We start from the raw sequence: 56,855 nt of genomic DNA on the forward strand, positions 1-56,855 counted from the left end.
CGCGAGTCAGCGCACTTTGGCATTGTGTGTCGCCGGAGCGGTTTCTCCGGCGACGCATTTTTAGGAAGTATGGTTGCTGTGAACACTCCGACGTTCTCCCATCAGTCCGATCCGCACAAGCGTGCCCGTTTGCGCTGGCGTGCCCGACGCGGCCTGCTTGAGAACGACATCATCGTCGAGCGCTTCTTCAACCGCTACGAGACGGAACTGTCGGACGACGACGTTGCCGCACTCTCGCAGTTGTTCGAGCTTCCCGACAACGACCTGATGGATCTCCTGCTTGCACGCAAGGAGCCGGAGGGCGAACTCGACGTGCCTCACATCCAGCACGTCCTGACCTTGCTGCGCTCGGTCTGAACCGGCGCGCGAGAGGTTGCCGCAAGACGAATCGGTCCAGCCGCCCCCCGGCCGGCGCCCCTCGATCCGTCTGGCGGGAGTCTCCCGACTTCATTTTTATAAACAGCAGAGAAGGAAACCGACATGACGCCGTCCGAAGTGAAAGCCACCCTATCGTTTTCCGATGGCTCGCCCAGCGTCGAGCTGCCGATCTACAAGGGCACGGTTGGCCCGGACGTGATCGACATTCGCAAGCTGTACGGTCAGACGGGCAAGTTCACGTACGACCCCGGCTTCATGTCGACCGCGTCGTGCAATTCCAAGATCACCTACATCGATGGTGACAAAGGTGAGCTGCTGTATCGCGGCTACGCCATCGACGATCTGGCCAGCAAATGCGATTTCATGGAAATCTGCTACCTGCTGCTGAAGGGCGAGCTGCCCAACGCCAAGCAGAAGGAAGAGTTCAACCATGTGGTGACGAATCACACCATGGTGCACGAACAGATGCAGTTCTTCCTGCGCGGTTTCCGTCGTGATGCCCACCCGATGGCCGTGTTGACGGGCCTGGTTGGTGCCATGAGCGCGTTCTATCCGGACGCTGCCAACATCAATGACCCGCGCGAGCGCGAAATCTCGCAGATCCGCCTGATCGCCAAGCTGCCGACGCTGGTGGCCATGGCATACAAGTACAACATCGGTCAGCCGAACATCTATCCGCAGAACAACCTGTCGTACACGGGTAACTTCATGCGCATGATGTTCGCCACGCCGTGCGAGGACTACAAGGTGAACCCGGTGCTGGAGCGCGCTCTGGACCGCATCTTCATTCTCCACGCAGACCACGAGCAGAACGCTTCGACGTCGACGGTGCGTCTGGCCGGCTCGTCGGGCACGAACCCGATCGCAGCAATCGCCGCCGGTATCGCTTGCCTGTGGGGGCCGGCGCACGGTGGTGCGAACGAAGCCGCCCTGAACATGCTGGAAGAAATCGGCTCGGTGGACAAGGTTCCCGAGTTCATCAAGCAGGTCAAGGACAAGAACAGCGGCGTGCGCTTGATGGGCTTTGGCCACCGCGTGTACAAGAACTACGACCCGCGCGCCAAGCTGATGCGCGAAACCTGCCACGAAGTGCTCGAAGAGCTGGGTCTGCACAACGACCCGCTGTTCAAGCTGGCCATGGAACTGGAAAAGATCGCGCTGGAAGACGAGTACTTCGTCAGCCGCAAGCTGTACCCGAACGTCGACTTCTACTCGGGCATCGTGCAGCGCGCGCTGGGCATTCCGTCGTCGATGTTCACTTGCATCTTCGCGCTGGCCCGCTCGGTGGGCTGGATTGCGCAGTGGGAAGAGATGATCACCGATCCGGAATACAAGATCGGCCGTCCGCGCCAGTTGTTCAACGGCGCAGCAACCCGCGAAGTGCCGTCGATCGACAAGCGCTAAGCCAGGCTGGTTGTTTCACAGAAGCCCCGCACGGGAAACCGGCGGGGCTTTTTGTTGCCCGTAGGTGCTGGAAGGGCCTTCGCGAAATGGCGAAACCCCCTTTCGTCAGTCACGTCCGGTGCCCAATGCACCGGGTGGCATAATCGATCACTCCCCACGAAACTGCTCGCGCAGCGGCCCTGAATTTCAATGGGCGCGTTGTGCACGGATCGCATCATGGCCAAGACGCTCTACGACAAACTTTGGGACGATCACGTCGTTCATACCGAAGAAGACGGCACGACCGTCCTCTACATCGATCGTCAACTGCTGCACGAAGTGACGAGCCCGCAGGCGTTCGAGGGCCTGAAACTGGCCGAGCGTCCGGTGTGGCGCATCAGTGCCAACTTGGCTGTGTCGGATCACAATGTGCCGACTACCGACCGCTCGCACGGCATTGCCGATCCGGTTTCCAAGCTGCAGGTCGATACGCTTGACGCCAACTGCGACAGCTACGGCATTACGCAATTCAAGATGAACGACAAGCGTCAGGGCATCGTGCACGTGATCGGGCCGGAGCAGGGCGCGACGCTGCCGGGCATGACGGTGGTGTGCGGTGATTCGCATACCAGCACGCACGGCGCATTCGGTGCGTTGGCGCACGGCATCGGCACGTCGGAAGTCGAGCACGTGCTGGCCACGCAAACGCTGCTCGCCAAGAAGAGCAAGAACATGCTCGTGAAGGTGGAAGGCACGTTGCCGCGCGGCTGCACGGCCAAGGACATCGTGCTCGCCATCATCGGCAAGATCGGTACGGCCGGCGGCACGGGCTATGCCATGGAATTCGGCGGCTCGGCCATCCGCGCGCTGTCGATGGAAGGCCGCATGACGGTGTGCAACATGGCAATCGAAGGCGGCGCACGCGCAGGCATGGTCGCCGTGGACGATGTCACGCTGGAATACATCAAGGGCCGTCCGTTCGCGCCCCAGGGCGTGGAGTGGGAGCAGGCGGTCGCCTATTGGCGCACGCTGCATTCCGACGAAGGTGCGCACTTCGATCAGGTCGTCGAGCTGCGTGCTGAAGAGATTCGCCCGCAGGTGAGCTGGGGCACGTCGCCGGAAATGGTGGTCAGCATTGAAGACCGCGTGCCGGATCCCGACAAAGAGAAAGACCCGAACAAGCGCAACGCCATGGAGCGCGCGCTCGAATACATGGGCCTGCAGCCGAACGTCGCCATCAGCGACATTAACATCGACAAGGTGTTCATCGGCTCGTGCACTAACAGCCGTATCGAAGACATGCGCGCCGCAGCGTGGGTTGTGCAGAAGCTGGGTAAGCGCATTGCCTCGAACGTGAAGCTGGCGATGGTCGTGCCGGGCTCGGGCCTCGTGAAGGAACAGGCCGAGCGCGAAGGGCTGGACAAGATCTTCAAGGCGGCAGGCTTTGAATGGCGGGAGCCGGGTTGCTCGATGTGCCTCGCGATGAACGCTGATCGCCTCGACCCGGGCGAGCGCTGTGCATCCACGTCCAACCGCAACTTCGAAGGTCGTCAGGGCGCGGGTGGCCGCACCCACCTGGTCAGCCCGGCGATGGCCGCTGCAGCCGCGCTGGAAGGTCACTTCGTCGACGTGCGCAAGCTCGCTTGAGCGACAGGTTAGAGAGAGCAATCATGGAACAATTCACCATCCACACCGGCCTCGTGGCCCCGCTCGACCGCGAGAACGTCGATACCGACGCCATCATCCCGAAGCAATTCCTCAAGTCGATCAAGCGCACGGGTTTCGGCCCGAACCTGTTCGACGAGTGGCGCTACAAGGACGCCGGCGAGCCCGGCCAAGACAACAGCAAGCGTCCGCTGAACCCGGACTTCGTGCTGAACCAACCGCGTTACAAGGGCGCCTCCGTGTTGCTGGCCCGCAAGAACTTCGGCTGCGGCAGCTCGCGTGAGCATGCGCCGTGGGCGCTGCAGCAGTATGGCTTTCGCGCCATCATCGCGCCGAGTTTTGCGGACATCTTCTTCAACAACTGCTTTAAGAACGGCCTGCTGCCGATCGTGCTGACGGAGTCGCAAGTCGATCATCTGTTCAACGAAACGCAAGCCTTTACCGGCTACCAGCTGACCGTCGATCTGGACAAGCAGATCGTTGTCACGCCAGGCGGTACGGCGTATCCGTTCGACGTCACGGCGTTCCGCAAATACTGCCTGCTGAACGGCTTTGACGACATCGGTCTGACCCTGCGCTATGCCGACCAGATCAAGGCTTACGAAGCGCAGCGCCTGGCCAAGATGCCGTGGCTCGCGCACAAGCTCGTCGGCTGAGCTGACACCAGAACAACAAGGACAACCACATGACCAAGATTGCAGTGTTGCCGGGTGACGGCATTGGCAAGGAAATCGTCGCCGAGGCCGTGAAGGTGCTCAAGGTACTGGGCGAGTCATTCGAGATGGAATTCGCCCCCGTGGGCGGCGCAGGCTACGAGGCCAAGGGCCATCCGCTGCCCGAAGACACGCTCAAGCTCGCCAAGGAGGCTGACGCCATCCTGTTCGGTGCCGTGGGCGACTGGAAGTACGACACGCTGGCTCGCGAACTGCGCCCCGAGCAGGCCATTCTCGGCCTGCGCAAGCATCTGCAGCTGTTCGCTAATTTCCGTCCGGCGATTTGCTATCCGGAGCTGGCCGGTGCATCGAGCCTGAAGCCGGAGATCGTGTCTGGTCTCGACATCCTGATCGTGCGCGAACTGACTGGTGACATCTACTTCGGCCAGCCGCGCGGCGTGCGTTCGGCCCCGGACGGCGCGTTTGCCGGTGCGCGCGAAGGCTTCGACACGATGCGCTACAGCGAGCCGGAAATCCGCCGCATCGCGCACGTCGCCTTCCAGGCTGCCGCCAAGCGCGGCAAGAAACTCTGCAGTGTCGACAAGGCCAACGTGCTCGAGACGTTCCAGTTCTGGAAGGACATCGTCACCGATGTGCACAAAGAATATCCGGAAGTCGTGCTGTCGCACATGTACGTCGACAACGCTGCCATGCAACTCGTGAAGGCACCGAAGAACTTCGACGTGATCGTCACCGGCAACATGTTCGGTGACATCCTCTCGGACGAGGCCGCCATGCTGACGGGCTCGATCGGCATGCTGCCGTCGGCGTCGCTCGACGCGAACAACAAGGGCCTGTATGAGCCGTCGCACGGCTCCGCGCCGGACATCGCAGGCAAGGGTATTGCCAACCCGCTGGCGACGATCCTGTCGGCGGCGATGATGCTGCGCTATTCGCTGAACAAGGCCGAGCAGGCTGATCGTATCGAAACGGCTGTCAAGAAGGTGCTGGCGCAGGGCTACCGGACCGGCGACATCCTGACGCCGGGCTGCAAACAGGTCGGCACTGTGGAGATGGGCGACGCGGTGGTCGCTGCCTTGTAAATCAAAGCATGCGTTGCGGTGCCGTCACATGCGGCGCCGCAATCGTCATTTTTTCGGCGGACATATGTTGCAGTGCATTGTGTGGCCGCCAAATCGTGTATATTTTTGCAGATGATCTCGATCGCGCTCCCCGTCCTCGTACTGGGCATTCTGGGCACCCTGGCTATCGCCGCCAAGGGCACCGCCGCGCGCGCTCGCATGACGCCTGTCGAGATTCGCACGACCACGAAAATCATTACCAAAAAAACGATCTCGTAGATCGTCCGTCGTGTCCGTTCGCCTTCCCCGCGCGGTCACGCCGGGCGACCGAGGCGGGGAAAATCACTAGAGGTTCACAATCATGAAGGTAGGTCTCGTCGGTTGGCGCGGCATGGTTGGCAGCGTGCTGATGCAGCGCATGCAGGAAGAAAAGGATTTCGACCTGATCGACACGGTGTTTTTCAGCACCAGCAACGCCGGCGGCAAGGCGCCCGCATTCGCCAAGACGGATGCGCCCCTGGCTGACGCCAACGACATCGAAGCGCTCAAGGCATGCGACACGATCATCACGTGCCAGGGTGGTGACTACACCACCGAAGTCTTCCCGAAGCTGCGCGCCGCGGGCTGGAACGGCTACTGGATCGACGCCGCCTCGACGCTGCGCATGGAAGATGATGCCGTGATCGTGCTGGACCCGGTCAACCTGTCGCTCATCAAGAACGCGGTGGCCGCTGGCACCAAGAATTTCATCGGTGGCAACTGCACCAATTCGATTCTGCTGATGGGCGTGGGCGGCCTGTTCCGCGAAGGCCTGGTCGAGTGGGTCAGCTCGATGACCTATCAGGCGGCTTCGGGCGGTGGCGCAAACCACATGCGCGAACTGCTCAAGGGCATGGGCGTGATCCATGGCGCCGTGGCTGATGAGCTGGCCAACCCGGCATCCGCCATCCTGGACATCGATCGCAAGGTTGCCAAGACCATCCGCGAAGACGTGCCGACCGAATTCTTCCCGGCGCCGCTGGCTGGTGGGTTGATCCCGTGGATCGACAAGCAGCTCGACAACGGTCAGTCGAAGGAAGAATGGAAGGGCCAGGCCGAGGTCAACAAGATCCTGGGGACGGCGCAGACGATTCCGGTCGACGGCCTGTGTGTGCGAATTGGCGCAATGCGCTGCCACAGCCTGGGCCTGACGCTGAAGCTTAAGCGCGATCTGCCGCTCGAAGAAATCGAGCAAATCATCCGCTCGGGCAACCCGTGGGTGAAGTGGGTGCCGAACGACCGCAGCATCACCGAGAAGGAACTGACGCCGGCGTCCATCACTGGTGGTCTCGAAATCGGCGTGGGCCGTGTGCGCAAGCTGAACATGGGGCCCGAGTATGTGAGCGCCTTCGTGATCGGCGACCAGCTTCTGTGGGGCGCTGCCGAGCCGCTGCGCCGTACGCTGCGTATCCTGCTGGGCAAGTGATCCGGGCTTTGCTTTCCTCGTCGGGCCGGGCATCGGCAGCTGTCGTTGCGGCCTGACAACAGAAAGTGCGCTTTTTCTACCAACGCCGCGCGGCCTGCGCGGCGTTGTGCCATCTGGACGCCCACGGTCTGTAACGTTGGTACACAATAGCGGCCGGAACGCTGTCCGCCCATTCGTGGGGTGGACGGGGCACGGGGAAGGGTTAGCGCCACATGAAGCACGCGCATTCCGGGGGGTACGTCGGGTGCTTCAGAATCTCGCCAATTGTGTCGTTTTCATAAAGATTGACGGCGGTTCTTATCCAGCACTTCACTTTTTAGGTGAACTTGCTGCGCTAACTCGTTGATGTTAAGTTCGTTTGCACATTAAAAGATAACGGAGTCGAAGGTGAGGGTGAGCCAATACCGCCGGAGAGAATCGTCCCATCGCAGTCCTCGCTGGTCGGCCGTCGCGTTTGCTGCGGCGAGCCTGCTGCTGATTCAGCCCGCTGCGCAAGCGGCCGGTTTCGGCGCGTTGCACGTGCGTTCCAGCCTCGGCCAGCCGTTGCAGGCCGAAATCGATCTGACCGGCGTGACGCCCGAAGAGGCGCAAAACCTGGTCGCCAAACTGGCTGCGCCGGACGCTTATTCGCGTGCCGGTCTGACCTACAACCCGATCGTCTCCTCGCTGCGTGCTTCGCTGGAGCGCCAGTCGAATGGCAACTACGTGGTGCGTCTGCGTTCGACCCAGCCCGTCGCCGAGCCGTTCGTTGATGTCCTGGTTGACCTGAACTGGGCGAGCGGCCACGTTTCGCGCGCTTATACGTTCCTGCTGGACCCGGTAGGCTCCAGCAATACCGCGCAGAATTTTGCGCCGACGCCGGTGGTGCAGGCCACAACGCCGGGCGCCGCTGAATCGGCGCCGGGTGCTTCGACCGCGCAGCCGCAAGCTGCAGCCTCGACTGCAGCCGCGCCGGCACCAACACGCCAGCCCCGCGCTGCTCGCCAAGCTGTGCGTGCCCAGCAAGCGGCTCCTGCTGCCACCGCACCGGACGCTACACCCGGTGGTTCGTACACCGTGCAGCGCGGCGATAGTCTGTATGACGTGGCATCGACGGCTGCTCAAGGTCAAGACGCCGTGTCGCTCGACCAGATGCTGTTGGCCCTGTATCGGAACAATCCCAACGCTTTCATTGGTGGCAACATCAACCGACTGCGTACCGGCTCGGTGCTGAAAGTGCCGTCGCAGGCCGAAGCGCAGAAAACGCCTGCGCGCGAGGCACGCCGCGAAGTCATTGCGCAGACGTCTGGCTTTGCCGGCTATCGCAACCGCCTCGCAACGGCGGCTGAAGCCAACGCTGCCACGGATACCGACTCCGCCCGCCAGCAGAGCGGCAGTGTGTCGGCCCGTGTGCAGGATCAAGCCACGCCTGCTGCCAGCGGCCGTGACGAACTGCGTCTGTCCAAGGCTGACCGTACCGGCAAGGCCGGCTCGACTGCTGCCCGTGATGAGGAACTCGTCGCCAAGGAGCGCGCGCTCAAGGAAATGGAATCACGCGTTGCACAGTTGGAGAAGAATCTCTCTGACATGCAGCGCCTGGTTGAATTGAAGAACGCTGAACTGGCCAAGGCTGCCAGCGCTGCCAAGCCGGCTGCTGGTGCTGCGCCATCGACGGCCGCTCCGGCAGTGGCGGCGGCCAACGCGCCGGCTCCCGCGCCGTCCGCAGCGTCTACGTCTGCCCCGGCCCCTGCTGCTGCAGCGCCGGCAGAAACGGCCGCTGCTGCTCCGGCTTCGTCGGCAACGGCTGCTGCGGCGGCTTCCGCGCCGGAAGCCGCATCAGCGCCAGTGGCGGCAGCTTCGGCACCGCAAGCGGCTGCCAGCGCACCGGTTGCTGCTGCGTCGGCTCCTGCTGCCGCGCCGAAGAAGGCGCCGGTGGTTGTGGCTCCGCCGCCGATTCAAGAAGAATCGTTCCTCTCGTCGCTGCTGGGCAACCCGATGGCCCTGGGCCTTGGCGGCTTGGTGGTCGCCTTGCTGGGTGGTCTGGTTGTGTATCGCCGTCGCCAGCAGAAGCCTGAGCAGGCACATGGCTTCCAGGACAGCCTTCTGTCGCAGGAAAGCACTGTGATGGCGGGCGCCAACTCGCTGTTTGGCGCAGCCGGTGGTCAAAGCGTCGACACCTCGCAGCACAGCGTGTTCGGTGCGGATTTCCGCATTGGCGGCGGCAACGAGAGCAATGAAGTCGACCCGATTGCCGAGGCCGATGTCTATATCGCCTACGGGCGCGACGTACAAGCCGAAGAAATCCTGCGCGAGGCCCTGGAGCAGCATCCGGAGCGCCAAGCCATTCGCCTGAAGTTGATGGAAATTTACGCCAATCGTCAGGACGCCCATGGCTTCCAGACCATTGCTGAAGAGATGCTGGCGCAAGTCGGCGCGGCCTCGTCGGAATGGGCAGAGGCTGCTGCGATGGGCCGCAAGTTCGATCCGGCTAATCCGCTGTATTTGACGGTGCAGGGTGACGGAAGCCATCCGGGTGCCGAAGCGCATGCAGAGCCGAGCCACGCTGGCGCCGCAGTGGCAGGTGCCGCTGCCCTGGCCGGTGTGGGCGCCGCGGTGGCTGCCGAGGCCTTCAGCCCGACAGTGACGGGTCAGACCACCCGCCGCGGGGACGACTGGACCACGCTGTCTCCGGATCTGGACCCGTCCTCGCCGTCGACCAAGGCACCGCAGCTGGCCGATTTCGATCTGCCGCTGGAGTCGTTCCCGGCGCCGGCAGCAGGCGAGCCGATCACCGCGCCGGAAGAAGCATCGGACATCTTCAGGGTGCATGCCGAACCAGAAACGGATCTGCCGCAGTTCAACGCGCACGCTGGCGAGGCTTATCAGCCCGTCGCCGCGCCCCCGCTGCATATGGATCTGTCGGACTTGTCGCTGGATCTGAACCCGACGCCGCCTGCCGCAGAAACGGCTGTTCCGGCAGCTCCGGTTGCCGCGGAGGAAAGCCTGCCGAGCTGGGCCCAGCCGACCGACCTGTCGCAGGCTCCGATGCACTTCGAGTCCGAGCCGCATCACGCAGAGCACGCCGAGGTCGCGAACGATGAGCCGCAATCGGCCATCCGTCTGGACACCAACCTGCCGCACACGCTGTCCGGCGAGCATGGTGCCGATGGTGTGCGCGATCTGCAGATCAAGTTCGATCTGGCCAAGGCCTACATCGAGATCGGCGACAAGGAAGGCGCACGCGAATTGCTGCAGGAAGTGCTGGACCTGGGCGATCCGTCGTTCCACGCAGAGGCGCAAGCCTTGATGCGCCAGATCGGCTGACGCAACGCGTTTTACGCCATCGACAGCGCCGGCAGGGTGGTATCCTGCCGGCGTTTTTCTTTCCGCACGAGGATTCACACGGCATGACGCGCATCGCGCTTGGCATTCAGTACGACGGTGCCGCGTTTTCGGGTTGGCAATCGCAGCCGCACGGCAACACCGTGCAGGATGCGCTGGAGGCGGCACTGCGGCAGTTTGCCGGCGTGGCGCTGCAGACCACGGTGGCCGGCCGCACCGATGCGGGTGTGCATGCGCTGGGCCAGGTCGTCCACCTGGATACCGACCTCGTGCGCGAGCCGTTCTCGTGGGTGCGCGGCACCAACGCCTTTCTGCCGCCCACGGTGGCCGTGCGATGGGCGCAGGAGATGCCGGAGGATTTCCACGCGCGCTTCTCCGCGCATCGCCGCACGTATTACTACGCGCTGACCTTCGGTCCGACGCGCGCACCATTGCTCGAAGACAAGGCCGGCTACGTGATGCTCCCGCCCGGCCAATCCCTTGACGTGGCAGCCATGAACGAGGCCGCGCAGGTACTGGTCGGTGAACACGATTTCTCGTCGTTCCGCGCGGCCGAATGCCAAGCCAAGTCGCCCGTCAAAACGATGTACTCGATTGAGGTGCGAGGCGAGGGCGAATGGGTATTCGTGCGCATTCGCGGCAGCGCGTTCCTGCACCACATGGTGCGCAACATCATGGGGTGCCTGGTGGCGATCGGGCGCGGCCGGCAGCCCGCGTCGTGGATGCGCGATGTGCTGGCTGCCCGCAGCCGCGTAGCCGCCGCCCCGACTTTCATGCCCGACGGGTTGTATCTGGCCGAGGTCGGCTATCCTGATGCCTTCTCGTTGCCGGCATCTCCGGCATCGTCCAGCCTGTTTCGTGGCGTGTTCGACGAACACGCAGGCCCGTGAATTCCGCTTCCACCATGCCGTTGCACCGTACCCGTATCAAGCTGTGTGGCCTGACCCAGCCGGCCGACGTCGACCACGCCGTCGAGCTCGGCGCCGATGCGATCGGGCTCGTCTTCTATCCGCCCAGCCCGCGTTACGTCGCCGCTGAACGTGCGGCAGAGCTGGCCCGCCGTGCTGGCCCGTTCGTCACCGTGACAGGCCTGTTCGTCAACGCCAGCGCGGACGACGTGGCGCGCGTGCTCGACCAAGTGGCGCTTACGCTGCTTCAGTTCCACGGCGACGAGCCGGCAGAGCTGTGCGCCGAGATTGCCGGAAAGGTGGGGCTGCCGTGGCTGCGTGCCCTGCGTGTTCAGCCCGGGGCCGATTTGGTAGAATTCGCCGATCGGTTTGCTGCTGCCCAAGGCCTGCTGCTCGACGCATTTGTTGAGGGCTATGGCGGTGGCGGCCACGTATTCGACTGGACCCTCATTCCTCCGCAATGGCTCCCGCAATCGCCATCCTTGCCAACCACAAGCGCCGCTCCTCGGCTCGTTTTGAGTGGTGGGTTGAGCGCGCAAAACGTCGCTGGCGCGATTGAACGCGTGCGGCCGTACGCTGTTGACGTCAGCAGCGGGATCGAGGCCGCACGGGGCGTGAAAGACCACGCCCGGATGACCGCATTTGTGCGTGCGGTCCGCGAGGCCGATGCGGCCCTGGGCGCATCGGTTCAGGCCTGAGCCGATCTGGCAGGTTTCTCGCGACGTACGCCTTCCTGAATATCTCTGCCGACAGGTCTTCACCCTGACCTCGGCGGATGCCTCGAGAGATTGCCATGTACAACCTTCCCGACGCCCACGGCCATTTCGGCCCCTACGGCGGCACCTTCGTTGCGGAAACGCTGTCCCACGCGCTCGATGAATTGCGCGACGCCTACGCGCGCTACCAGCACGATCCGGAATTCATCAGGGAATACGAATACGAGCTGAAGCATTTCGTCGGCCGCCCGTCGCCCATCTATCACGCACGCCGCCTGACCGAACACTGCGGCGGCGCGCAGATCTACCTCAAGCGCGAAGACCTGAACCACACCGGCGCGCACAAGGTGAACAACGTGATCGGCCAAGCGCTGCTGGCACGCCGCATGGGCAAGCCACGCGTGATTGCTGAAACTGGTGCCGGCCAGCACGGTGTGGCGACCGCCACGATTGCTGCGCGCTACGGCATGGAATGCGTCGTCTACATGGGCAGTGAAGACGTGCGCCGCCAGGCCGCCAACGTCTATCGCATGAAGCTGCTGGGCGCGACCGTGGTGCCGGTGGAGTCGGGCTCGCGCACGCTCAAGGACGCGCTGAACGAAGCGATGCGCGACTGGGTGACCAACGTGGCTGACACCTTCTACATCATCGGCACGGTGGCGGGCCCGCATCCGTACCCGATGATGGTGCGCGACTTCCAGGCCGTGATCGGCGAGGAATGCAAAGTGCAGATGCCTGAGATGATCGGGCGCCAGCCGGACGCCATCATCGCCTGCGTGGGCGGCGGCTCCAACGCCATGGGCATCTTCTACCCGTACATCGACCATGCCGACGTGAAGCTGATCGGCGTGGAAGCGGCGGGGGAGGGCATCGAGACCGGCCGTCACGCTGCGTCGCTCACGGGGGGCTCACCGGGCGTGCTGCACGGCAACCGCACCTATCTGCTGCAGGATGAGGACGGCCAGATCATCGAGACGCATTCGATCTCGGCCGGGCTCGATTATCCGGGCGTCGGCCCGGAACACGCGTGGTTGAAAGATGTGAAGCGCGCGGAATACGTCGGCATTACCGACAAGGAAGCGCTGCAGTCCTTCCACGACCTGTGTCGCATGGAGGGCATTATCCCGGCGCTGGAATCGAGCCATGCGCTGGCGTATGCGTGCAAGCTGGCGCCGACGCTGCCGAAGGACAAGATCCTGCTGGTGAACCTGTCCGGCCGCGGCGACAAGGATATGCATACCGTCGCCGAATTCTCCGGCATCCAACTCTAACGGCACTGGCACACGCATGACCGAGCGCGCCATCGACGGCATCTTCAACGAGGACTGCATTACCGGGGTCGAGCATCTGGCCGACGGCAGTGTGGACCTCGTCATCGCAGATCCGCCGTACGGGCTGGGCAAGGATTACGGCAACGACTCCGACAAGCTGTCGGGCGATGCCTACCTTGCCTGGTCCGAACGCTGGATCGATGCGGTGCGGCCGAAGCTGGCGCGCAACGGATCGCTCTACCTGTTCTGCACGTGGCAATACGCGCCGGAACTGTTCGTCATGCTCAAGCGACGCCTCACGATGGTCAACGAGATCATCTGGGACCGCCGCGTGCCCAGCATGGGGGGCAGCACGCGCAAGTTCTCGTCGGTGCACGACAACATCGGCTTTTTTGCTGCTTCGCGCGATTACTACTTCGACGTCGATGCCGTGCGCATTCCGTACGACGCCGAGACGAAGAAAGCGCGCAGCCGCAAGCGTTTTGAGGGCAAGAAGTGGCTGGAAGTCGGCTACAACCCGAAGGACGTGTGGAGCGTATCGCGCCTGCACCGGCAAGACCCGGAGCGCGCTGAGCATCCGACACAGAAGCCACTGGAACTGGTGGAACGCATGATCCTGGCAAGCTGCCCGCCGGGCGGCCTAGTGCTGGACCCGTTCCTGGGTAGCGGCACCACGGCTGCGGCCTGTGCGCGGCTTGGACGCCGCTTCGCCGGCTTCGAGATCAACGCTGATTATTGCCGCGTGGCGCGCGAGCGTGTGGCTGCCGTGCATGCCGCCGCCGAATTTGCCGCCCAACCGACTGAATCTCTGGCGCCCGACACCATCAAGGTCGCCTGACACACTGATCCCGCTATGTCCCGCATTGCTCAAACTTTTTCGCAGTTGTCCGCACAGGGTCGCAAGGGCCTGATTCCGTTCATCACGGCGGGCGATCCGTACCCTGAGATGACCGTCGACCTGATGCACGCGCTGGTCAAGGGCGGCTCCAACGTCATCGAACTGGGCGTACCGTTCTCAGACCCGATGGCCGACGGCCCTGTCATCCAGCGTGCGTCAGAGCGCGCATTGGCTAACAAAGTTGGCCTGCGCACGGTGCTGGAATACGTGCGCGCATTCCGCACCACAGATTCAACGACGCCCGTGGTGCTCATGGGCTACGCCAACCCGATCGAGCGCATGGGCGTGGAGGCCTTTGCGAAGGCTGCATCCGAAGCCGGCGTGGACGGCGTGCTCGTGGTCGACTATCCGCCCGAAGAGTGCGAGGCCTTTGCCAAGACCATGCGCGCCGCCGGCATTGATCCGATCTTCCTGCTGGCGCCCACGTCTACCGAGGCGCGCATCGCGCAGATTGCCCGCGTGGCGAGTGGCTACATCTACTACGTGTCGCTCAAGGGTGTGACCGGCGCGGCCACAATCGACCTCGACGCGGTGGCCGCGCGCATCCCGCAAATCCGCCAGCACGCGCGGCTGCCGGTGGGTGTCGGTTTCGGCATCCGTGATGCGGCAACAGCACGTGCGATCAGCGGCGTGGCCGATGCGGTGGTCATCGGATCCCGCATTGTGCAATTGCTTGAAGAAGCACCTCGCGAACAAGCGGTACAATACTTGACTGATTTCATCGCGGAGATTCGCCAGGCGCTCGACGCCTGATCTCGGCGACATTGCATTCAAGGAGCACGCATGAGCTGGCTGGACAAACTGCTTCCGCCCAAGATCCAACAGACCGATCCGTCGCAACGCAAGGGCATTCCGGAAGGCCTCTGGGTCAAATGCCCGGCCTGCGAGTCGGTGCTGTACCGTACCGACGTCGAAGCCAACCTGCACGTCTGCCCGAAGTGCGACCACCATATGCGCATTGGCGCGCGTGCCCGTCTGGACGCGCTGCTGGACGCCGAAGGCCGCTATGAGCTGGGCCAGGAGATCCTCCCGGTCGACGCGCTCAAGTTCAAGGACAGCAAAAAGTACCCCGACCGCATCAAGGCGGCCATGGATAACACCGGCGAGACCGATGCCATGGTCGTGATGGGCGGCGCCATCCATGCGCTGCCGGTGGTGGTGGCGTGCTTCGAGTTCGAGTTCATGACGGGCTCGATGGGCTCGGTGGTGGGCGAGCGTTTCGCGCGTGGCGCGCAGATGGCGCTGGAACAGAAGGTGCCGTTCATCTGCGTGACGGCGTCGGGCGGCGCGCGCATGCAGGAAAGCCTGCTGTCGCTCATGCAAATGGCCAAGACCACTGCGATGGTCCAGAAGCTGGCGCAAGCCAAGCTGCCGTTCATCAGCGTGCTGACCGATCCCACCACGGGCGGTGTGTCAGCCAGCTTCGCATTCATGGGCGACGTGGTGATCGCCGAGCCCAAGGCAATGATCGGCTTTGCCGGCCCGCGCGTGATCGAGCAGACCGTGCGCGAGAAACTGCCGGAAGGCTTCCAGCGCGCTGAGTTCCTGCTGACAAAGGGTGCCATCGACATGATTGTCGATCGTCGCAACATGCGCCGCGAGATCGCCGAGCTCCTGGCGCTCCTGCAGAAGCAACCGGCCGACGCACTGGCCTGATGCAGCACATCTGTTGAACCGAAGCGCGGGCGTGAGTCCGCGCTTCTTGTTTTTGCGCGGCCCATTTCCTGAAGCCGCGCCACCTATTTCGCATGCCTACATTCGACACGCTGCCCGACTGGCTCGCCCACCTGGAAACCGCACACCCGGTTGGCATCGACATGGGCTTGGCCCGCATCAGTCGCGTGCGCGATGCGCTCGGGTTGGAATTCAAGTCAGTCGTCTTCACGGTGGGCGGCACCAATGGCAAGGGCTCGACCTGCGTGATGCTGGAGGCGATCCTGCTGGCGGCCGGCTACAAGGTGGCTTGCCATACTTCGCCGCACCTGATCGACTTTAACGAGCGTGCTCGCGTGAATGGCGAGATCGCCACAGACGCGATGTTGCTGCCGCACTTCGAAGCGGTGGAGCGTGCACGCTGCAGCTTTCCCGAGCCCGTCAGCCTGACCTACTTCGAATTCACCACACTGGCGATCATGCATCTGTTCGCCAATGCGGGTCTTGATGCGGTGATCCTGGAAGTCGGCCTGGGCGGCCGGTTGGATGCGGTCAACATTGTCGATACCGATTGCGCCATCATCACCAGCGTCGATCTCGATCACATGGCCTACCTGGGCGATACCCGCGAGGCGATCGGTTTTGAGAAAGCCGGCATCTTCCGCGCAGGCAAGCCGGCGATCTGCTCTGACCCAGTGCCGCCGATTTCCCTGGTCAAGCACGCTGAGGCCATTGGTGCGGATCTTTGGCTGATCGGCCGTGATTTCAACTTCCAGGGTGACAAGCAGCAGTGGGGCTTCGGCGGGCGCGGGCGCCGTTGGCCGAGCCTGGGCTATCCGGCATTGCGCGGGGCAAACCAGTTGCTGAACGCTTCGGCGGCGCTGGCTGCGCTGGAATCGGTGCGCGACCGGTTGCCGATCTCTGCGCAGGACGTGCGTCTGGGGTTGTCGCAGGTGTTGCTGCCGGGGCGCTTCCAGGTTCTGCCGGGGCGTCCGTCCGTCATCCTGGACGTCGCACACAACCCGCACGCGTCGGCCGCGCTGGGCCAGAACCTCGAAAACATGGGCTTCTACCGTTACACCTACGCGGTGTTCGGTGCGATGCAGGACAAAGATATCGCCGGTGTACTCGCGCACATGCTCGACAAGGTCGACCACTGGTGCCTGACCGACTTGCCGACGCCGCGCGCCGCGAGTGCGGCAAGCTTGGCGCAGGCGCTGACCGACGCCGGTTTCCGCGCAGGCAAGGAATCGAGCGTGAGCACATTCAGCGATCCTGCCACAGCCTATCGCAACGCCATGGAGCGGGCCACCGAGGATGATAGAATCGTGGTCTTCGGATCGTTCTACACCGTTGCCGGCGTGCTGGCGGAGCGCAAGAGTCGCGCGCACTAAAACCGGGGCCCTCATGGGACTGTTTTCCATTTTCTCCTCCCGCAAGAACGCTGAAGGCGAACGCACTCGCGGCGCAGCCGCCGGCAGCGCTGCCGATGTGGCTCGCGATGCGGTGCGTGGTTCGCGCGCATCGTCGAATGCTCGCAGCCGCGCCTCCCGTCGCACCGACGATGACGACGACGGTCTTGATCCCGAACTTCCGCAAAAGCAACGCGCTCGCCGTCGGCTGATCGGTGCCTTGGTGCTGGTGGGCGCCGCCGTGATCGTGTTGCCCCTCGTGTTTGATGCCAAGCCGCGCCCCGTGACCGATGCCGTGGCCGTGCAGATCCAGGATCAGCCGGTCGATCGTGGTGCCAAGGCCTCGGCCGATGAGCCGAAGGTCGCCAGCCGGCGTTCCGCGTCCCGTCCTGCAACCTCGTCGGCGGATCAGGTGCAGGCGCTTGACCAGGGCGAAGAGGTTGTCGCAAGCAACGACGCGCCGCTAGCGGCTCAGAACCCGCAGCCTGCAGCCAAGCCCGCGACACCGCCCAAGCCTGTCGCCAATCTGGCGCCACCTGCTGAATCCAAGCCCGCAACGAAACCCGCCCAACCGGCCGCCCAGCCCGCACAGCAAGCGGCTGCAACGAGCACCGATGCCAGCGGCGGCAAGTTCATTCTCCTGATCGGCGCGTTCGCTTCCGAGGACCGCGCCCGAAATTGGCTGGGCAAGCTCAAGGGCGAGAAGATCCCCGGTTACATCGAACACAAGAAGGTGCCTGAGAAGGGCGATCTGGCCTTGCTGCGAGCGGGTCCGTTCAACGATCGTGCATCCGCCGAAGCGGCGCAGAAGCGTGCCGAGCAGATTGGCCTGACGCCGAAACTCGTGCAGCAATGACAATGCGGCCGAACGTGTACGCAGCGCGCTCGCCAGATTTGCTGATTCGTCACGCCGCATTCCGCCTCAGTCCATCCAAGCCGCTGCCAGATGCAACCGACTTTCTTTGACTACGGCGTGCTGTTCATCATCGTCACGTCGGCGCTGATTGGGTTGTTTCGGGGGCTGATCCGCGAAGTGCTGGCGTTGCTCGGGTGGTTGTTTGCCGCATGGGTGGCGTACACGTTTTCAGGCGTGGCGGCGGGCTGGATGCCGGAATCGCTGCCCGGTGGGCCGGTCGCACGCACCGTTCTCGGTTTCGTCCTACTGTTTATCGTGACGGTGATTGCAACTTCGCTGGTGGGTGCGCTGCTTTCGGCAGCGCTGGCGAGCGCGGGGCTCAAACCGGCTGATCGCGGTCTGGGTATGGTGTTCGGGCTGGCGCGCGGTGGCGTGATCATCCTCGTGTTGATAACGGTGGCCGGCTTTACCAGCCTGCCTGAGCAGCCGTTCTGGCGCGATGCGATTACGCGGCCCTATGCGGAGCAGGCAGCGCAAGCGGCCAAGCCACTGTTGCCCCCGGATGTCGCGAAGTATGTTCACTATTGATCTGGGACGCCTGGCCACAAGCTAGGCAATCCGGGAAGCTTTTTCGGCGCCCGCAACGGGTGTGGGCGCCACCAAATACGTTCTCGCTGGAGTTCGACATGTGCGGTATCGTTGGGGTGGTCTCAGCCACACCCGTCAATCAGCTGATCTACGACAGTCTGTTGCTCCTGCAACACCGGGGGCAAGACGCGGCGGGCATTGCCACCGCGTCAGGCAGCACTTTCCACATGCACAAGGCCAATGGCATGGTGCGTGACGTGTTCCGCACGCGCAACATGCGCGGCCTGCCGGGCACGAGCGGCATCGGTCAAGTGCGCTACCCGACGGCAGGTTCCTCCAGCGAGGAAGAGGCCCAACCGTTCTATGTCAACGCGCCGTTCGGCATCGTGCTCGCACACAACGGCAACCTGACGAACTCCGATCAGTTGCGCGATGAGATGTTCCGGCGTGATCGCCGCCACATCAACACGCAGTCCGACTCCGAAGTGCTGCTGAATGTGCTGGCCGACGAGCTGCAACGCGCCAGCAACGACATCCCCCTGAATCGCGATTCCATCTTCACGGCGGTGGAAGGCCTGCACCGCCGCGTGCGCGGTTCGTATGCCATCGCTGCCGAGATTTCCGGCTACGGCGTGCTGGCGGTGCGTGACCCGTTCGGCATCCGTCCGCTCGCGCTGGGCAGCCAGGAGACGCCGGAGGGCGGCATCGAATACATGGTGGCCTCGGAATCCGTGGCGCTGGAAGGCATCGGCTTCAAGTTCGAGCGCGATGTGGCCCCCGGCGAAGCCATCTTCATCGACCTCGAGGGCAAGCTGCACACCAAGCAGTGCGCCGCGAACCCGGTGCTTTCGCCGTGCATTTTTGAATACGTGTACCTCGCCCGTCCGGATTCGCGCATGGACGGTGTGTCGGTGTACGATGCGCGCCTGCGCATGGGCGATTACCTGGCCGAAAAGATCAAGCGCGAGGTGACCGACAAGATCGACGTGGTGATGCCGATCCCGGATTCGTCGCGTCCGGCTGCAATGCAAGTGGCCAACCACCTGGGCGTGCCGTATCGCGAAGGTTTCTTCAAGAACCGCTACGTGGGCCGCACCTTCATCATGCCGGGGCAGGCGGTGCGCAAGAAGTCCGTGCGCCAGAAGCTCAACGCGATGGCGATCGAGTTCAAGGACAAGAACGTGCTGATCGTCGATGACTCCATCGTGCGGGGCACGACGTCGTCGGAGATCGTGCAGATGGCGCGCGATGCCGGCGCGAAGAGGGTGATCTTCGCTTCTGCCGCGCCGCCGGTGAAGTTCCCGAACGTGTACGGCATCGACATGCCGACGCGCGGCGAACTGGTGGCTTATGGCCGCACGCACGAAGAGATTGCCAAGATCATCGGCGCAGACCAGCTTGTGTATCAGGACGTGGAAGACATGAAGCGCGCCGTGCGCGATGTCAATCCGGCGCTGAAGGATTTCGATGCGTCATGCTTTGACGGCAAGTACGTGACCGGCGACATTGACGAGGCGTACCTCGATCGCCTGGAGGCCGCGCGCAACAGCTCGGCCAAAGCTGATCGTGAGAATGCGCAGAACGATGATCCGCGTACGCAATTGCATCTGCAGCGCTCCGCCGTGAACGAGTGAGTCTCGAACGCAGCAAAGAAAAGCCCGTCATCGCGACGGGCTTTTTTGTTGGCTGTTCGGGCCGCACCTTACTTGAGCATGCGACGACGCAGCAGCCACAGGCACAGCAGCAACGCGCCAACGGCGTACAGCAGCAGCACGCCGAGGTGCAGCAGGATGTTGTCGGGCGTGCGGCCCAGCATGAGCGGGCGGATCAGATCCACTGCATGTGGCAATGGCAGGACGCTCGTCGCCGCGCGCACGGGCGCCGGCAGTTGCGACAGTGGGAAGAACACGCCAGAGAGCAGCATCATCGGCGTGATCACCAGCGTCTGGTAGAACATGAAGAAGTCGTAGTTGGGCGCAAGCGCCGTCATGTTCATCGCCAGGCAGGCAAAGGTGAAGCCGGTCAGCACGATGACGGGCAGGGCCAGCAGTGCCTGCGGCATCGACGCATATCCGAGCGCGCCCGCCACCAGCATGATCGCCAGGCCTGACAACACCGACTTGCTGGCGGCCCAGAACAGCTCACCGAGGACCACGTCGCCCAGGCTGAGCGGTGCGTACAGAATTGCTTCCCACGTACGTTGCACGTGCATGCGCGAGAACGCGGAGTACATCGCTTCGAAGCTCGCCGACATCATCGTGCTGGACGCCACCGTGCCGGCGGCCAGGAATGCAATGTACGACACGCCGTCGACGCGCCCGACCAGCAGGCCCAGGCCGAGGCCGAGGCCGAACAGGTAGATCATCGGGTCGGCCAGGTTGCCGGCCATCGACGGAATGGCCAGCTTGCGCCACACCATGAAGTTGCGCAGCCAGACGTACTGCCAGTTGCGAAAGTTCAGTGGCAGCAGCGGCTGCGGAAAAGCCTGGTTGTGCGTTGGAGTGAGTGCGGTTTCAGTGGACATGGGTGATTCCCTCAGTCGCGCATTTCGCGGCCGGTCAGGCGCAGGAACACATCTTCGAGATTGGCCGGGCGGTGCAGGTAGCGCAGCCCCGGCATGGTGTGCGTTTCTGCTTGCGTGCGCAGCGCGGCCACCAGCGGCTGCGGGTCGCGTGCATAGCAGAAGAGCGTCTCGCCACTGGTTTCGACGCGATCCGCCAGCGGCGTGAGCAGCGTGCGCAGGGCGTTGAGGTCGTCGCCATAGACTTCAACCACATCGCAGCCGATTTCGCGCGCGATGAGTTCTTGTGGCTTGCCTTGCGCGATCTTCCGGCCGTTGTCGATCACGCAAAGCTCATCGCACAGGCGCTCGGCTTCTTCCATGAAATGCGTGGTCAGCAAGATGGTCTTGCCCGCTGCGAGCAATGAGCGCAGGCGCTCCCAGATCAGGTGTCGCGCTTGCGGGTCGAGCCCCGTGGTGGGCTCGTCCATGACGAGGATGTCAGGATCGTTGATCAGCGCGCGGGCTACCGTCAGCCGCCGCTTCATGCCGCCCGAGAGCGCGCGTACAGGCGCATCGGCTTTCTGTTCGAGCCGCGCGAACTCCAGCAGGGTAGGGATGCGCTCGCGGATGGTGGCGGACGACAGGCCAAAGTAGCGTCCAAAGATGCGCAGGTTTTCCGAGACGGAGAAATCAGGATCGAGATTGTCGAACTGCGGCACCACGCCCACGCGCATGCGTGCACGGTGCGCGGCTTCGGGGACGGGCTCGTCGCACAGTCTCAGGCTGCCTGCATCGGGCATCGTCATGCCGAGCAGCATGCGCAGCGTGGTGGTTTTGCCGGCGCCGTTGGGGCCGAGCAGGCCAAAGCACTGGCCGCGCCGAACGCTGAAGCTCAGGTTGTCGACGACAGTCTGGTCGCCGTAACGTTTGCGCAGGCCTTCGACGCTGAGGATCGGTGTGCTGCTCACGCCAAAACCTTCTTGCTCGTATCGCACATTGCCTCCGTTGCAAAACGCCGATTATGCGCCGGCATTGGCATATGCGTATGAGGGGAATGTGCCATGACATTGCGCCGCTCTCAGGCAACAAAAAGGGCCAGGCGACATGCCTGGCCCGAGCTTGCAGCGCGCGCATCGCTGCGCGCTCTGGCGGGGGTTACTTGGTGACGGCGTTACCGACCACGCCACCCAGTGCCGCACCACCCAGCGTGGCGCCCGGACCGCCCCAGATGGCCGCCCCGGCGACACCACCTGCGGCTGCGCCTAGCGCAGTATTGCGCTGCTTTGGCGTCATGTCCGCGCACCCGCTGACGGATGCCAATGCGGCCGCCAGAATCAAGGATACGAAGGCACGCATAACAAACTCCTTTTGTCGTCTGTGTACCTTCATTCAAGAGCATGCACGCCGCTATGTGCAGGGCAGGCTGCCTGAAACGCTTGTCAGCCGATTCCCACACCTTCAGCGCAGCTTCTGAGGGCAAAGTTCCCGCGAGTCATCAGGCCTTGGCAGGCTTCTGCTGACGCGCGTATTGGAATTCCGGCAGCGCCTTGATTGCGTCTTTGGTCGCGCCAGGCAGCACGATCCTGCCCTGGTCGTACTGGAACTGATTCACAGGAATGGCAACGTCATGACGGCCCACGCCCACGAAGCCGCCTGCACCGACGATGGCGAACGAAACGGCGTTCTCCGGCGTCACGATCAAGTCCTGCACATTGCCGACCTTCTCCTTGGCCTCGTTGTAGACCGGCTTGCCGAGCACCTGCTTCTTCACGCTCACGCCCTTGATGACGGCATCGAGTTCGGTAACGGTTACCCCCAGCGCAGCGTGGCCAGCGACTTGCGCGAAAGCCTGCGGTGTGGCGGCAATGGAAGCGGTGGCGATCAGGGCAGCGGCGAGACGTTTCATCGTGACTCCGTGGTTTGGTGAAGGATGCGTTCGACTCTAACGCGCACATGGCTGGCACCGCAGGCGAAGGCGTCCGAAACACCTGTAGGACAAACGCGTGAGGTCAAGGAAATCGGTGGCGCGCGCAGCTACACTGAAACGCCCGGCACATGCTGGACGTATTTTCCGATCTCACGAGGGAGTAACCGACATGATGACTCTGGAGCAACTCGGCGTTCTGCAACGATCGCAGCTCGAAACCTGGATGGCCGTCACGGAAGAGGCCGTGAACGGCGTCAATCGCTTGATCGGGCTCAATCTGCAGGCCATCAAGACCGGTCTCGGCGAGACGGAACACTGCCTGCACGACGCCGCTGGCGCGCAGGACGCCGGCGAATGGTGGAACGCACAAGCGCGCTACCTTCAACCGGCCGGCGAACGCGTTTCCGGCTATACGCGCAACTTTGTTGAGATCGGCGTCGAGACGCAAAACGGAATCGCCCGCGCTTTGCAGCAACACGGTGACGAAGTGCGCCGCCAATGGGGCTTCGTCGCGGAAAATTTTGTGGACGCCGCGCCTCCTGGCGCCGAGGCGGCCGTGAATTTCTTCAAAGCATCGGTCGGCTTGGAAGTGGCCGCCGCAGAGGCGGCGGAAGACGCCGGTGCGAGCCGAATTCTGGGCCCAAGTGACGTAGCCGCCAAGGACGGCACTGCACACTGAGCCTCCTCTGTACGGGTGAGAAGCGTCGGCGTGGGCCGACAGTCATTTCGGTACAGTCCTACAAAACGGCGCGGGCGGAGGTCGATACTCCGCCCGTGCGCCCATCTCTACACTTCCTACATGCCTATCAACATGTGGGAGGTTGTCATGCCCTATCTCGTTGCGTGGCTCTTGGGTGTTCCCGCGCTTGTGTTGCTGGTGATCTGGCTCTTCGTGCATTGACACGGAGCTGGGCCTATCCAATACGAACCGGAGGACACATGACTTTCCGAGACGACTGCAAAATCGAGGTATCTGCCTATGAACTCTCGCCGCAAGCGTGGCGCGCCGAAGTAAGCATCCTGCGCGTCAGCAACGGTGAGACCCTCTTAGCCCGTACAACCGTGCGCGAATCGGCGAATACGTATCCGAGCGCCGCCAGCGCGCTCGAGGCTGCGCGAGCGTATGCCGAAGCGATGATCGCCTCCGGCGAGTTCGACTGCAGTCCCGCGCTGGACTGACGGGGCGAGCCGTATGTGCGATGTGGCGTTACGTTCTGTTACTAATTCGCCAGCGCCGTATCACCTGTGTCAGCGGCCCTGAATACAATACAGATACCGTATTCCGCGCCGGCTACGGACTCGCTCGGCGCTCTAGCTGCAGGTGATGAAGATGATTCGACGCAATGTGCTGTGGATTGCAGGTGCGGCCGCGCTGGCAGTGCTGGCCATGCCGCAGATGGCGTCGGCGCACGTGAGCGTCGGCATCGGGTTTGGCGTGCCGGTGGCGCCTGTATATGTGGCCCCTGCGCCGGTCTATTATCCGCCGCCGCCTCCGGTCTACTACGCGCCACCGCCGCCTCCGGCGTATTACGCCCCGGCGCCTGTGTATTACGGTCCGCCGGTTTACGGCCCGGCACCTGTTGTGGTGGGCGCTGGCTGGTACCGTTGGGGCCCGCGTTATCGCTGGTACGACGGCCGTCACTGGGGCCACTGGCGTTAAGCGGCGCACTCGCCAAGAGAAAGGCTCCTTCGGGAGCTTTTTTCTTGGGCGGCACGTGCCACCATGGCACGGTATCTGCGTCGATCCGAATGACGGGTAAGCGCGTTTCCAGCCCCGTGAAAAGGCGGCGCCGTGCAGAACTGGCAGCTCGCTTACTGGGTCGAAATGACGTCCGCGTGAAAGACGCGGACGCGTGTGTCACAGCGGCGCACGTCATGTTTGCAGTGTCTTGACCGAAGGAGTCCTCATGCAAGTCACCACGCAACGTTTTGCAACGCGCACCTTGGTTGCAGCCGCAAGCGGCTTGGCCCTGGCGCTAGGCGCGGCGGTCGCGCACGCCGGCTCGATCGATCCGTATCAGGCCACCCACAAGGTGAGCAGCGCCGATCCTTATACCGATGGGGCAAAGGTCAGCCGTGCTGATCCCTACACCGATGGCGCAAAAATGGGCCGCACCGACCCCTATACCGATGGGGCGAAGATGGGGCGCGTCGATCCGTACACCGATGGCGCCTGCAGCGGCCGTCAGCCATAAACTGAGAGCGGCAGGGTTGCTGCCGCATCGCAACATCAAGCCCGGGCGATACCCGGGCTTTTTCTTTGTGCATCTTTCTGACGCAAGCCGCGTGTTAACGTTGGTTCGCAAGAGACCCGGGAAACGCTCGCATACGGCGCAGGCGGAACGATACTCAACGATACTGAAGCGCAGGAATGTATCGGCTCTTTTGCGTCATTGGTGCAGGATCATGCTGCGAAAGCGATCGATGCCGATGGCATACTTTTGCCTGATACGAGCTTTACGCAGCCTTTGCGCCTTTGCATTACAAACCACCAAGGAGAACGTCATGAAAACGAAACCGTGCCTGTGCCAGGACGATGTCACCAAGATCCTGGACGCTGCCGAGAAAGAAGCGCGCGCGCACCAATGGAACGTGACGATCGCCGTGGTGGACGATGGCGGCCATCTGATGGGCCTGCGCCGCATGGACGGCTGCGCCACCATCTCGGCGTACATCGCTCCGGAAAAGGCGCGTACTGCAGCACTGGGCCGTCGCGAGTCGAAGATCTACGAAGACATCATCAACAACGGTCGCATTTCGTTCCTGTCGGCGCCACATCTGCAGGGCATGCTCGAAGGCGGTGTGCCGGTGATGGTGGAGGGCGTGTGTGCCGGTGCGGTGGGTGTGTCGGGCGTGAAGTCCACGGAAGATGTGGTGATCGCCAAGGCGGGCATTGCGGCTGTGAACGTGATCTGCTGATACGCAATCACGCTAGACGAATCAGCAAAGGGAAGGGCGCGGCAATGGTCGCGCCTTTTTCTTTGGGCGCGCGATGCAGGAAAAGAACGGCGTGGCTGGCGGTCGTCTGGCCATGCGAAACGGCAATGCGAAATGACGACGGCTGGCTAGGGCCGAATGTCTCCTGAGAGAGACGTCCCCACAAAAGCCGGTGCGTGTTGCGGTGTTACTTGGTCAGAATCAGCTTGCCGAAGCGCGTCACGCGCAGCGTGTAGATCGCGCCGTTGTGGCGGATGGCCACGGCGTTCTGACCGGCAAAGAGTTGTTCGGAAGTCATCACCCGCGTGTCGCCGATGGTGGCGGGAATATCCCGAACGGCTTCGGATGCTGTTGATGCGGCGGATGTTTCGGGCGCGGCATCCAGATCAGCGGGGCGCTTGCGGGCCACGATGACGTGACGACGGCGGGTCACGGTACGTCCTGCATCTTGATGTTCGGCAACATTCATAGCGATGTCCTAGCGAGCGAGAAACGAGGCTGAAGCGTTGGCTGGCAAAGTATTTCCAGCGGATTCCAGATAGATTAAATGAGAAGCGTTATCATTACAAGAGCGGTCTGGCGATGTGCTGATCTGTGCCCGAAAAACAAAAAACCGGGCGCGTGGCCCGGTTGCGTCTAGGTTCGGAAGCGACGAACCCTCGTGTGAAGGCGGGTCCGTTGGCCACCGTGATGCGTGGCGCCTTAGTGCTGCGGCTCCGTCACGAAGCCAATGCGCGAAAGGCCGCCGCGCTGGATGGAGGCCATCACCTGCGCCACGCGCTCGTAGCGCACGTTGCGGTCAGCGCGCAGGTGCATTTCCGGCTGTGGTTGCTGCTGCGCAGCCTGCGCGATGTCCGCTTGCAGCGTCGCCTCGTCAACGGGCTGGTTGTTCCAGAACACTTGGCCGTCTGCGTTGATTTCGACGTTCACGCTTTGTGGCTTGGCGTCGTCGGGTTTGTTGGATGCGCGCGGCAGGTCGATCTTCACCGCGTGGTTGATCACCGGAATGGTGATGATGAAGATGATCAGCAGCACCAGCATGACGTCGACCAGCGGCGTCATGTTGATCTCGCTCATCACCTCGTCGTCGCTGTCGAAAGATCCGAAAGACATGGCCTCTCCTTACTGCTGCTTGACCGCCGCCAGACGCACGCCGGCTTCATCGCGCGAAGCGCCCGGGCGCAGGCGCGCGCCGGTCACGAAGTAGGCATGCAGGTCGTGCGCAAAGCGGTTGAGCTTGGCGATGATGGCTTTGTTGCCGCGCGTGAGCGCGTTGTAGCCGAGCACCGCCGGAATGGCGACGGCCAGACCGAAGGCCGTCATGATGAGCGATTCACCCACCGGGCCGGCCACCTTGTCGATGGTCGGCACGCCCACGGCACCGATGCCGAGCAGGGCGTGATAAATGCCCCACACCGTGCCGAACAGGCCGACGAACGGTGCAGTGGAGCCGACCGATGCCAGCACGGCCAAGCCCGATTGCATCTGGCCCACCGACTCGTCGATGGCGCTCTTGAGCGAGCGCGTGATCCAGTCGGAGATGTCCATCACATCGTGCAGCTGCGGCTGGCTGGCGCGATGGTGCTGTGCGGCCTCGCGGCCGGTTTGCGCCAACATGTGGAACGGGTTGTCCTTGGCTGAGCCCAGCGTCTGCATGGCGTGATCGAAATCATCCGAGTGCCAGAAACGCTTTTCAGCGCCTTGCGCCATCGACTTCAGACGCACGATGTCCCACGCCTTGGTAAAGATGACGATCCACGAGGCGAGCGACATGATGAGCAGCAGAATCGCCGTGGCGCGGGTGACGATATCGCCTTGTGTCCAGAGGTGGGAAAGACCGAGTTCCTGCATGATGAATGTCCTGAATTGAGCGAGAGGCTAAGCGAGAAGCGGAATCGAATTAGTTATCGAGCTTGAAGACGAACGGCTTGCTGGCCACCACGGGCACGGCGTGGCCGTTCTGCTTGTAAGGGCTGCACTTGATGGCACGCGCGGCATCGGTGGCGGCGCGGTCCAGGCGCGGCGAGCCGGAGGACGAGGTGACCGTCACGTTGGTGACTTCCCCCGCCGTGCCAATGGAAATCTTGACCATGGCGCGGCCTTCTTCGCCCATCTTCTGCGACATGCTGGGATAGACGAGCGGCGGATCGCTGCATTGGATGTCGTTGATACCGACGCTGATCGGGCCGGACGAAACCGGTGCCGGTGCGGGCGCGGATTCTGGGGCCGGTGCCGGCGGCGTGGGCGGAGCGGCGGGCACCACGGGGGCGTTGTCCGACGGCGGCAGCGTGGGTGTCGGCATCGGCGTGGGCTTGGGTTGCGCGACCGGCTTGACGATGTTGACGGGCTTGGGCGCCTCTTGCTTGACCGGCTGCTGCTTGGGCGGCTCCGGCTGCTTGATCGGCTCAGGCGCGGCCGGAATGATGTGCGCCTGGATTTCCAGCGGTTCTTCGACAGGCGGGCGCGGGGCGATCAGGCCGAGCTGGATCAGCATCAGCACGCCTGCGTGCAGCAACAGCACGACCACCAGAATCTTGAGAGTACGAGGGTGAATCATCAACGACCGGGAATCGAAAGCAGAAAAAGGAATGCAATGCGATGGTGGTGGGATGAACAGCGAAAGCGGCGCAGCGTCAGCGCTTGCCGAAAACGATCAATGAAACCCCAATGCTGATGAGCAGACTCAGGAGCAATTCCATGGCGCCTAGCGTTGAAGCCAGCGGGGTCGCCGCCAGCGTGACAGGTATTGTAGGCCTGCAAGTGCAACAGTGTTGCGACAACCGAGCACAGTTTTGCGTTCAATCTATTGTGTCGATAGGCAAAGTATAAACGATAATGATTCCTATTTGCGCACAAATTCCCTCTCTTTCGTGGGGTGAGGCTCACGTCCAGACGGCTGATGGCGAGAAACTGCCTGTGCAGGCGGTGGGCCATTCAAGACGCCTCGGGCTCGCAACTTGCAAAGACACGGGTCCACCCGGGGTACGCTGTGTGCGCAAACGCGCTAGGATGAAAATCATTCAAACACGGTGACCGGCCGGCCAACCGTGAAACGGGGAAGAAGGGGGCGACCATGGATGAAGCCAACCTCAACATGGACGACGCTGACGACGATGGCACGTTCGTCCCCACGGGCGGCAGGCAGCCGCAGGCGCTGCTGTTGTCGTCGCTGGATTCCATGTGCGCGCAATTTGCGCTGCGCACGGTCTGTGCGATGGGACTGCGCTTCAACCTGCGCACCAATATCAACGACATTCTCACCGTTTGCGCGCCGGAGCTGATCTGGCCCGTCACGGTCATCCAGCGGCTGCAGCGCTTTCTGTCTGCACGCTGCGCCGACATGCCGGGCTGGCGCGCGGTCGGTAAGCTCGACCTGCCCACCTTCATGGACCGCCACGGCCAGTGGAGCAGCGCCTTCGATGAAGGCTCGCTCTTCTATTACCTGGACGAGTACGTCAAGCATCACGCCAAGGACATGTTCACCGTGTTCGGCGCGTCGTGCGATGCGCTGGGCGAGCGGCTCTCCAGTGAACGTGTCCTGCTCGTCGGCAACATAGACATGCTGGCCCGCGTGCTCGGTCTGCCGCCACACGAGCGCGCTCTGCTGTTGTTTGCCTCTCTGGTGAAATACAAGCGCGACCTGCGCGCCGTGATGGTCGACTGCAAGGTCGCGCATAGCCAGGAAGCGTTCCAGCTGCTCGCCAGCCTAGCGGGGGCGAGCACGTCCGAAGTTGCTGCGTCTTTGCGGCCCGGTTCGCGGCTGGAGACGCTGGGTCTGATTGAGCCGCCCCTGCCCGAGAACAGCGTTACCGACCTGGGCGATCTGATGCGCATCTCCGACCGCCTGCTGCACGTGCTGCTGGGTGACTACGCCAGCGAGGCGGACATGATGGCCGTCTTCACGCGGCCTGCGCCGCCGACTACGCTGTCGCAGTCCGATTACCCGCATGTGGAAACCGATGCGCGCTACCTGACCGCGCTCTTGGAGAACGCGTCGCTGCAGCGCGCCTCGGGCGTCAACATCCTGCTATACGGTGCGCCTGGTACCGGCAAGACGGAACTGGCCCGCGTGCTGGCGCGCGATGCCGGTTGCGAACTGTACGAAGTGGATTGCCTCGACAAGGACGGCAACAGCCTCACGGGCAAAGACCGCTACCGCTCGCTGCAGGTGTCGCAGGCGTTCCTGCGCGGGCGGCCCGGCGCTGTACTGCTGTTCGACGAGGTGGAAGACGTATTCCCCGGCCCGACGCGTGAGCTGATGAGCCTCTTCGGCCACGAAGAGCCGCGTGGCTCCGTCAACGGCAAGGCGTGGGTGAACCAGACGCTGGAGCAGAACCCCGTGCCGGTGATCTGGGTGTCGAATTCCATCCGCCAGATCGACCCTGCGTACCTGCGCCGCTTCCAGTTCCACCTTGAGCTGAAGGTGCCACCGCCGACAGTACGCGAGAGCATCATCCGCAAGCACCTGGAGGGGCTGGAGGTGTCGGACGCGTTCATGGCCAAGCTGGCGGCGCGCAAGACGCTTACGCCTGCGCAGATCGATTCCGCCGCACGCTTTGCACGCCTGACGCAGCCGGCAATGGAAGAGCCCGCCGAATCACTGATCGAGCGTCAGCTTGACCACGCCGATCAGGCGATGGGCTTGCGGCCGGACGTGCAGGCGCATCGCGTCGTGACCGAATACAAGCTGGACTATCTGAACCTGGAGACACGGTTTTCTGTCGAGCGCATCATCGAAGCGCTGCGCGCGCGGCGACGCGGCACCCTGTGCTTCTATGGGCCGCCGGGCACGGGCAAGACGGTGCTGGCCGAACACATCGCGGCGCAGCTCGATATGCCGTTGATGATTCGCCGTGCGTCGGACTTGATGAGCAAGTACGTTGGCGAAACCGAGCAGCAGATCGCGGCGATGTTTTCGCGAGCCGAAGAGGAGCGCGCACTGCTTCTGCTCGACGAGGCGGACAGTTTCATGCAGAGCCGCCAGGGCGCGGTGCGCAATTACGAAGTGTCAGAAGTCAACGAGATGCTGCAGGGCATGGAGCGCTTTGACGGCATCTTTGTCTGTACGACCAACTTGTTTGATCGGATTGACGAGGCGGCGCTGCGGCGGTTTGCGTTCAAGATCCGCTTCAAGCCACTGGTGCGTGCGCAGCGCGAGCAGATGTTCATTGCTGAGGCGCTGGGCGGCAAGCCTGAGGCGCTCAAGCCTGTGTGGCGCGAGATGTTGGCGTCGCTCGACATGCTCACGCCGGGCGACTTTGCGGTGGTCAAGCAGCAGTCTTTGCTGTTGGGCGAGACGCTTGACCCTGAGTCCTTCCTCGCACAACTGCGGCAGGAGCATTCGATCAAGCCGGAACTGCGCGAGCGGCGTTCCATCGGATTCACACCGCGCTGACGCTTAATGCACATCAAGCGCATGCAGGCGCATCTCCGCTAACGTGGTCGGCTGGATAGATCTTCAGCCGCTCCGATGCCGACCGCCCCCACGCTGTTCTACGAACGCATGCCACCCGCCGGCGTGGTGTTCGGCTGCCTGCTGCCAGTGCCGTGGGTCGGCGCGGCGGCCGGTCTCCTGCTGGCGCTGGGGCCGTCAGGGGGTTTGCCTGACCGATTTGCTTCGCTGTCGCTCGCGCTGGTTCATGCCTTGGCCGTGGGAATGCTCTTGCCGGCGATGCTCGGTGCGCTGTTTCAATTGCTTCCCGTGGTGGCCGGCGTGCCTGTGCGTGGCGCGAGATGGGTGTCGCCGTGGGTGGCCTTGTCGTGCGTAGCAACGGCATCTGCACTGGCAACGGGTTTCCTGGGCGCTGGACATCGCGCGTTCGTGCTGGCTGCATGGTTGGGGGCGCCGCTGCTGGCGGTGCCCGCCGCGTTGATCATCCTGGCTGGCATGCAGGTGGTGCAGACGCGCGCTACGCACGCCACGGTGCGAACACTGCGCCGCATCGGCTGGGCCCTGTTGGCAACGCTGGCGAGCGGTGCGACGCTTGCCACGGCATTGGCTAGCGGACGGTTCGCGCCATCGCCCGTGCTGTTGAACCTGCACGTCGGTTGGGGCCTCGGGGGCTGGCTGGCAACGTTGGTCGCGGGCGTGGCGTCAACGGTGTTGCCGATGTTCTGGCAGACGCGGCGCTTGCCGGAACCTTGGCATCGGCTGATGCCGTGGTGGCTGTGGGCGCCTCTGATCGTTGGCACTCTGTGGGGCGTCGGGCGCGGCGCGGTGCTTTGGCAATCGTGGGGGTGGCTCGCCCTGGCAGCGCTGGCGATGGTGGGCGTGCATGCTGTGCGTAGCGCGCGTCGTCGGCACGATCCGGGCTGGCGGCTGTGGCTGGTTGCTGCCGTCGCCTGGCTGGTGGTTGCCGTGCTGGGGTTGACCGCGTCCTGGCTGCCGGCAGACTGGCCCATCGCGTGGGAGATGGGCGTGCTGGCCCTCGTGGGCGGAGGCGTGCTGCCTGTCAATGCGATGCTCGGGAAGATCATCCCGTTCATGATCTGGATGCACCTGCGCAGGCGGGTGCCGCGGCATGTGCGGCTGCCGGCCATGCAAACGTTGATCGGCGAGCGGCAACAGCATTGGCATGCTCGTCTGCTACTGCTCGTATTGCTGGCGTTGTTGCTGGTGCCGTTGCAGCCTGAACGCATGGCGGTGATCGCCGGCGTGCTGTTCGCGCTGTCGCACGTGTGGCTGGGTGCGATGCTGTGCCGGGCGCTGCTGACGTTTCGCAGTGTCTCGCGAGCGTTTGCGCCCGGTTGACGGAACGCAAAACCACATTGGCGGACAAGTCGCAGACTGGCCGCCATGACACAGAACGCTTCCCCCATTGAACTGGTGGCGCCCGCAGGCAGCCTGGCCGCACTCAAGGCGGCCGTGGAGGCCGGGGCCGATACCGTCTACCTCGGCTTGAAGAACGCCACCAACGCGCGCAACTTCGCCGGCCTGAACTTTACCGAGAGCGACATCCGCACTGGCGTTGAATTTGCGCATCGGAAAGGGCGACAGGTGCTGTTTGCCATCAACACATTTCCGCAGCCCGGCCGCGCCATCGAGTGGCGCATGGCAATCGATGCTGCCTACATGCTGGGCGCTGATGCCGTCATCCTGGCCGACCCCGGCTTGATGGCCTATGCGCGCGACCGCTATCCGAACCTTCGGCTGCATCTATCCGTGCAGGGTTCTGCCACGCATGCCGGCGCCATCGAGCTGATGCGCGAGCAGTTCGGCATTCACCGCGCCGTGCTCCCGCGCGTGCTGACCTTGACCGAAGTCGAACGTGTGATTCAGCAGACGTCGGTGCAGATCGAGGTGTTCGGCTTTGGCAGCTTGTGCGTGATGGCCGAGGGGCGTTGCCTGTTGTCGTCGTATGCCACGGGCGATTCGCCCAACAACAAGGGCGTGTGTTCACCCGCGCATGCGGTGCGCTGGGTGGAACGCGATGGCAGCCTGGATGCCCGCCTGAACAACATCATGATCGACCAATACGCACCGGGTGAGCCGGCCGGGTATCCGACGCTGTGCAAGGGGCGCTTCCTCGTCGACGGCGAGATCGACCACGTGCTGGAAGAGCCCACGAGCCTCAATGCGCTCAGCCTGTTGCCCAGGCTGCTCGCCATGGGTGTGTCGGCGATCAAGATCGAGGGGCGCCAGCGCAGTCCGGCGTACGTTGCGCAGGTGGTGGCCACATTGCGTGCCGCATTGGATGCTGCGCAGGCGGACCCGGCACGCTTTTCCGTCAAGCCCGACTGGCAGGCAGCGCTCGTGCGTCACGCAGAAGGCGCGCATGTCACGCAAGGCGCGTTTGATCGGCCCTGGAAATAGAAGGCACATCATGTCTTACGAAATTTCGCTTGGCCCGCTGCTGTACTACTGGCCGCGGCTACAGACGTTCGACTTCTACGCAGAAGTCGCCGCCAGCCCGGTCGACATCGTCTACGTGGGCGAGACGGTGTGCAGCCGCCGCCATGAATTGCGGGCGGACGACTGGCTCGATATCGCGGCCATGCTGCGCGAGGCCGGCAAGTCGGTGGTGCTATCGACGCGCACGCTCATCGAAACCAGCGCCGAGGCTCAGGCGTTGCGCAAGCAATGTCAGCAGGACGACTGGATGGTCGAAGCCGGCGAGCTTGGCGCTGTGCGGTTGCTGAACGGCCGGCCATTCGTTGCCGGGCCGCATTGCAACGCGTATCACGGCGCGACGCTGGCATGGCTGGCCGGGCTTGGTGCCGTGCGTGCGGTCATGCCGTTGGAGATGAGCCAGGCCACACTGGCCGATCTGATGCATGAGAAGCCTGCCGAGTTGGCGATCGAGGCGATGGTGTGGGGACGCTTGCCGCTGGCATTTTCGGCACGCTGCTTTACGGCGCGGCACTTTCGCCTCAACAAGGACGACTGCGGTTTCCGCTGTATCGAGCATCCCGATGGCCTGGCGGTGCGCACGCGCGAAGGGCAGGAGTTTCTCGCCATCAACGGTATCCAGACACAATCGGGGCAATGCCTCGACATTCTCGATCAGGCGCCCGCGCTGTCCGCGCTGGGCGTGAAGGTGCTGCGTGTCAGCCCACAATCGCAGGGCACGCTGGAGGCCGTGGCGGCGCTGGATGCGCTGCGCCTAGGCCTGCCTGCGCCGCAGGTGCAGCCTCCGGAGGGCATTGGGCGCTGCAATGGTTACTGGCACGGGCAGTCCGGCATTGAATGGTTGGAGGCGCCGCAATGACACGCTTGCGCCCACCCGAAGTATTCGTCCGCATGGCGCGCAGCCTACCGGTGCCGCTGACATCGTTGCCGTTTGTGCTGGGCCTTGATCTGGCCCGGCGGCTGTCTTGGCTCACGCCGCCTCCCGAATTGGAAGGGCGGCGCTTTGCCATCACCGTGGAAGACCTCGGCCTGCGCGCCTGCTTTTGCTGCCGTGGGGGAGCGTTCCACACGCTCTCAGCTTCAAGCCCCGAACCCGAATTGGAGTTGCGTGCCGGCGTGGGCGATTTCGTTGCGCTCATTCGTGGCACCGCCGACGCAGACACGCTGTTCTTCCAGCGCCGCCTCAAGATTGCGGGCGACACCGAGCTTGGGCTGATCGTCAAGAACTGGCTCGATGCGGCTGCACGCCCGGCGTGGCTTGCACGCTGGCAATCGCGATAGCGAGGGGCGCCATGTCATCACGTGCATTGCCGCTCGTCTATGCATGCTCGGGTTGTTCGAGTGTGGCGCAAGCGGCAAACCGCCTGGCCGTCGATCTGGACCGGGCAGGCAGGGCAGAGATGTCCTGCATCAGCGGTGTCGGCGGCGGGGTGCGCGCGCTCGTCAAGACAGCACGCAGCGGGCGGCCCATTCTCGCGCTCGACGGTTGCGCGCTGGCGTGCGTCAAGGCCTGCCTGGCAACGGCGGGCGTGGCGCCCGACATTCACCTCGTGCTCAACCAGTGCGGCGCCAAGAAGCGCTATCACGCCGATTGCAGTGACGATGAATTGAGCGCCACCGCCGCGCTGGTGGACGACGCCGTCAACACGCTCCAGCATCGCTTGGACACCGCAGGCGATTGATTTGCGCCGACTGCCTGCTTTTATCCCGCGATGAGCTGGCGCTGCAACGCCGTGGTGTTCGGGATGACAACCTCGCGGCCTTCCACCCGGATCAGCCCGTCGCGAATCAATTGACGCAGCGTGCGGGAAAGCGTGGCCGGCGCCAGCCCCAGCTTGGACGCGACCAGACTCTTGCTGCATGGAAACCGCGTGCGGTCAAATTTGCGCGGCAGCGAGAGCAGATACCCGATCAGCCGTTCATTGGCGCTTTGCAGGTTCACGGTTTCGATGTCGCACATCAACGTGTGCAAGCGCGCGGACAGCCCCGCGAGCATCTGCCGCGCAAGGCGCGGATGCACGTGCAGTGCATCGTCGATGGCGCGCTTGTCGATCCAGACCAGCAGGCTGTCTTCCATGGCCTGTGCATCTGCCGCGTAAGGGCGGTTCAGGAACATGAATGGCTCGCCAAAGCACTCGCCGGGCCCGAAGAACTCGATGACCTTGCATTGGCCGTGCGCCCCCGGCAACACGAGCTTGATCGCGCCGACCACCACGACATAGAAACCATCGGCCCGATCGCCACGGTGAAACGCGAAGTCGTGCCGCAACACACGCACTGCGTGGCTGTCTCGCGTGAGCACAGCCATGTCATCGTCGTCGAAGTCCAGGAACAGCGGGCTGTGCTTGAGCAGATCGCCCACATTGAGGGGGTCTTGCATAGTGTCACCGGCAACAGAAAGAAGAAAAACAGGCGGCCAATGCGCGCTGGGCGCCCTCGCTGGGCAGCGTGATGGCCGGGGTTCCGGGGGCACTTCGGTAGGCTTGTAGTGCGTAGTGTTTCACGCCGCGCTGGCTAAGGTTTTGCGCCAGCGCAAGAAGCTGCGGTTCGGGCAACCAGTCGGGGTGCCACGTGGTGCGGCACTCGAATGCGCCGCCGTTCTGCAGCAGAAGGTCCAGGGACGCATCGACCGGCGCGGCGCTGCCGCGGCGGCCCGTGAGTGCATCGTAGCGCGGTGCGCTGGTCTTGATGTCGAGCCCCACCCAGTCCACCAGCGGCAGTACGTCGGCCAGGCGCGCCGGATAAATGCCGCCGGTGTGCAGGCCAATCTTGTAGCCTAGGGCGCGCACGTCGCGCATCAGTTGCGGTAATTGCGGTTCGCTCAGCGGTTCACCGCCGGAGAAGACAACCGCGTCGAGCAGGCCCGTGCGACGCTGAAGAAACGCAAAGACGTCGTCCCAGTCCAGCGTGCGGGCCCGCGTTTGCAGGTGCGGGTTGTGACAGTAATGACAGCGCCACGGGCAGCCCGCCACGAACACCACTGCCGCAAGCTGCCCGGGCCAGTCGACGCTGGAGAACGGTGCCAGGCCGCCGATGGCCGGCGGCGGGCAGTGCGGTGGCTCAGCGGGCGCGGTCTTCAACAAAGAAGCGGCGTTCACGGAATTCCCCTTGCTTGCCGATGTTGAACGAGCTGACGGGCCGGTGATAGCCCATCACGCGGGTCCAGACTTCGCAGCGCGTGCGCTGGCTGTCGTCGAGTGCAACGGTGAGGTTGGCGGTGTGTGCAATGGTGCTCATACGGAGGCTCCTTCGTGATGGAGGTGGGTGGAAGAACCAGGTGTGCCCGCCGTTGTGCAACCGCACTTGCCGTTAGGCTGCTGGGCCAGCAGTTCTGCGTCGCATTTCGGACAGAACGCGTGATGGCCGGACAGGTAGCCGTGCTTCGGGCAGATCGAAAACGTCGGGGTGATGGTGATGTACGGCAGGCGGAAGTTCGCCAGCGCGCGCCGCACGAGTTCCTTGCACGCCTGCGGCGAGGAAATGGCTTCATTCATGTACAGGTGCAGCACCGTGCCGCCCGTGTATTTGCTCTGCAGCGCTTCCTGGCGCGCCAGTGCTTCGAACGGATCATCGGTGTAGCCGACGGGCAACTGGCTGGAGTTGGTGTAGTACGGCTGTTCTGTCGTACCAGCCTGTAGGATGTCTGGCCAGCGCTTGCGGTCTTCGCGGGCGAAGCGGTAGGTCGTGCCCTCTGCGGGCGTGGCTTCGAGGTTGTACAGGTGCCCCGTCGCCTCCTGGAACTCCGTCATGCGCTGACGCACGTGGTCGAGCAGGCGCACCGCCATGGCATGGCCGAATGGCGTGGTGAGGTCGTCGGCGTCGCGCGTGAAGTTGCGCACCATCTCGTTGATGCCATTCACGCCGAGCGTGCTGAAGTGGTTGCGCAGCGTGCCCAGGTAGCGCCGCGTGTACGGATACAGCCCCTGGTCGATCAGCCGCTGGACGAACTTGCGTTTGACTTCCAGCACGTCGCGGCCAAGCGCAAGCAGCGTATCGAGCCGTGCCAGCAGCCCAGCCTCATCGCCCGCGTAGAGATAACCCAATCGCGCACAGTTCACCGTCACCACGCCAATGGAACCAGTCTGCTCGGCAGAGCCAAACAGCCCGTTGCCGCGCTTGAGCAGCTCGCGCAGGTCGAGCTGCAGGCGGCAGCACATCGAGCGCACCATGTGCGGCTCCAGATCGGAGTTGAGGAAGTTCTGGAAGTAGGGCAGCCCGTAGCGTGCCGTCATCTCGAACAGCAACGTGGTGTTGGGGTGCTCCCAATCGAAGTCCGGCGTGATGTTGTAGGTCGGAATCGGAAACGTGAACGCGCGGTCCTTTGCATCGCCGGCCATCATGACCTCGATGTACGCGCGGTTGATCATGTCCATCTCGGGCTGGAGATCGCCATAGGTGAAGGGCATCTCTTCGCCGCCAATGTAGGGAACCTGTTCGCGCAGGTCGGCAGGGCAAGTCCAGTCGAACGTGAGGTTGGTGAACGGCGTTTGCGTGCCCCAGCGGCTGGGCACATTCAGGTTGTAGATCAGCTCTTGCATGGACTGCTTCACCGCCGCATACGACATCGCATCGCGGCGGATGAACGGCGCCATGTACGTATCGAATGAACTGAACGCCTGCGCGCCGGCCCACTCGTTTTGCAGCGTGCCGAGAAAATTGACGATCTGTCCGATGGCTGCCGACATATGCCGCGGTGGCGTCGCTTCCACCTTGCCCGGCACGCCGTTGAATCCCTCTGTCAGCAACTGCCGCAACGACCAGCCTGCGCAGTAGCCCGACAGCATGTCGAGATCGTGGATGTGGATGTCGCCCTCGCGGTGCGCTGTGCCCGCTTCGGGGCTGTAGACATGCGAAAGCCAGTAGTTGGCGGTGACCTTGCCTGCCACGTTCAGGATCAGACCTCCAAGGCTGTAGCCCTGATTGGCATTGGCATTGACACGCCAATCGCGCTGCTCGAGGTATTCGTCCATCGTGCTCTCGACATCGACCAGCGTGTGCTTGAGCGAACGCAGCCGGGCGTGTTGCTCGCGGTAGACGATGTAGGCACGCGCGGTGCGCCAATAGCCGGCGTCTACCAGCACCTCTTCCACACAGTTCTGGATGATTTCGATACCGGGGCAGGGGAGCGGGGAGAGATGTTCGAGCACGCCCGTGGTCAGGCGTTGCGCCTCGACGGCGTCGAATTCGCCGGTGGCTTGGCCGGCAGCCGCGATGGCCTGGCAGATCTTTTGCGCATCAAACGGTGCCAATGAACCGTCGCGCTTGGTGACTTGCCTGGTGACCTGTGTGCTCGTCATGAGGTACTCCATCTAGTGGTATGGAGTCAGACTAGCACTACATATTGTGGTCTGTGAGTCTTAAAGACCTTGATCTTGAAATCGCTTGACCCCGGTCAACCGGGGCCGCGTGCGACGCGGACACTGCGTGTCGCCATTAGTCGACGATGAACAGCCGGGCGCCGTTCCTGGTGTACGACTGATGGGCTTCCGCATCGTCGCCCACCTGATAGCTCATGCCGGGCGTGAGGATGAACTTGCGGCCATCTTCCAGTGTGGTTTCCAGTTCGCCATCCAGGCAGAACAGGATGTGGCCCTTCTTGCACCAATGGTCAGCCAGGTAGCCGGGCGTGTACTCGACCATGCGCACGCGGATGCGGTCCGGCTCGTCGCCAAAGTAGCGGGTGCGCCAGATCGCCATGCCGGTCTCGCCGGTGTGTTCGGTAGGTTCAACAGCGGACCAGTCGGTCGTGCCAAAGGCGAAGGGCGCCATCTTCATCGCGGGACTCCGGTGGGTGACGTAAGCCCATGATGGTATCAGCGGCTTACGTGGCGCAGGCGTCGCATTTCATATGCTCAAAAAGTCGCTTGTCAGTACGCCGCGACGGCATTGCGTGCGGCTCAATAATCCGCTTCTGACCGGCTGATTCCACTGCCCGTGCGGCATCGCAGCAAGGTGTCGACGGCGTCATATCAATGTATGCAGAAATTGCATGGTGCCATGCAACATCGACATAACGATCGTCATGCGCTTCTCTAATATCGTCGCTTTTTACAAAGCGTGACGAACTTGGGCCGGCCCTTGGCCCCATGAGATCCGCGTCTGCCGCGCGCCGTCCCTCCGGCCACGGTATTCCTTGGAGAAAGTCTTGAACACCAAACGTCTGACCTCCCATATCGGGCTGGCAATGCTGCTGGGCATTGCCGTCGGCTGGGGTTGCCACGAATATGCCAAGGACGCTGCGGCGGCCAAGGACATCGCTTCGTACTTCAGCATCATCACCGACATCTTCCTGCGCATGATCAAGATGATCATCGCGCCGTTGGTGTTCTCGACGCTGGTGACGGGCCTGGCGAGCATGAGCGGCGGCCGCTCGGTCGGCCGCGTGGGACTGCGCGCGATGATCTGGTTTGTATGTGCGTCGGCCACGTCGCTGGCGCTGGGCATGCTGCTGGTCAACTTCTTCCAGCCGGGCGTGCACATGAACCTCGCGCTGCCGGATGTGTCGGCCACGTCGGGCCTGAAGACGGGTGATTTCACGCTCAAGGCCTTCATTACGCACGTGTTCCCGCGCAGCATCGTGGAGGCCATGGCCACCAACGAGATCCTGCAGATCCTGGTGTTCTCGCTGTTCTTCGGCGCTGCGCTGTCGACGATGAAGAACCCGATGGACAGCGTGATCGGCCGTGGCCTGGAAGAGTTGACCAAGCTGATGTTCCGCATTACCGACTACGTGATGCGCTTTGCGCCGCTGGGCGTATTTGCCGCCATGGCCGCCGCCATCACGGTGGAAGGCGTGGGCGTGCTGTGGACCTACGGCAAGCTGATCGGCGAGTTCTACCTGGGTCTGGCGCTGTTGTGGTCGATCCTGTTCTTCGTTGGCTACCTGCTGCTGGGCCGGTCGCTGGGCCGCCTGCTGGGGCTGATTCGTGAGCCGACGCTGCTGGCGTTTGCCACGGCGAGCAGCGAATCCGCTTATCCGAAGACGATCGAGGCGCTGGACCGCTTTGGTGTGCCCAAGCGCATTTCGAGCTTCGTGCTGCCGCTGGGGTATTCGTTCAACCTGGATGGCTCGATGATGTACCAGGCGTTCGCGGTGTTGTTCATCGCGCAGGCCTACAACATCGAGATGAGCTTCACCCAGCAGGTCACGCTGCTGCTGGTGCTGATGCTCACGAGCAAGGGGATGGCCGGCGTGGCGCGCGCCTCGCTGGTGGTGGTGGCGGCCACGCTGCCGATGTTCCACCTGCCGGAAGCGGGTCTGCTGCTGATTATCGGCATCGACCAATTTTTCGACATGGGCCGCACGGCCACCAACGTGATTGGCAACAGCCTGGCCACGGCCGTGGTGGCGAAGTATGAGCCGGCAGAAGAGGATGCGGTGGCGGAAGCCGCTGAACCTGCAATGCAGCCGCAGCCGAACGTCGGTTGACGTTGAGCCAAGATGACAGCGCGCCGCCTTTCAGGGCGGCGTTGTCATATTTAGACGGCGTTATTCGGGCTGGTAAGCGAGCGAGGTTACGGCCGGGCTCAGGGGCGCGTCACCAATGTCGACGCGCTGTGCCATCGGCGCCTCACCCAGCAATGCCGCCACCATGGCTTGCAGCGGAAGCACGTCGCCGGTGCTCATGAAGCGTGGCGATGCGGCTTGGCCCGATGCCTGCAATCCCGCTGCCGCCAGCGTGCGGCCCAGATGGCGCGCGACTGCGTGACCGGTGTCGATCAATGTCAGCCGGTCGCCCGCAATCTCGCGGATGGCGTCTTCCAGAAACGGGTAGTGCGTGCAGCCGAGCACCAGCGTGTCAGCGCCCGCATCGAGCATCGGCTGCAGATACGCCTGCAGCAGCTCCAGCACCGCAGGCGAATGGGTATCGCCGCGCTCGATCAGGGGGACGAGGCCGTAGCCGGGTTGGCTCAGCACTTTGCAATCGCCAGAGGCAGCCGCCAGCAGGCGTGCAAATTTCTCGCTGTGCAGCGTGCTTTCGGTCGCGAGCACGCCAACCACACGGCTCTTCGACGTGGCAACCGCTGGCTTCAAGCCGGGCTCGACGCCAATCACCGGTACCGCGAGCTTTTCGCGCAGCACGTGCACAGCCTGCGCCGTGGCTGTGTTGCACGCGATCACCAGCGCCTTGCAGCCTTGGTCGACCAGCCATTCGCACACACGCAGCGTGCGCTCGGCAATGTATTCAGGAGATTTTTCCCCGTACGGGGCATGGCGGGAATCCGCCAGGTAGAGAAGCGATTCGGCCGGCAATTCGGCGCGAATCGCGCGCAGGACGGAGAGCCCTCCGAGGCCGGAGTCAAAAACTCCGACCGGTGCCTGCGCGCGTGTCGTCATATCGCGTGAACGGATCAGCCTGCTGCAACGGGAATCTTGCCGATCTTCGCTTGCCATTCCGCCGGGCCGGTCTTGTGGACCGACGTGCCCGAGCTATCGACGGCGACGGTGACGGGCATGTCCTTCACGTCGAATTCGTAGATGGCTTCCATGCCCAGGTCTTCAAACGCCAGCACCTTGGAGCCGCGGATGGCCTTCGATACCAGGTACGCCGCGCCGCCCACGGCCATCAAGTAAGCCGACTTGTGCTTCTTGATGGACTCGATGGCGACGGGGCCGCGCTCGGCCTTGCCCACCATGGCAATCAGGCCCGTCTGGGCGAGCATCGTCTCGGTGAACTTGTCCATGCGTGTAGCCGTGGTCGGGCCTGCCGGGCCGACAACTTCATCGCGCACCGGGTCGACCGGGCCGACGTAGTAGATCACGCGGTTGGTGAAGTCGATCGGCAGCTTTTCGCCCTTGGCCAGCATGTCGGCGATGCGCTTGTGGGCGGCATCGCGGCCGGTCAGCATCTTGCCGTTGAGCAGCAGCGTCTGGCCCGGCTTCCACGAGGCAACTTCTTCCGGCGTGAGGGTGTTCAGATCCACGCGCTTGGACGTTTCGGTGTTCGGCGCCCATTCGACCTTCGGCCATTGCGACAGGTCCGGCGCTTCCAGCTTGGCAACGCCGCTGCCGTCCAGCGTGAAGTGCGCGTGACGCGTGGCGGCGCAATTCGGGATCATGGCGACCGGCAGGTTGGCCGCGTGGGTCGGGTAGTCCAGGATCTTCACGTCGAGCACGGTGGCCAGGCCGCCCAGGCCTTGCGCGCCAATGCCCAGCGCGTTGACCTTTTCGTACAGCTCGATGCGCAGTTCTTCAGCGCGGTTGCTCGGGCCGCGGGCGATCAGGTCTTGAATGTCGATCGGCTCCATCAGGGCTTCCTTGGCCAGCAGCATGGCCTTTTCAGCCGTGCCGCCAATGCCGATGCCCAGCATGCCCGGCGGGCACCAGCCGGCGCCCATGGTCGGCACGGTCTTGAGCACCCAGTCGACGATCGAGTCCGAAGGATTCAGCATCACGAACTTCGACTTGGCTTCGGAGCCGCCGCCCTTGGCTGCGACGATCACATCCACCGTGTCGCCCGGCACGATCGACATGTTGATCACGGCCGGGGTGTTGTCCTTCGTGTTGGTGCGCTTGCCGGCCGGGTCGGCCAGCACGCTTGCGCGCAGCTTGTTGTCGACGTCGTTGTACGCGCGGCGCACGCCTTCGTTGACCATGTCTTCGAGGCTCATCGTGGCGCCGTCCCAGCGCACGTTCATGCCGACCTTCAGGAACACGGTGACGATGCCGGTGTCCTGGCAGATCGGACGCTTGCCTTCAGCGCACATGCGGCTGTTGGTCAGGATCTGCGCGATGGCATCCTTGGCCGCCGGGCTCTGCTCCTGCTCATAGGCACGGCCCAGAGCAGTGATGTAGTCCATCGGGTGGTAGTAGCTGATGTACTGCAGGGCGTCGGCGACGCTCTGGATGAGGTCTTCTTGACGAATGACGGTCATGGTGGGGACCAACGTGTAGGAATGAGAAACCGGGATGCGGCAGGGCATTGATCTGCACTACGCACCGGCAGCGGGCGCTGCCGGTTCAGAATAGCCTGCGATCATACACCCAATGTCGGCCACGGATTGTCCGACCGGTTTCGTCGGGCTCGCCGCGCCGACAGGGGCACGGCGTCAATGTGCGTCGGCAGCCCCGCCGTGCGGATGCGCATGCGAAACGATGCGGTCTACCCACGCCATCACCAGCGCGGAAACCAGGAACGCCACGTGGATGACCACCTGCCACAGGATCGTGTGCGTGTCTTTCTGGGCCGCGTCGATGAACGTCTTGAGCAGGTGGATCGACGAGATGCTGATCAACGCCATCGACAGCTTCACCTTCAGCACGCCCGCGTTGACGTGATCCAGCCATTCGGGCTCATCTTCATGGCCCTCGATGCCGAGCTTGGACACGAAGATGTCGTACCCGCCGATGATCACCATGATCAGCAGGTTGGAGATCATCACCACGTCGATCAGGCCCAGCACGGCCAGCATGATCTTGGTTTCGTCCAAGTCGCCCAGGTGCGCAACCAGATGCCAGACCTCGACAATGAACAGATACACATACGCTGCCTGGGCGATGATCAGCCCCAGGTAAAGCGGCAGTTGCAGCCAGCGGGAAAAGAAGATCAGGCGCGGAATCGGGCGCAGCGGAGCGATGGGCGACTTCATGGGAAACGGGGCCGGGTGAAAAACGCGTGATTGTAGCGTCCCAAGTTTGCCGAACCGCTGATTGGAAGACGGCTGCCGCCCACTGCGCTAGTCGCGGTCCAGTGACGGATCGAGCGGGTCCAGCGGGTCTGCCACACGCGCGCGGCGCGCTGGATAGCGTGGCCGTGCCGGCCAGCTCGCAACGAGGATGCCGGCCACCACGCAAGCCAGCGCAATGCCGTGCGGCCAGCCCGGCGTCTCGCCCAGGGCGACGATCCCGTAGGTGGCTGCCGCAATCGGCAGCACCGAGGTGAATACGCCCGCAAGGTGTGCTGGCACATGCCGGATGCCCTTCATCCACAGCCAGAACGAGAAGATGCTGGCCGACAGCGCATACCAGAGCACAAGGCCCCAGATGGGCAACGGCACGCCTGACAGATCGAAGGTGAGCAGGGGCACCAACCCCAGGGGCAGCATCAGCAGGCCGCCGATCAGGTGCGTGTACGCGCAGATCTCGATGGCGGGCAACGTTTGTGTCAGTCGCCGCGACAGAATGACGTAGATCGACTCGCATAACACCGCGCCCATCACCAGCGCATTGCCCAGCAGCGCTTGCGCGGCATCGGCAGTCGCCGCGCCCGAAGATTCGCCCCCGCGATAGGCGTTGAGAATGGCGACGCCCGCCACCGCCAGCGCCACCGACACCAGCGTGCGCCCCGACGGCTTCTCGCGCAGCACGAGCCACGACAGCAGCGCCACGGTGGCCGGGATCGTGCTCGTGATGATGCCCGCGGCCAGCGCCGAGGTCAGCCGCACGCCGTTGAGCATCAGCAGCGTGAAGCCGAACGTACCAAAGAATGCCTGGAGGAACAGGTTGGTCCACTCGCCGCGCGTCACACGGCGCATGCGCGATGGCTTGTACCACGGCGCCATGCAGACGATGGCAATCAAAAAGCGCAGCAATGCAAACAACATCACCGGCATGACGGCGACGATCGATTTGCCGAAACCGACGTTGCTGCCGACCAATGCCATGGCAGCAATCAGAAAAAGGGCGTGGATGGGCACGATGAGGAATCAGTGGAAACCGGCACGGGACGCGGCTCTCTGGCCGGCTATGTTGCGTTGCGATGCGTGCCGTAACATGAAGTGACGCATTATAGTAATGCCCTTCACGTCGGTTTGCCGCGCAGAAATGCGTAAGGCTGGAGTCAGGTCAGCCCCTTAGATTCGCCGCAAAACGACTACAGACATCGCTATCAGGAGACACCATGGCTGGCATTGAATCTGTCCTGCAGGAAACGCGCGTGTTCGACCCGCCCGAATCCTTTGTCAAACAGGCAAACATCGCCGGCATGGATGCGTACCGTGCGCTGTGTGCCGAAGCCGAGCACGATTACGAAGGCTTCTGGGCGCGCCTCGCACACGAGCATCTGCTGTGGCACAAGCCTTTCAGCAAGGTGCTGGATGAGTCCAACGCACCGTTCTACAAGTGGTTTGAAGACGGCGAACTCAACGCCTCGTACAACTGCCTCGAACGCAACCTGGAGAACGGCAACGCCGACAAGGTCGCCATCATTTTCGAGACCGACGACGGCAAGGTATCGCGCGTCACTTACCGCGAACTTCACGCACGCGTCTGCCGCTTCGCCAATGGCCTGAAGGCCCTGGGCATCAAGAAGGGCGACCGCGTCGTGATCTACATGCCGATGTCGATCGAGGGCATCGTCGCCATGCAGGCGTGCGCGCGCATTGGTGCCACCCACTCCGTCGTGTTTGGCGGGTTCTCGGCCAAGTCGCTGCAGGAACGCATCGTCGACGTGGGCGCCGTGGCGCTCATCACGGCCGACGAGCAGATGCGCGGCGGCAAGGCGCTGCCGCTCAAGGCCATCGCCGATGAAGCGCTGGCCATGGAAGGCACCGACGCCGTCAAGCATGTCATCGTCTACCGCCGCACCAACGGCAACGTGAACTGGGTGGAAGGTCGCGACCGCGCGATGGACGAGGTCGAAGCGGGCCAGCCCGACACCTGCGAAGTGACGCCGGTTGGCGCGGAACATCCGCTGTTCATCCTCTACACCTCGGGTTCGACCGGCAAGCCGAAGGGCGTGCAGCACAGCACGGGCGGCTACCTGCTGTGGACGTTGCTCACCATGCAGTGGACGTTCGACCTCAAGCCCGACGACATCTTCTGGTGCACGGCCGACATCGGCTGGGTGACGGGCCACAGCTACATTGCGTACGGCCCGCTCGCGGCCGGCGCCACGCAAGTCGTGTTTGAAGGTGTGCCCACGTATCCGAACGCCGGCCGCTTCTGGGACATGATCCAGCGTCACAAGGTCAACACGTTCTACACCGCGCCGACGGCGATCCGCTCGCTGATCAAGGCCGCCGAAGCTGACGAAAAGGTCCACCCAAAGCAGTACGATCTCTCCAGCCTGCGCCTGCTCGGTACCGTGGGCGAGCCGATCAACCCGGAAGCCTGGATGTGGTACCACACGAACATTGGCGGCGGCCGTTGCCCGATCGTCGATACGTTCTGGCAGACCGAGACCGGCGGCCACATGATGACGCCGCTGCCGGGGGCCACGCCGCTGGTGCCGGGCTCGTGCACGCTGCCGCTGCCGGGCATCATGGCTGCCATTGTCGATGAAACCGGGCACGACGTGCCGAACGGGCAGGGCGGCATCCTCGTCGTCAAGCGTCCGTGGCCGTCGATGATCCGCAACATCTGGGGCGACCCGGAGCGCTTCAAGAAGAGCTACTTCCCGGAAGAGCTGGGGGGCAAGCTGTATCTGGCGGGCGATGGCTCCATCCGCGACAAGGACACCGGCTACTTCACCATCATGGGCCGCATCGATGACGTGCTGAACGTCTCGGGCCACCGCATGGGCACGATGGAGATCGAGTCGGCGCTGGTGGCGAACCCGATCGTGGCCGAAGCCGCTGTGGTGGGCCGTCCAGACGACATGACGGGCGAAGCCATCTGCGCCTTCGTGGTGCTCAAGCGCTCGCGTCCCGATGGCGAGGAAGCCAAGCAGATCGCCAACGAGCTGCGCAACTGGGTTGGCAAGGAGATCGGGCCGATCGCCAAGCCAAAGGACATCCGCTTTGGCGACAACTTGCCCAAGACGCGCTCGGGCAAGATCATGCGCCGCTTGTTGCGCTCGCTGGCCAAGGGTGAGGACATCACGCAGGACACGTCCACGCTTGAGAACCCAGCCATCCTCGATCAACTGAAGGAAACACGCTAACCGCCAGCGCTGGTCGCCAATCTTGGCCGCCGACACCCAACAAGACAGCCGCTTTCGCAAGCGGCTGTTTCTGTATTACGGGCTCTATACCGTAGGGCTGCTGCTCTTCATCGTGATGATGGGCGCGATCGAGCGCGTGCGCGGCGCGGGCGTGTGGCTGGGCTATGTGTTCCTGTTCGTCACGATTGCCATCTATGCGTGCATCGGGCTGATCTGCCGCACGGCGGATCTGACCGAGTATTACGTGGCAGGGCGCCGCGTGCCGGCGTTCTTCAACGGCATGGCCACGGCGGCTGACTGGATGAGCGCCGCCTCGTTCATCGGCCTGGCGGGCATCGTGTTCGCTTCGGGCTACGAGGGCCTCGCTTACGTGATGGGCTGGACGGGCGGCTACTGCCTCGTCGCTTTCCTCCTGGCGCCGTACCTGCGCAAGTTCGGTGGCTACACGGTGCCGGATTTCCTGGCCAATCGCTACGGCAATGGCGAGCGCGGCGGCAGTTCTGTCGTGCGCGGCATCGCGGTGCTGGGCGCGACGCTGTGCTCGTTCGTCTACCTCGTCGCGCAGATCCAGGGTGTGGGGCTGGTGGTTACGCGCTTTATCGGCGTCGAATTTTCGGTGGGTGTGTTCTTCGGGCTGGCGGGCATTCTGGTGTGTTCGTTCCTGGGCGGCATGCGTGCCGTGACCTGGACCCAGGTGGCGCAGTACATCATCATGATCGTGTCGTTCCTGGGCGTGGTGTCGATCATCGGTTGGCATCGGTATCACGACCCGGTGCCGCAGCTTTCGACGGGCCGCCTGCTGCTGCAGATCGAGAAAGAGGAACAGCGCATCGCGCACGACCCTGCAGAGCAGCACGTGCGCGACCAGTTCCTGAGCGAGGCGCAGGCGCTGCAGGAACGCATTTCGCAACTGCCGCAGTCGTTCGAGCATGCGCGGGAAACACTGAACACGCAGCTCAAGCTTGCACGCGAACGCAATGCGCCGCTGCGCGAGATCAAGGCACTGGAGCGCCAGCGCGAAGAATTTCCTCCAGATGCGGCCACCGCGTCGATCCTCTGGAATCAGCAGCGCGAAGACGCCCTGGCACGCAGCCGCATGGCGCCGCCATCCATTGAGCCATTTCCGTCGGCGTCGCAAAACGAGCGCGGCACCGAGCGGCTGAACTTTGTGCTCCTGGTGTTTTGCCTCATGGTCGGCACGGCCAGCCTGCCGCACATCCTCACGCGCTTTCACACCACACCGTCGGTGCGCGAGACGCGCAATTCCGTGAGTTGGACGCTGGTTTTCGTGGCGCTGCTGTATGTGTCGGCGCCGGCGCTGGCGGCGCTCGTCAAGCTTGATCTGCTGCAGCACCTGGTAGGGGCGCCGTTTGCCGACCTGCCTCAGTGGATCGTGCCGTGGCGCAAGGTCGACCCGCCCGTGTTTGCACTGCATGACATCAACGGCGACGGCATCGTGCAGTGGGCGGAGGTGATGATGCAGCCGGACATGGTTGTGCTGGCCGCGCCCGAGATTGCGGGGCTGCCGTACGTGTTGTCCGGGTTGATTGCGGCGGGCGCGTTGGCGGCGGCGCTGTCGACTGCCGATGGCCTGCTGCTGACCATCGCCAACGCGCTGTCGCACGATGTGTACTTCCACATGATCGACAACACGGCCAGCCACCAGCGGCGCGTGACGAGCGCCAAGGTGGTGCTGCTGGGCGTGGCGCTGCTGGCGGCTTATGTGACGTCATTGAAGCCGGGCAACATCCTCTTCCTGGTTGGGGCGGCTTTCTCGTTGGCGGCGTCGTGCTTCTTTCCGGTATTGGTGCTGGCCGTGTTCTGGAAGCGCACCAATCGTGCCGGTGCCATCGCGGGCATGCTGACGGGGCTGGCCGTGAGCGTGTACTACATCATCGCCAACTACCCGTTCTTCACCCGCATGACGGGCGTGCTTGGCCAGCCGTGGTTTGGCGTCGACCCAATCGCCTCCGGTGCGTTCGGCGTACCGGCCGGTTTTGTCGCCGCGATTGTCGTGAGCCTCGTGACCAAGCCGAACCGGCCGGTGATCGACAAACTCGTCGGCTATATTCGCGATCCGCAGTAAAAAAGCCGGCTCCCGACGAGCCGGCAAAGGGCAGGACCGAAGCGTGGGGGCTCCGGCCCTGGGGCTGACCTCTCCCGCCAGCCCACAACACGAGTGGGGCAGCGCGGCGAGGCGGCGCGCTCAGTCGGGCAAGGGATGCGCCTGCGGCTTGTCGTTCGATAACGTCTGGATGGCCCGCTCCAGCGGTGCCGCACTGACGCTGACTTCGCCTGCAAAGGGCCGGTCCACGGCCAGCACAAAAAAGAACGCCAGGCCCAGCGTGGTCGCCCACACGGCCACCAGCGCCATGTGAAAGCGCGTGGCCGGCAGCGCATAGAGCAGCAACAACGAAAGGCCGCTGGCGATCAGCATCACGCCCCAGAGCGTGCTGGGCATGGCGGCTTCCAGGTTCTGCAGGCGTTTCTCCCGGTACTTCACCATCTCGTTGACGCGGGCGAGCACTTCGATCAGCAGCACGCGTTCGCGGTCGTCGCGGGGCGTGATGCGGTTGGCCGTGGCGAACATGTTGTTGAACGCAGCCTCCGTGTCGGCGTCAGGACGCGCTTGCTGCTGCATGCTCGGCCATTCGTCACGGACAACGTGCTCCAGATAGGTGATCAGCTCGCTTCGCGCGGTTGTGGCGCTCAGGTGCGAGAACGCCGAGAGATCGCGCGCGAGTTCCGTGGCGCACGCAGCTTCGGCGGCGACGATGTCGGCGGCGGCTTGATACGCACCCCATACCGAGATGGCCGAGAAGGCGACCAGCAGCGAGTTGATGGTCGTGACGGCCGTCATCATGGCGATGGTCATGTTGCGCTGTTCGGCGTCGAGCGTGACTGGAAAAACGCGGCGAAACAGCGCGTAGCCGCCCAATGCTACGAACAGCGTGGCGAAGACGATGATCGCGCCCATCGCCCATGCGGGGATGTTGTAGAGGAACAGCATGAGGTCACTCCTTGGATGGCCGGTTGGAGGCAGAGGGGGGCGCAGAAGCCGGCGGGTCGCTGGCGGCGAGCATGGCGCGCGTGAAGTCGGCCAGGCGTTGGCGCATCGCCTCGGGTGAGGCGTTGCTGTCGAACGACTGTTGCAGATCGATCAGGTTGGCTGCGAGTTCGCTTTGCCACTGCGTGCGCTCGCTGGCGGCGCGCGCACGGTAGGTCTGCATGGCAGCGTCGGCATCGGCCGAGCGGTCACCGCGTACGAGCGTTTCGAGCGCGTCCACCAGCCGCTGCAGCAGCCGGTGCACAGCGGTGGCAGAGAAGCCGCCCAGCATCGCCAGCGTCGGTTTGCCGAAGTTGTGCATGCTGCCCCCGTCGAACAGATGCGCCGGCAGCATCTCGACCAGGATCAACCCGGCAATCACGCCGAGGATCAACCGTGCGCAGTAGGAGGCGTCGTACTTCGGGTCGTAGGTGGCGGCAGCCACATAGCGATGTGCCTGAAACAATGTCGCAAACGACGCGCCCAGCCCCGCGCAGAACAGCAGGAAAAGCGTGTTCCATAACAGAGGCGCGCCGTCCGAATCCAGGAAACCCCGGTCGATGTTTGCGCTCGACACGTCGGGCGACATGCCGGTGGCAATCACGGCGATCAGGAAGACGATCGCAGCGCTGGTCAGCAGCCGTATCAACGGCACAGGACCGAGCCATGGGAACGGATGATCGCTGCGATGCTGTGCGTCGAGCAGCGTGACGGCTTGCGGGGTAGCCGGCGCGATGGCGGCCGCAAGTTTGCGGTGGATGGCGGCCAGCGCGTGGTGCGGTGTGGCCTGCGGCGGCATCTGCCTGTCGATGAGCGGGCCGAGCTGGGCGATGAGTTCCGGCGCGACCGGCAAGCCGTGGTGCAGGGCGTAGCGGGCCATCGCTTCGCATTCTTCACGCAGTTGTTCAACGAGGGGCGGGATTGGTTGTGGCTGCGGTGCCGCACGCGGGCGCAGCCAATGCGCGAAGCCGAGCGGGATCATGCGGGCCTCCCGTCGTTAGCTGGCGTGCTCGGCAGGATGATGGAAAGCGAGCCGCGTTGCAGGTGTGGGCTGTTGTGTCGCATGGTGGCTTTCGTCGGCAGGCTGGGCCGTGCACGGCCCCGGCTTGCCCCGTTGCTTGTTGCACACGGGGCCAGTCCACTTTGCGTCGCGCGTGCGAGCCCGCCAATGCAGCGGAAGTCACGAACGACGGCCTAACGAAAGACACAGGACAGAAAAGAGAAAACGCCCGCGGCCTTTCGGCGGCGGGCGCAATGACAGCTTGGAGAAGACAACTACGACGGTGACCGTGCTCCGATCAGGCGCGTGCGGCGTGCGGATCGACGCGGAAGAAGGACATCGCAGCGTTCAGCTCTTGCCCCTGGTCCTGCAGCGATTGCGATGCGGCTGCGGCTTCTTCCACCAGCGCCGCATTGCGCTGTGTGACTTCATCCATTTGCGAGATCGCCTGATTGACCTGTTCGATGCCGCGCTTCTGCTCGACGGATGCGGCGGCAATTTCTTCCATGATGTGCGTGACCCGGGCCACGGCTTGCGTGACCTCCGTCATGGTCTCGCCGGCTTCGCCCGCCAGCGTGGAGCCGTCGTGAATGCGCTCTACCGACGAGGCGATCAGTTCTTTGATCTCCTTTGCCGCCGTTGACGAACGCTGCGCCAGGCTGCGCACCTCGCTGGCGACCACTGCAAAACCGCGCCCCTGCTCGCCTGCGCGTGCGGCTTCCACGGCGGCATTCAGCGCGAGGATGTTGGTCTGGAACGCGATGCCTTCGATGATGCCGGTGATGTCGGCAATCTTGCTTGAACGGTCGCTGATGTCCTGCATGGTCGACACGACCTGGCCGACGACCGTGCTGCCCTTGAGCGCCACTTCCGACGCGGTAGAGGCCAGCGCGGTGGCGTGCTGGGCGTTGTCGGCGTTCTGCTTCACAGTGGAAGTCAGCTCTTCCATGCTGGCGGCTGTTTCTTGCAGCGACGATGCCTGTGCTTCCGTGCGCTGGCTCAGGTCGGCATTGCCCGCCGCAATCTGTTTGGCTGCGCCGGCGACGCTTGTGCTGCTGTCGCGTACCTTGTCGACGATCTCCGTCAGGCGGCCGTTCATGTCACGCAGGGCAGAGAGCAGGTGGCTCGTCTCGTCCTTGCCTTGCACCTGGATGCGACTGCTCAGATCACCGCGTGCCACCGTCCGGGCGACATCCACAGCGGTGCGGATCGGCTGCGTGATCGAGCGCGTGATGATGATGCCCGCGATCACGGCCAGCAGCACCGCGCCGATCGACAGGCCGGCCAGCAGATTGCGCTGCATGACGTACTGCGCCTCATACGCTTGCACGAGCTGTTCCTGGCGCTCGTGCGTGTACGTGGCATACGCGTCGGTGGCCTTGATGAGGGCGGCCAGCAGCGGGCGGCACTCGTTGTCCATCTTCTGGATGGCTTCGTCGTGTTTGCCGGCAAGTGCCAGCCCGACGATGTCGGTCGCCACGGGGCCGTACTGGGCTTCCACGCGATTGATGTCTTCCACCAGCGTACGGGCGCGGTCGTTGGCGTCCTTGGCGCCCGCAATCATGTCGTTGAGCTGCTTGAGCTTGCTCTTCACATCGTCGTGCGCCCGAAAGACGTCAGCCTTCTCCAGATCCAGGTCTTTTTGCGTGACCACGAGGACCAGGTTGCGTGCCGCAATGGCGCGCCGATCCACCGCCGTGCGTACGTCGTTTGCAACGTCTGCGCGGGCGCTGATGCCGTGCACGTAGTTCGAGAACCCTTCCGTCGATTCGGAGAGTGCCCGCAACGACATGCCTGACACCACGACAACAATGGCGGCCAACACGCCAAAGCCCGCCCTGAGCTTGGCTTTGATGGTCATCTGAAAAAGGTTCACTGTGTCCTCCGGTTTGCTGACTGAATTGAGATGCGGTCGCGCACCGGAGCGGCTAGGGAAAGACGGTCGACGACCACGTTAGTTATGTGCAAGGGCTGCGTACTTGAGAGAGGCAGGTTATGTCACGATGTGACCGGTTGTTTTCGTCGGATATCCCGGTCTCCACGGGGTTATCGGCATTGAAAAGAAAATCCTGAATAACATTCTTTCTGAGCGTTTTCACTTAATGCAAATCGGGGGCCTTTGTTTTGCCGGTGAAACCTTATCTGGCAAGGCCTGGGGTGCCATCGTTTCGAATCGTGAGACGGATTATGCGGGCTGAATGGTGCCAACGTTCTCCTACTCTATTTGCGTTATTTATATTCAGATATCGATATTTTCACTACACTATTCACGGTGCGTAGTTTTACGGATGGATTTGGCGGATTACATATTTTGGTGGTGCCTGGTATTTAAAGAAAACGGCCCGCGAAGCGGGCCGTTACATCACCGAGGACTGCGCGCTTGCTACAGCGCCGTGGCCGGCACCACAGGCAGCACCACCTTGGATGGATGGGCTGCATCGCTATAGACCGTCAGCACACCGATGAGCGAGTTGAGCAGCGAGGGCAGCGGCGGCACGCCTTGCGGCAAGTTGCTGGCGCCCACGGCCACCCGCAGTTTGTGCCCCTTGGCGATGAGCGCACTCGTCGGGAACACCTCGACCGGCATCATCACAGCCTGACCGGGCATGAGTGCCTGCGCGGAGCTTGGGGTGAACGGATGCCAGGGCTGGATCATCAGGCCATTCATCGTGCGCGAACGGCTCGCGTCCACCGCGCGCAGCGAGGCTGTCTGGAGGCCGTCAGTGAGTGGCGTGACGTTCCCCGCAGCGTCCACGTCGTCAATGCGTACCGAGACGCCGGCGTCCAGCGCGGTGGTCGAGATCCAAACATCCGCCTCAATCGGCCCGTTGAGGTAGACATCCGCCGGCATGGGTGGCGTCTCGAACTTCACATCGGCGGCTTCAGCGATGGTGTCGTCGGTCTGGCACGGTAGCGGGAGGAAACCCGTCAAGCCGGCCGTCCATTGCGACAGGCTGATCGAGCACGCACCGTTCAGCGGCTGCTGCGCGACCATGTTGGGCGCCTCGTTGGCGGCCGGCGCGGTGGCCGACAGGCTCTTGTCGCCACGCAGGAAGAGCTGCTGAGCCTGCACCTGCGGATGCGGCCAGTCTGTAGCAGTGGCGTAGTGGCCGAAGCCGGTCACATATTGCGTGACGTTGGGAAGCGCATCGGCGCCCACGTTCATGCCTTTGACGTACTGATCAAACCATTGCAACTGAATGTGGTTCAGCGGCGGCACGCCATCGACCGGCAACCCGCTGCCCAAAGCGGCCTGCAGGTGCGTCCACGGGCCGATCAGCAGCTTGGCCGGTGCCTGCGTCTTGATGCTCTCGTACGTGAGCGGTTCACTGCGCTGGAAAAGATCGTGCAGGCCGCCCACCACGAAGGTCGGCACATTGATCTTCCCGTCGTTTTCCAGCGGCGAGCGCGTCGCCCAGAACGCGCCGTCATAGGCAGTGGCGGTTGTGCCGAGCAGCGCCTGGACCATGATTGGCAGCTGGAACGTCGTGACCGCAGACACTAGGTGCTGCAGCACGGCCGGCAAACCGATGGTCGGGTCTGTCACCAGCGTCGGATCGGTCAGGCTCAGCACTGACACCAGACCGAACCACGCCGGTATGAACGTGAGATTCGTCTGCCCACCCGTGAAGACGATGTCGCGGTAGCCATCACCAATCGGCACGATGGGGAAGGCCGCCTTGACCGCCGGATGGTTCTGCGCCGCCGTGATCACCGTTGTGATGCCGAGGTACGACACGCCGTAAAGGCCGATGGCACCGTTGCTCCACGATTGCTGCGTCACCCAGTCGACCACGTGGCCGTAGTCGCTTTGCTCATCGGCGCCAAAGGCATCCCACGCACCCTGCGACTGGCCGGTGCCGCGCACGTCCACCACCACGGTCGCATAGCCGTGCTGAACGATGTACGGATCGGCCGCGCCCAGCGCTGCGCCAATCGAGGCTTCGTATTGCGCGTTGCCGCCGTTGTACGAGGTTTGCACGAGCACCGTCGGAAAGGTGCCCGTCGCGGCTTTACCTGATGCGTCAGCCGGCAGTGTCACGTAGGCAGCAAGCTTGGTACCGTCGGGCATGGTGATGTACTGCGTGGGCTGCCGCGCGACGCCCGCGTAGAGCACGGGCGGGTTGTAGTCGACCCACTTCGCGCCCGCGTTGCTCTTGATGGACGTTCCCGGTTGCGCCGGTGTGGCACGCGTACCGAGCGTGGTCCAGTTGACTGCGGCCGGCTGCACCGGCTGTGTTGGCTGCATGGTGTTTGAATCTGCGGGGATGCTGTTGGCGACGGTCGAGCCGTCACCGCCGCCGCAGCCCGACAGCGAAAGCGCCGCGCACAGCAGCGCCGACATCAGCATGCGGTTGCGCCGCACGCGTGGGTTGCCCATTTGCATGGGGTGTCTCCTCTTGAATGCTTTTGTTGTGTGTGGGGGATGGCCGGCGCGCCGAGGGTGGCGGCACGCGGCCGATCGCTTCTGGTTCGGAAGCGGAGCAAGCGAAGAGGCCGGCGCAGAAGAGGGGTGGGTGACACGACCGATCGCGCGCCAGCGGGCTTGGGCGCACGGATAAAGCACCAAGCATGCCCACGGCACGACACCCGCAGATGGCGCTGTACGGCGGTGTGGTATGTGTTTCTGGGCTCGGAACGCTACCGGCGTTACGTAACGTTCCGCGTAACGAGGGGCCTGATGCAGCCGTTTTCATATGAGGAATCCGCACCCCACCAATGGAGGGATGCTGCCCGCGAAGCCGCATCAACAGGGTGTTTCAAACAGATCAAAACGACAATGCGTGCATGCAAAAAGCGCGCATTGACCGGCTCAGTGGTGTTGGCATGGACGTTGCGTATTCAGGCTGCGCGCCCGGCACAGGGCGCCACACGAAGAGCGCAACAACAGCACAGACAGCAAGGGGGCCATCATGAATCGCACCATTCAAGACGTCGAAATTGCCGCTGCCATCGACTCGGACCTGCTCCGCCGCCGCGAGCAGTTTGCCGGTCAGCCCGCCGCGTGGCGGGTGTGGTCAGAAGCCGCGCACGTTGCCACATTGAATGAGCGCGCACGCACGGCGTTTATCGAGCACGTAGCCAATAGCCGCGGTGCCGATATTGCCCTGCGCCTGCTGCTGAAAGCGCAGTCGATTCGCGATCAGATTACGCAGACCCTGCTGACGAGCGAGACGCAAGCCACGCTGCATTGAGTTACGCGAGGGGATGCCGACCGCGCAAGACGTGTCGGCGGTGGGGTACAAAAGGCCTTGTCGGGAGACCGGGCCTTTTGTTTGAGCGGACCTTGGCGAGCCCGTACGGTGTGCTACAATCGCGGGCTTCGGAGAGATGGATGAGCGGTTTAAGTCGCACGCCTGGAAAGCGTGTATAGGTTAATAACCTATCGGGGGTTCGAATCCCCCTCTCTCCGCCAGGAATCCAAGGCCCGAGCGCGCAAGTGCTCGGGCCTTTTTGCATTCCGGGCGGTTGCCATGTCGAGGTGGACCACTATTGCTGACATCAGCCGTTTGAACGTACG

Annotated in this window: 54 protein-coding genes and 1 tRNA gene; 34 read left to right on the plus strand and 21 right to left on the minus strand. The window is 63.4% G+C overall.

Going from position 1 to position 56,855, the window contains the following annotated elements; translation table 11 throughout:
- The first annotated feature begins 69 nt into the window (after positions 1 to 69).
- From BG83_RS0103085 to purF, 18 genes are all read left to right on the plus strand, one after another.
- Positions 70 to 357 (plus strand): succinate dehydrogenase assembly factor 2, encoded by a 288-nt coding sequence (locus BG83_RS0103085; RefSeq protein WP_009241006.1) that lies wholly within the window; start codon positions 70 to 72, stop codon positions 355 to 357.
- Positions 358 to 480: 123 nt separating this feature from the next.
- Positions 481 to 1,782 carry a citrate synthase gene (gltA, locus tag BG83_RS0103090; protein WP_024975345.1) on the plus strand — a complete coding sequence of 434 codons (1,302 nt, stop codon included), beginning with the start codon at positions 481 to 483 and terminating at the stop codon, positions 1,780 to 1,782.
- Positions 1,783 to 1,998: 216 nt separating this feature from the next.
- Positions 1,999 to 3,408, plus strand: a complete 1,410-nt coding sequence (gene leuC / locus BG83_RS0103095; protein ID WP_024975346.1) for a 3-isopropylmalate dehydratase large subunit — start codon at positions 1,999 to 2,001, stop codon at positions 3,406 to 3,408.
- A 23-nt stretch (positions 3,409 to 3,431) separates the two neighbouring features.
- Positions 3,432 to 4,082, plus strand: coding sequence for a 3-isopropylmalate dehydratase small subunit (gene leuD / locus BG83_RS0103100; RefSeq protein ID WP_024975347.1), 651 nt, complete (start codon positions 3,432 to 3,434; stop codon positions 4,080 to 4,082).
- A gap of 29 nt (positions 4,083 to 4,111) precedes the next feature.
- Positions 4,112 to 5,182 carry a 3-isopropylmalate dehydrogenase gene (gene leuB, locus BG83_RS0103105; RefSeq protein ID WP_024975348.1) on the plus strand — a complete coding sequence of 357 codons (1,071 nt, stop codon included), beginning with the start codon at positions 4,112 to 4,114 and terminating at the stop codon, positions 5,180 to 5,182.
- 81 nt (positions 5,183 to 5,263) lie between these two features.
- A complete protein-coding gene (locus BG83_RS29540) occupies positions 5,264 to 5,440 on the plus strand; it encodes a hypothetical protein (protein WP_155954077.1) in 177 nt (58 codons plus the stop codon).
- A gap of 82 nt (positions 5,441 to 5,522) precedes the next feature.
- On the plus strand, positions 5,523 to 6,626 hold the full coding sequence (asd, locus tag BG83_RS0103115; RefSeq protein ID WP_024975349.1) for an aspartate-semialdehyde dehydrogenase: 1,104 nt from the start codon (positions 5,523 to 5,525) through the stop codon (positions 6,624 to 6,626).
- Between the two features lie 387 nt (positions 6,627 to 7,013).
- The gene (gene tapV / locus BG83_RS0103120; protein ID WP_024975350.1) at positions 7,014 to 9,929 is read left to right on the plus strand and encodes a FimV/HubP family polar landmark-like protein TapV; all 2,916 of its coding nucleotides are present in this window, start codon (positions 7,014 to 7,016) and stop codon (positions 9,927 to 9,929) included.
- Positions 9,930 to 10,012: 83 nt separating this feature from the next.
- The gene (gene truA, locus BG83_RS0103125; protein ID WP_024975351.1) at positions 10,013 to 10,837 is read left to right on the plus strand and encodes a tRNA pseudouridine(38-40) synthase TruA; all 825 of its coding nucleotides are present in this window, start codon (positions 10,013 to 10,015) and stop codon (positions 10,835 to 10,837) included.
- Positions 10,834 to 11,553 carry a phosphoribosylanthranilate isomerase gene (locus BG83_RS0103130; RefSeq protein WP_268747326.1) on the plus strand — a complete coding sequence of 240 codons (720 nt, stop codon included), beginning with the start codon at positions 10,834 to 10,836 and terminating at the stop codon, positions 11,551 to 11,553. Before truA ends, BG83_RS0103130 begins: the two co-directional genes overlap by 4 nt.
- Before the next feature lie 95 nt (positions 11,554 to 11,648).
- A complete protein-coding gene (trpB, locus tag BG83_RS0103135) occupies positions 11,649 to 12,842 on the plus strand; it encodes a tryptophan synthase subunit beta (RefSeq protein WP_024975353.1) in 1,194 nt (397 codons plus the stop codon).
- Between the two features lie 16 nt (positions 12,843 to 12,858).
- Positions 12,859 to 13,680 (plus strand): DNA-methyltransferase, encoded by an 822-nt coding sequence (locus BG83_RS0103140; protein ID WP_024975354.1) that lies wholly within the window; start codon positions 12,859 to 12,861, stop codon positions 13,678 to 13,680.
- Between the two features lie 15 nt (positions 13,681 to 13,695).
- Positions 13,696 to 14,493, plus strand: a complete 798-nt coding sequence (gene trpA, locus BG83_RS0103145) for a tryptophan synthase subunit alpha (protein WP_024975355.1) — start codon at positions 13,696 to 13,698, stop codon at positions 14,491 to 14,493.
- 30 nt (positions 14,494 to 14,523) lie between these two features.
- Positions 14,524 to 15,396 (plus strand): acetyl-CoA carboxylase, carboxyltransferase subunit beta, encoded by an 873-nt coding sequence (gene accD / locus BG83_RS0103150; protein WP_024975356.1) that lies wholly within the window; start codon positions 14,524 to 14,526, stop codon positions 15,394 to 15,396.
- Between the two features lie 92 nt (positions 15,397 to 15,488).
- Positions 15,489 to 16,787: a bifunctional tetrahydrofolate synthase/dihydrofolate synthase gene (gene folC / locus BG83_RS0103155; protein WP_024975357.1), complete on the plus strand. Its 1,299-nt coding sequence runs from the start codon at positions 15,489 to 15,491 to the stop codon at positions 16,785 to 16,787.
- 13 nt (positions 16,788 to 16,800) lie between these two features.
- Positions 16,801 to 17,661 carry an SPOR domain-containing protein gene (locus BG83_RS0103160; RefSeq protein WP_024975358.1) on the plus strand — a complete coding sequence of 287 codons (861 nt, stop codon included), beginning with the start codon at positions 16,801 to 16,803 and terminating at the stop codon, positions 17,659 to 17,661.
- A 90-nt stretch (positions 17,662 to 17,751) separates the two neighbouring features.
- Positions 17,752 to 18,249 carry a CvpA family protein gene (locus tag BG83_RS0103165; RefSeq protein ID WP_024975359.1) on the plus strand — a complete coding sequence of 166 codons (498 nt, stop codon included), beginning with the start codon at positions 17,752 to 17,754 and terminating at the stop codon, positions 18,247 to 18,249.
- A gap of 98 nt (positions 18,250 to 18,347) precedes the next feature.
- Positions 18,348 to 19,883 carry an amidophosphoribosyltransferase gene (gene purF / locus BG83_RS0103170; protein ID WP_024975360.1) on the plus strand — a complete coding sequence of 512 codons (1,536 nt, stop codon included), beginning with the start codon at positions 18,348 to 18,350 and terminating at the stop codon, positions 19,881 to 19,883.
- 68 nt (positions 19,884 to 19,951) lie between these two features.
- On the opposite strand, the gene BG83_RS0103175 is transcribed toward purF, so the two are convergent.
- The 4 genes from BG83_RS0103175 to BG83_RS0103190 form a co-directional block, all read right to left on the minus strand.
- Entirely contained in the window at positions 19,952 to 20,773 is an 822-nt protein-coding gene (locus BG83_RS0103175) for an ABC transporter permease (protein WP_024975361.1), read from the minus strand.
- A gap of 11 nt (positions 20,774 to 20,784) precedes the next feature.
- A complete protein-coding gene (nodI, locus tag BG83_RS0103180) occupies positions 20,785 to 21,747 on the minus strand; it encodes a nodulation factor ABC transporter ATP-binding protein NodI (RefSeq protein WP_024975362.1) in 963 nt (320 codons plus the stop codon).
- A 160-nt stretch (positions 21,748 to 21,907) separates the two neighbouring features.
- Positions 21,908 to 22,108: a glycine zipper 2TM domain-containing protein gene (locus BG83_RS0103185; protein ID WP_004634401.1), complete on the minus strand. Its 201-nt coding sequence runs from the start codon at positions 22,106 to 22,108 to the stop codon at positions 21,908 to 21,910.
- Positions 22,109 to 22,247: 139 nt separating this feature from the next.
- On the minus strand, positions 22,248 to 22,658 hold the full coding sequence (locus tag BG83_RS0103190; RefSeq protein WP_024975363.1) for a PRC-barrel domain-containing protein: 411 nt from the start codon (positions 22,656 to 22,658) through the stop codon (positions 22,248 to 22,250).
- A 190-nt stretch (positions 22,659 to 22,848) separates the two neighbouring features.
- On the opposite strand from BG83_RS0103190, the gene BG83_RS0103195 reads away from it, so the two are divergent.
- From BG83_RS0103195 to BG83_RS0103220, 5 genes are all read left to right on the plus strand, one after another.
- A complete protein-coding gene (locus tag BG83_RS0103195; RefSeq protein ID WP_024975364.1) occupies positions 22,849 to 23,358 on the plus strand; it encodes a phasin family protein in 510 nt (169 codons plus the stop codon).
- A 260-nt stretch (positions 23,359 to 23,618) separates the two neighbouring features.
- Positions 23,619 to 23,858: a hypothetical protein gene (locus BG83_RS0103205; RefSeq protein ID WP_024975365.1), complete on the plus strand. Its 240-nt coding sequence runs from the start codon at positions 23,619 to 23,621 to the stop codon at positions 23,856 to 23,858.
- 145 nt (positions 23,859 to 24,003) lie between these two features.
- Positions 24,004 to 24,339, plus strand: a complete 336-nt coding sequence (locus BG83_RS0103210; protein ID WP_037031542.1) for a hypothetical protein — start codon at positions 24,004 to 24,006, stop codon at positions 24,337 to 24,339.
- Between the two features lie 247 nt (positions 24,340 to 24,586).
- Positions 24,587 to 24,874, plus strand: coding sequence for a hypothetical protein (locus BG83_RS0103215; protein WP_024975367.1), 288 nt, complete (start codon positions 24,587 to 24,589; stop codon positions 24,872 to 24,874).
- A 310-nt stretch (positions 24,875 to 25,184) separates the two neighbouring features.
- Positions 25,185 to 25,598, plus strand: coding sequence for a GlcG/HbpS family heme-binding protein (locus BG83_RS0103220; protein ID WP_024972523.1), 414 nt, complete (start codon positions 25,185 to 25,187; stop codon positions 25,596 to 25,598).
- Between the two features lie 205 nt (positions 25,599 to 25,803).
- Here BG83_RS0103220 and hemP read toward each other — a convergent pair whose 3' ends face one another.
- The 4 genes from hemP to BG83_RS0103240 form a co-directional block, all read right to left on the minus strand.
- Positions 25,804 to 26,085 (minus strand): hemin uptake protein HemP, encoded by a 282-nt coding sequence (gene hemP, locus BG83_RS0103225; RefSeq protein WP_024975368.1) that lies wholly within the window; start codon positions 26,083 to 26,085, stop codon positions 25,804 to 25,806.
- A gap of 233 nt (positions 26,086 to 26,318) precedes the next feature.
- A complete protein-coding gene (locus BG83_RS0103230) occupies positions 26,319 to 26,729 on the minus strand; it encodes an ExbD/TolR family protein (protein WP_024975369.1) in 411 nt (136 codons plus the stop codon).
- Between the two features lie 9 nt (positions 26,730 to 26,738).
- Positions 26,739 to 27,467, minus strand: coding sequence for a MotA/TolQ/ExbB proton channel family protein (locus BG83_RS0103235; RefSeq protein WP_024975370.1), 729 nt, complete (start codon positions 27,465 to 27,467; stop codon positions 26,739 to 26,741).
- A gap of 49 nt (positions 27,468 to 27,516) precedes the next feature.
- Positions 27,517 to 28,173, minus strand: coding sequence for an energy transducer TonB (locus BG83_RS0103240; protein ID WP_024975371.1), 657 nt, complete (start codon positions 28,171 to 28,173; stop codon positions 27,517 to 27,519).
- Positions 28,174 to 28,689: 516 nt separating this feature from the next.
- Here BG83_RS0103240 and BG83_RS0103245 point away from each other — a divergent pair.
- From BG83_RS0103245 to BG83_RS0103270, 6 genes are all read left to right on the plus strand, one after another.
- Positions 28,690 to 31,011 (plus strand): AAA family ATPase, encoded by a 2,322-nt coding sequence (locus tag BG83_RS0103245; RefSeq protein ID WP_024975372.1) that lies wholly within the window; start codon positions 28,690 to 28,692, stop codon positions 31,009 to 31,011.
- Between the two features lie 75 nt (positions 31,012 to 31,086).
- Positions 31,087 to 32,367, plus strand: a complete 1,281-nt coding sequence (locus BG83_RS0103250) for a hypothetical protein (protein ID WP_024975373.1) — start codon at positions 31,087 to 31,089, stop codon at positions 32,365 to 32,367.
- A gap of 45 nt (positions 32,368 to 32,412) precedes the next feature.
- Entirely contained in the window at positions 32,413 to 33,429 is a 1,017-nt protein-coding gene (ubiU, locus tag BG83_RS0103255; RefSeq protein WP_024975374.1) for a ubiquinone anaerobic biosynthesis protein UbiU, read from the plus strand.
- A 10-nt stretch (positions 33,430 to 33,439) separates the two neighbouring features.
- Complete coding sequence (locus tag BG83_RS0103260) at positions 33,440 to 34,324, plus strand: U32 family peptidase (protein ID WP_024975375.1); 885 nt, start codon at positions 33,440 to 33,442, stop codon at positions 34,322 to 34,324.
- A complete protein-coding gene (gene ubiT, locus BG83_RS0103265; RefSeq protein WP_024975376.1) occupies positions 34,321 to 34,746 on the plus strand; it encodes a ubiquinone anaerobic biosynthesis accessory factor UbiT in 426 nt (141 codons plus the stop codon). Before BG83_RS0103260 ends, ubiT begins: the two co-directional genes overlap by 4 nt.
- An 11-nt stretch (positions 34,747 to 34,757) precedes the next feature.
- The gene (locus BG83_RS0103270; RefSeq protein WP_024975377.1) at positions 34,758 to 35,147 is read left to right on the plus strand and encodes a putative zinc-binding protein; all 390 of its coding nucleotides are present in this window, start codon (positions 34,758 to 34,760) and stop codon (positions 35,145 to 35,147) included.
- Between the two features lie 20 nt (positions 35,148 to 35,167).
- Here the strand turns inward: BG83_RS0103270 and BG83_RS0103275 are convergent, their stop codons facing one another.
- The 5 genes from BG83_RS0103275 to BG83_RS0103295 form a co-directional block, all read right to left on the minus strand.
- Positions 35,168 to 35,845, minus strand: coding sequence for a Crp/Fnr family transcriptional regulator (locus tag BG83_RS0103275; RefSeq protein WP_024975378.1), 678 nt, complete (start codon positions 35,843 to 35,845; stop codon positions 35,168 to 35,170).
- A 4-nt stretch (positions 35,846 to 35,849) separates the two neighbouring features.
- Positions 35,850 to 36,563, minus strand: coding sequence for an anaerobic ribonucleoside-triphosphate reductase activating protein (locus BG83_RS0103280; protein ID WP_024975379.1), 714 nt, complete (start codon positions 36,561 to 36,563; stop codon positions 35,850 to 35,852).
- Positions 36,526 to 36,702 carry an anaerobic ribonucleoside-triphosphate reductase gene (nrdD, locus tag BG83_RS29225; RefSeq protein WP_024975380.1) on the minus strand — a complete coding sequence of 59 codons (177 nt, stop codon included), beginning with the start codon at positions 36,700 to 36,702 and terminating at the stop codon, positions 36,526 to 36,528. The genes BG83_RS0103280 and nrdD overlap by 38 nt, the downstream gene beginning before the upstream one ends.
- A complete protein-coding gene (locus tag BG83_RS0103290; protein WP_024975381.1) occupies positions 36,699 to 38,762 on the minus strand; it encodes a ribonucleoside triphosphate reductase in 2,064 nt (687 codons plus the stop codon). Before BG83_RS0103290 ends, nrdD begins: the two co-directional genes overlap by 4 nt.
- A gap of 136 nt (positions 38,763 to 38,898) precedes the next feature.
- Positions 38,899 to 39,240 carry a DHCW motif cupin fold protein gene (locus BG83_RS0103295; RefSeq protein WP_024975382.1) on the minus strand — a complete coding sequence of 114 codons (342 nt, stop codon included), beginning with the start codon at positions 39,238 to 39,240 and terminating at the stop codon, positions 38,899 to 38,901.
- A gap of 370 nt (positions 39,241 to 39,610) precedes the next feature.
- On the opposite strand from BG83_RS0103295, the gene BG83_RS0103300 reads away from it, so the two are divergent.
- On the plus strand, positions 39,611 to 40,894 hold the full coding sequence (locus tag BG83_RS0103300; RefSeq protein WP_024975383.1) for a dicarboxylate/amino acid:cation symporter: 1,284 nt from the start codon (positions 39,611 to 39,613) through the stop codon (positions 40,892 to 40,894).
- Between the two features lie 60 nt (positions 40,895 to 40,954).
- Here BG83_RS0103300 and murI read toward each other — a convergent pair whose 3' ends face one another.
- From murI to BG83_RS0103320, 4 genes are all read right to left on the minus strand, one after another.
- A complete protein-coding gene (gene murI / locus BG83_RS0103305) occupies positions 40,955 to 41,803 on the minus strand; it encodes a glutamate racemase (protein ID WP_024975384.1) in 849 nt (282 codons plus the stop codon).
- A 14-nt stretch (positions 41,804 to 41,817) separates the two neighbouring features.
- The gene (locus tag BG83_RS0103310) at positions 41,818 to 43,341 is read right to left on the minus strand and encodes a fumarate hydratase (RefSeq protein WP_004634356.1); all 1,524 of its coding nucleotides are present in this window, start codon (positions 43,339 to 43,341) and stop codon (positions 41,818 to 41,820) included.
- A gap of 174 nt (positions 43,342 to 43,515) precedes the next feature.
- Positions 43,516 to 44,055: a TIGR00645 family protein gene (locus BG83_RS0103315; RefSeq protein WP_024975385.1), complete on the minus strand. Its 540-nt coding sequence runs from the start codon at positions 44,053 to 44,055 to the stop codon at positions 43,516 to 43,518.
- Positions 44,056 to 44,142: 87 nt separating this feature from the next.
- Positions 44,143 to 45,102 (minus strand): DMT family transporter, encoded by a 960-nt coding sequence (locus BG83_RS0103320; RefSeq protein ID WP_080693643.1) that lies wholly within the window; start codon positions 45,100 to 45,102, stop codon positions 44,143 to 44,145.
- Positions 45,103 to 45,305: 203 nt separating this feature from the next.
- On the opposite strand from BG83_RS0103320, the gene acs reads away from it, so the two are divergent.
- Both acs and BG83_RS0103330 read left to right on the plus strand, forming a co-directional pair.
- Entirely contained in the window at positions 45,306 to 47,288 is a 1,983-nt protein-coding gene (gene acs / locus BG83_RS0103325) for an acetate--CoA ligase (RefSeq protein WP_024975387.1), read from the plus strand.
- Positions 47,289 to 47,310: 22 nt separating this feature from the next.
- On the plus strand, positions 47,311 to 49,374 hold the full coding sequence (locus BG83_RS0103330; protein ID WP_024975388.1) for a sodium:solute symporter family protein: 2,064 nt from the start codon (positions 47,311 to 47,313) through the stop codon (positions 49,372 to 49,374).
- A gap of 120 nt (positions 49,375 to 49,494) precedes the next feature.
- Here BG83_RS0103330 and BG83_RS0103335 read toward each other — a convergent pair whose 3' ends face one another.
- From BG83_RS0103335 to BG83_RS0103350, 4 genes are all read right to left on the minus strand, one after another.
- Positions 49,495 to 50,298: a DUF4239 domain-containing protein gene (locus tag BG83_RS0103335; RefSeq protein ID WP_024975389.1), complete on the minus strand. Its 804-nt coding sequence runs from the start codon at positions 50,296 to 50,298 to the stop codon at positions 49,495 to 49,497.
- Between the two features lie 4 nt (positions 50,299 to 50,302).
- Entirely contained in the window at positions 50,303 to 51,316 is a 1,014-nt protein-coding gene (locus BG83_RS0103340; protein ID WP_024975390.1) for a hypothetical protein, read from the minus strand.
- Between the two features lie 316 nt (positions 51,317 to 51,632).
- On the minus strand, positions 51,633 to 53,195 hold the full coding sequence (locus tag BG83_RS0103345) for a methyl-accepting chemotaxis protein (protein ID WP_024975391.1): 1,563 nt from the start codon (positions 53,193 to 53,195) through the stop codon (positions 51,633 to 51,635).
- A gap of 522 nt (positions 53,196 to 53,717) precedes the next feature.
- A complete protein-coding gene (locus tag BG83_RS0103350; RefSeq protein ID WP_024975392.1) occupies positions 53,718 to 55,721 on the minus strand; it encodes a CocE/NonD family hydrolase in 2,004 nt (667 codons plus the stop codon).
- Positions 55,722 to 56,247: 526 nt separating this feature from the next.
- Between BG83_RS0103350 and BG83_RS0103355 the strand changes: the two genes are divergently transcribed.
- The gene (locus BG83_RS0103355; protein ID WP_024975393.1) at positions 56,248 to 56,529 is read left to right on the plus strand and encodes a DUF7696 family protein; all 282 of its coding nucleotides are present in this window, start codon (positions 56,248 to 56,250) and stop codon (positions 56,527 to 56,529) included.
- A gap of 130 nt (positions 56,530 to 56,659) precedes the next feature.
- Positions 56,660 to 56,750: transfer RNA gene (locus tag BG83_RS0103360), tRNA-Ser, on the plus strand.
- Positions 56,751 to 56,855: the final 105 nt, after the last annotated feature.

The organism is Ralstonia pickettii, assembly GCF_000607165.1.
Taxonomy (GTDB): Bacteria; Pseudomonadota; Gammaproteobacteria; order Burkholderiales; family Burkholderiaceae; genus Ralstonia; species Ralstonia holmesii.

Bases quoted from the DNA above. Each gene is read 5' to 3' on its own strand.
- BG83_RS0103215 (WP_024975367.1), top strand. From the start codon at position 24,587: ATGCAAGTCACCACGCAACGTTTTGCAACGCGCACCTTGGTTGCAGCC.
- BG83_RS0103340 (WP_024975390.1), bottom strand. From the start codon at position 51,316: ATGATCCCGCTCGGCTTCGCGCATTGGCTGCGCCCGCGTGCGGCACCG.
- leuB (WP_024975348.1), top strand. From the start codon at position 4,112: ATGACCAAGATTGCAGTGTTGCCGGGTGACGGCATTGGCAAGGAAATC.
- ubiU (WP_024975374.1), top strand. From the start codon at position 32,413: ATGACACAGAACGCTTCCCCCATTGAACTGGTGGCGCCCGCAGGCAGC.
- BG83_RS0103335 (WP_024975389.1), bottom strand. From the start codon at position 50,298: ATGCTGTTCCTCTACAACATCCCCGCATGGGCGATGGGCGCGATCATC.
- BG83_RS0103195 (WP_024975364.1), top strand. From the start codon at position 22,849: ATGATGACTCTGGAGCAACTCGGCGTTCTGCAACGATCGCAGCTCGAA.
- BG83_RS0103230 (WP_024975369.1), bottom strand. From the start codon at position 26,729: ATGTCTTTCGGATCTTTCGACAGCGACGACGAGGTGATGAGCGAGATC.
- BG83_RS0103210 (WP_037031542.1), top strand. From the start codon at position 24,004: ATGAAGATGATTCGACGCAATGTGCTGTGGATTGCAGGTGCGGCCGCG.
- BG83_RS0103240 (WP_024975371.1), bottom strand. From the start codon at position 28,173: ATGATTCACCCTCGTACTCTCAAGATTCTGGTGGTCGTGCTGTTGCTG.
- accD (WP_024975356.1), top strand. From the start codon at position 14,524: ATGAGCTGGCTGGACAAACTGCTTCCGCCCAAGATCCAACAGACCGAT.
- hemP (WP_024975368.1), bottom strand. From the start codon at position 26,085: ATGAATGTTGCCGAACATCAAGATGCAGGACGTACCGTGACCCGCCGT.
- murI (WP_024975384.1), bottom strand. From the start codon at position 41,803: ATGACGACACGCGCGCAGGCACCGGTCGGAGTTTTTGACTCCGGCCTC.
- BG83_RS0103350 (WP_024975392.1), bottom strand. From the start codon at position 55,721: ATGCAAATGGGCAACCCACGCGTGCGGCGCAACCGCATGCTGATGTCG.
- BG83_RS0103345 (WP_024975391.1), bottom strand. From the start codon at position 53,195: ATGACCATCAAAGCCAAGCTCAGGGCGGGCTTTGGCGTGTTGGCCGCC.
- leuD (WP_024975347.1), top strand. From the start codon at position 3,432: ATGGAACAATTCACCATCCACACCGGCCTCGTGGCCCCGCTCGACCGC.
- BG83_RS0103220 (WP_024972523.1), top strand. From the start codon at position 25,185: ATGAAAACGAAACCGTGCCTGTGCCAGGACGATGTCACCAAGATCCTG.
- BG83_RS0103310 (WP_004634356.1), bottom strand. From the start codon at position 43,341: ATGACCGTCATTCGTCAAGAAGACCTCATCCAGAGCGTCGCCGACGCC.
- BG83_RS0103250 (WP_024975373.1), top strand. From the start codon at position 31,087: ATGCCGACCGCCCCCACGCTGTTCTACGAACGCATGCCACCCGCCGGC.
- trpA (WP_024975355.1), top strand. From the start codon at position 13,696: ATGTCCCGCATTGCTCAAACTTTTTCGCAGTTGTCCGCACAGGGTCGC.
- BG83_RS0103205 (WP_024975365.1), top strand. From the start codon at position 23,619: ATGACTTTCCGAGACGACTGCAAAATCGAGGTATCTGCCTATGAACTC.
- BG83_RS0103175 (WP_024975361.1), bottom strand. From the start codon at position 20,773: ATGTCCACTGAAACCGCACTCACTCCAACGCACAACCAGGCTTTTCCG.
- ubiT (WP_024975376.1), top strand. From the start codon at position 34,321: ATGACACGCTTGCGCCCACCCGAAGTATTCGTCCGCATGGCGCGCAGC.
- asd (WP_024975349.1), top strand. From the start codon at position 5,523: ATGAAGGTAGGTCTCGTCGGTTGGCGCGGCATGGTTGGCAGCGTGCTG.
- BG83_RS0103165 (WP_024975359.1), top strand. From the start codon at position 17,752: ATGCAACCGACTTTCTTTGACTACGGCGTGCTGTTCATCATCGTCACG.
- BG83_RS0103160 (WP_024975358.1), top strand. From the start codon at position 16,801: ATGGGACTGTTTTCCATTTTCTCCTCCCGCAAGAACGCTGAAGGCGAA.
- trpB (WP_024975353.1), top strand. From the start codon at position 11,649: ATGTACAACCTTCCCGACGCCCACGGCCATTTCGGCCCCTACGGCGGC.
- BG83_RS0103355 (WP_024975393.1), top strand. From the start codon at position 56,248: ATGAATCGCACCATTCAAGACGTCGAAATTGCCGCTGCCATCGACTCG.
- BG83_RS0103190 (WP_024975363.1), bottom strand. From the start codon at position 22,658: ATGAAACGTCTCGCCGCTGCCCTGATCGCCACCGCTTCCATTGCCGCC.
- BG83_RS0103245 (WP_024975372.1), top strand. From the start codon at position 28,690: ATGGATGAAGCCAACCTCAACATGGACGACGCTGACGACGATGGCACG.
- purF (WP_024975360.1), top strand. From the start codon at position 18,348: ATGTGCGGTATCGTTGGGGTGGTCTCAGCCACACCCGTCAATCAGCTG.
- BG83_RS0103235 (WP_024975370.1), bottom strand. From the start codon at position 27,467: ATGCAGGAACTCGGTCTTTCCCACCTCTGGACACAAGGCGATATCGTC.
- BG83_RS0103295 (WP_024975382.1), bottom strand. From the start codon at position 39,240: ATGAAGATGGCGCCCTTCGCCTTTGGCACGACCGACTGGTCCGCTGTT.
- BG83_RS0103260 (WP_024975375.1), top strand. From the start codon at position 33,440: ATGTCTTACGAAATTTCGCTTGGCCCGCTGCTGTACTACTGGCCGCGG.
- BG83_RS0103315 (WP_024975385.1), bottom strand. From the start codon at position 44,055: ATGAAGTCGCCCATCGCTCCGCTGCGCCCGATTCCGCGCCTGATCTTC.
- BG83_RS0103270 (WP_024975377.1), top strand. From the start codon at position 34,758: ATGTCATCACGTGCATTGCCGCTCGTCTATGCATGCTCGGGTTGTTCG.
- acs (WP_024975387.1), top strand. From the start codon at position 45,306: ATGGCTGGCATTGAATCTGTCCTGCAGGAAACGCGCGTGTTCGACCCG.
- BG83_RS0103185 (WP_004634401.1), bottom strand. From the start codon at position 22,108: ATGCGTGCCTTCGTATCCTTGATTCTGGCGGCCGCATTGGCATCCGTC.
- gltA (WP_024975345.1), top strand. From the start codon at position 481: ATGACGCCGTCCGAAGTGAAAGCCACCCTATCGTTTTCCGATGGCTCG.
- leuC (WP_024975346.1), top strand. From the start codon at position 1,999: ATGGCCAAGACGCTCTACGACAAACTTTGGGACGATCACGTCGTTCAT.
- BG83_RS0103140 (WP_024975354.1), top strand. From the start codon at position 12,859: ATGACCGAGCGCGCCATCGACGGCATCTTCAACGAGGACTGCATTACC.
- BG83_RS0103275 (WP_024975378.1), bottom strand. From the start codon at position 35,845: ATGCAAGACCCCCTCAATGTGGGCGATCTGCTCAAGCACAGCCCGCTG.
- truA (WP_024975351.1), top strand. From the start codon at position 10,013: ATGACGCGCATCGCGCTTGGCATTCAGTACGACGGTGCCGCGTTTTCG.
- BG83_RS0103290 (WP_024975381.1), bottom strand. From the start codon at position 38,762: ATGACGAGCACACAGGTCACCAGGCAAGTCACCAAGCGCGACGGTTCA.
- folC (WP_024975357.1), top strand. From the start codon at position 15,489: ATGCCTACATTCGACACGCTGCCCGACTGGCTCGCCCACCTGGAAACC.
- BG83_RS0103085 (WP_009241006.1), top strand. From the start codon at position 70: ATGGTTGCTGTGAACACTCCGACGTTCTCCCATCAGTCCGATCCGCAC.
- nrdD (WP_024975380.1), bottom strand. From the start codon at position 36,702: ATGAGCACCATTGCACACACCGCCAACCTCACCGTTGCACTCGACGAC.